The organism is Rhodococcus sp. KRD175 (genome assembly GCF_017168275.1).
Lineage (GTDB): Bacteria > Actinomycetota > Actinomycetes > Mycobacteriales > Mycobacteriaceae > Rhodococcoides > Rhodococcoides fascians.
In genome coordinates, this window is the sequence record NZ_JABFAQ010000015.1 from 32708 (window position 1) to 79398 (window position 46691).

Genomic DNA, 46691 nt, shown 5'->3' on the forward strand with positions numbered 1-46691 from the left:
GTGCCTTCCTCGAATCCCAGGGCATCCCGGTACCTCCCGGCATGTTCCCGCCGCAGTACTCCACGGTCCCCGAGCCGGCGCGACAGGTCGGCTAGAGCAACGAAAAGAACCCCGCACCTGGTTGCCAGGTGCGGGGTTCTTCTATGTGATCGGTTCGGTGACTCAGACTCCGACGGTGACGTCGGCCGAGTGCACGCCCGCGCCCTCGGGCGTGATGACGGTGTCGCCGTTGCCCGATGCGGACAACGCCCGCAGCGTCCACTGTCCGGGGGCAGCGAAGAAGCGGAAATCGCCGGTTCCCGACGCGACGACCTCGGCGGTGAATTCGCCGGTGCCGTCGAGGAGACGGACGAATGCGCCCGCTACCGGCTCACCGTCGCCGGCGAGGACACGGCCGGTGATGACCGTTTCCTTCTCGACGTCGACGCCTGCGGGGATGGTCTGACCCTGCACGGGTGCTCCACACATATCAGTGAACCTCCAATTCGATGGGTGCTCCGACGAGGGAGCCGTATTCGACCCAGCTGCCGTCGTAGTTCTTGACGTCTTCCTTGCCGAGGAGCTCCTTGAGCACGAACCAGGTGTGGCTCGAGCGCTCACCGATGCGGCAGTAGGCGATGGTGGCCTTGCTGTCGTCGTAGCCCTTGGTCTTGTACAGCTCTTCGAGTGCCTCGTCGGACTTGAACGTGCCGTCCTCGTTGGCGGTGGTGCTCCACGGGATGTTGATCGCGGACGGGACGTGGCCCCGCTGCTGAGCCTGCTCCTGCGGGAGGTGTGCCGGCGCGAGGATCTTGCCGGAGAACTCGTCGGGGGAGCGGACGTCGATCAGGTTCTTGTTGCCGATGGCGTCGATGACCTCGTCGCGGAATGCGCGGATCGACAGATCCGGTGCCTCGGCGCGGTACTGGGTGTTCTCCCGGCTGACGACGTCCTTCGACAGCGGGCGGCCGTCGAGCTCCCACTTCTTGCGGCCGCCGTCGATCAGCTTGACGTCCTTGTGGCCGTACAGCTTGAAGTACCAGTAGGCGTAGGCGGCGAACCAGTTGTTGTTTCCGCCGTAGAGCACGACGGTGTCGTCGTTGCTGATGCCCTTGGCCGAGAGCAAGCCGGAGAACTGCTCCTGATCGAGGAAGTCGCGGCGAACCGGGTCCTGTAGGTCCTTGCGCCAGTCGAGCTTGACCGCACCTTCGATGTGTCCGCCGTCGTAGGCGCTGGCGTCTTCGTCGACCTCGACGAAGACGATCTTCGGTGCGTTCAGGTTCTGCTCGGCCCAGTCGGCAGAGACCAGGACGTCGGAGCGAGCCATGGTGTTCCTTTCGGTCTTTCTTGTCGGATCAGGGGGTAGTTGTCACGCTGCGGTGCGCGAGTTGCCGCGCAATCGAGCTGCGAGGGGGTAGATCATGCAGCCCAGGCACACTGCGAACGCTGCGTTGAGAAACGCCGCGAAGAGCGCGAAGCCTGTCGCTACGGTGCCGACGACGGGAGCGCCGAGAGCGAATCCGAGGACTCCGACGGCGGCGAACACGAAGCCCACCAGTTGGGCGAACTTCAACGGGGCCACCGGCTCACGTTCTGTGGTCGGTGAGCGCCGCGGCGCGACGAATGTCGCGTAGATCGTGCCGTACGGACTGTGCTTTGGTCCGCGGACGGCTCCGATTCCGAACACGATCGCCTGGAGCCCCAGCAGGATTGCCGCTGCGGGAACCGAGACCGTGCTCGCGAGGAGGACGACGACCAGAACTGCGGTGGTGATCCACGCGGCGAAGCGCGGACCACGGACGTCGACCTGGTCGATCGTGGTGGTGTGGGTGTCGGATGTCGACATCGAGAGGTACTCCTGTGCGAGGCCGGGGCACGGCTTGTCGCCGGTGCACGGATGTGGATTTCGATCATCGGGCCGGCATCACGCATGGGCGTGGCGGCAGACGGAAATCAGCAGCAGCGACAGCAACAACCGCCCAGTCGGCACAGATCAACCGTGCGTCGACTGGTGAGCATGAGCTCGCGGCGGGAGAACACGAAGTGCATCCTACCCGTTACCAGGGGCGCGTCGTACCGCCCACCTGAGTAGCTCTTGCCTTACAGCGCGTCGAGAGCCTCGCGCAGGGCTGCGGCCGACGGCACGCCGGCAATTCTCGAACGCCGACGCAGTTCTCCGTCGAGGACGAAGGTCGTCGGCAGCGAGAGCACTCCGAGTTCACGGGCGAGAACAGGATGAGCATCGATGTCGAGTTCGACTTCGCGTGCGTCGGTGCGGTCGGCGAGAACCTGATGCACCACACGACGCACGGCAGCGCACGGACCACACCAGTCCGCCGAGAAGTGCAAAATCGTCGGAGTTCCCGAGGTGACGCCCGCATCGACGAGCAGCGGAAGAAGGTCGTTGGAATCGGTGGACGCGATGGTGCGGACGGCACCGGAACGACGACGCAGAATCAGTCCGACAGCAACGGCAAGGACCGCCACGACAACCAGAACTGTGATCCCTGTCACGGCCTTTCGATCTCGTTGAGGTCGATGTTCACGTTCTCTCCCGACCCTTCGACGACGATCTGTGAACCCTCCGCGTAGACGTCCGTCGGCAGCAGTCCGAACGGCAGGCTCTGGCGTTCGATGGTCTTGGTGAACAGGCCGAGAACTGTGGGCTTGGCGAAATCGGGAATCGTGAAGTCGGCCTGCCCCTCCGGTCCGAAGTAGAAGTCCGATGCCACGATGGCGACACTGTCACCTTCGAGCAGAAGGTCGGCCTGCACGCTGACGGTGGTCTGCAGCGGTCCCACCGGAACCGTTCCCGTCAGTACGACGCCACCGGCGGTGGTCTTGCCCGACCCGCCGGAGCCGCCCGTGCCGTCGGACTTGTCGGCCGGAGGTGCGGAAACCTGCAGGTCGACGATGCCGAGGAACCGTCCGAGATCGGTTGCCTCGATGCGGACGCGGCCGTCGAGCTCGTCCACCGGGATGTCGCGGACGTTGTTGTCGATCAGGTCGGACAGGGCGATGTGGACGCCGCGCAGATTGGCTTCGATGGTCGTCGAGCCGACGTATTCGGTCGGGACGTCCTGGGCCCGGATCTCGATGTTCTGATAGCGGCCGTCGGCGGCCTGGGTGAGGAACGGAAAACCGTGCACGATCACCTGGGGGTCCGAGGTGAGTTCGCCGCCGTCGCGGATGGCGCGCGAGACGCGATATTCGGAGTAGGCCGCGGCCCCGAAATCGACGACGAGCGCGAGGGCCAACAGGCTGACGAGTCCGATGAGAAGTGTGCGCACCGGTCCATTGTGACCGAAGCATCGCGTACTGCCCGCTTCGACCGGTTGTACGGACAAGCTAGTCTGTGTCCTTGACGATCACTCGATTCCAGCGTCGGCTGGACCGGCCAGCGGTAAGAACGGAGACGCAGTGGAGCTCCTGTTACTGACCTCCGATCCCAATCCGGAGGGCGTACTCCCGTCTCTTGCGTTGCTGGCTCACCACATCCGGCCGGTACCGACCGAGGTGTCTTCTCTCCTCGAAGCAGGTTCTGCCGACATCGCGCTGGTGGATGCACGTACCGATCTGGCTGCTGCTCGCGGTCTGTGTCGGCTGCTCGGTAGTACCGGCTCGGCCATCCCCGTGGTCGCGGTCCTGACCGAAGGCGGCCTGGTCGCAGTCAATTCCGACTGGGGGCTCGACGACATCCTGCTGCCCGGCACAGGTCCCGCGGAACTGGACGCTCGGCTACGTCTGTTGGTCGGCCGGAGCGGCGGGGTTGCGAGTCCCGAGACGTCGGGCAAGATCACGCTCGGTGAGTTGGTCATCGACGAGGGCACGTACACCGCGCGGTTGCGCGGTCGCCCACTCGATTTGACCTACAAGGAATTCGAGTTGCTGAAGTACCTGGCTCAACATGCGGGCCGCGTCTTCACCCGCGCCCAGTTGCTGCAGGAAGTATGGGGCTACGACTTCTTCGGTGGCACTCGCACCGTCGACGTCCATGTTCGACGCCTCCGCGCCAAGCTCGGTACCGAGTACGAGTCGCTGATCGGAACGGTGCGGAACGTGGGCTACAAGGCCGTGCGTCCGTCGCGTAACTCCAAGGGCGGTACGGCTCCGGACGCCATGGCCGGCGATTCCGACGATGCGGATTTCGAGTTCGAGCAAGAGAGTACGCTCTCGTAGATGAATTCGGATACTGCGTTCGACGTCCACCCCCTCGACGGCGACGCACCGTCCTCGCGCGTCAGCGACGAGATTCACCGGATTCTTTCGCGTGCAACCGAAATCGACGGTACGGCACCGCTGTCCGAGCAGGCCGTCAAGGCCGTCGACGCGGGTGAGAGCGTCGTTCGATTCGTTGCCACCGACGCAGATCGAGTCGTCGGGTACGTCGGCGTCGCCGACGGTATGGCCGAGGCAGTGGTCGATCCGGAGTATCGCGGTCGTGGCATAGGTCGGCGATTGGTCACCAGCGCACTCGATCTCGGCTCCGGCACGCGGATCTGGGCGCACGGAAATCTGCCCGCAGCACAGTCGGTGGCGCGTGCGCTCGGGCTGACGGTGGCCCGGGAACTGCTGCAGATGCGGCGGGCCGCGGCAGAGCCCGAACTGCCCGATGTGGTTGTACCGCAAGGTATTTCGCTGCGAACCTATCGTGGGCACCAGGACGATGCCGAATTGCTGAGGGTGAACAACGCGGCGTTCTCCTGGCATCCCGAGCAGGGCGGCTGGACCGACCGCGACATCGCGTCGCGGCGAGACGAGCCGTGGTTCGATCCGGCTGGTCTCTTCCTGGCCTTCGAGGAAGGCAGTGACCACCTGCTCGGATTCCACTGGACGAAAGTTCACGCCGCTGAGGATCGGGTCGTTCCGCAGGCTCCACTCCCTGGGGGCAACGACCCGGCCATCGGCGAGGTGTACGTGGTCGGTATCGATCCGCAGGCGCAGGGTCGCGGTCTCGGACGGGTACTGACCCTGGCCGGGCTGCACTATCTGCGCGGTCGTGAACTGGACCAGATCATGCTGTACGTCGAGGCCGACAACACCGCGGCGGTGCACACGTACACCAAGCTCGGGTTCGCGAATTACCACGTCGACGCCGCGTACGCGCGGACCGCGTAATCGGACATTTCCAGCACGGTGTTCATCTTCCGTTCACCCACGCGGGGGTAAACGTCTACCACCTGCCTTTACCTTTCTCTCTGGGCGGCAACCTACGCTGCCTGGTGCGAGGGTTCTTCTGAGCCGGCACCTTCACAGTCGCAGCGCGAACCTCGAGTTCGCGCCGCGATCACGGCCCAAGATTCCTCGGAGGAAACAGGTGAACCTCAAGCGCAACGGTGCTCTCATGAGTGCAGTGGCAGTCAGTGCCATGTTGCTGGCCGCATGCGGTAGCGACGCGAACGTCGCCACCACGGACGGTGCATCGCAGTCCTCGGCTTCGTGCGAAGGCAAGTCCCCGTTGACCGGTGAAGGCTCGTCCGCACAGCAGAACGCCATGTCCAACTTCACCTCGATCTACTCCGGCGTCTGCGCAGGCAAGGCCGTCGAGTACACCACCAGTGGTTCGGGTAACGGCCGCACGCAGTTCGTCGCGGGCCTCGTCGACTTCGCCGGCTCCGACTCGTCCATCAAGGACGACCAGGCCGCACAGGCCGCCGTGCGCTGCGCCAACAACCCGGCGTGGAACCTGCCGTTGGTCTTCGGCCCGGTCGCAGTGGCCTACAACGTCGACGGTGTCGACAACCTGGTGCTGAACCCCGACGTCATCGCGCAGATCTTCACCGGCAAGATCACCACCTGGAACGACCCGGCCATCGCTGCACTCAACGAGGGCGCAACGCTCCCGTCGACCGCGATCACCCCGGTCTACCGCTCCGACTCGTCGGGCACCAGCGACAACTTCCAGCGCTTCCTCGCGGCATCCGCTCCCGAGGCATGGACGCTGAACCACAGCTCCGATTGGGCCGGCGGCGTCGGCGAAGGTGCCAACGGATCCTCGGGCGTCGCCCAGGCCGTCGCCGCCACCCCCGGTGCCATCACCTACGTCGAGAAGGGCTTCGCCGACCAGGAGTCGCTGGGCAAGGCCGCCGTCGACTTCGGTAACGGACCGGTCGAGCTGAGCAGCGAGACCGCAGGCAAGGCAATCGACGCCGCGAAGTTCAAGGGCGAGGGCAACGACCTCGTCATCGACATCGACGGCCTCTACGCCAGCGACGCAGCGGACACCTACCCGCTGGTCCTCGCGACCTACGAGATCGTCTGCTCGAAGGGCTACGACGCCGACACCACGGCAGCAGTCAAGTCCTTCCTGCTCAGTGCAGCCAACGAGGGCCAGCAGGGCCTCGAAGAAGCCGGCTACGTGCCGCTGCCCGACGCATTCAAGGAACGCCTGGTCACCGCCATCGAAGCGATCGCCTGATCCTCGATAAACCCGGTTTCGCCTTCGGCTCGCGGTGACGCGGGCCGAAGGCGGACCACCCTGCATCGACACGAGACAGTGAGCGGTATGAGCGACACCCACTCGATCACCGGCATCCCCTCAGCGGCTACCGTGCCTACCACAGGTGCCGCCCACGAACCGGAAGAACCACAATTGTCAGACTCGAAAACATCGGGGACGGTCACCCGTCCCGGTGACAGGATCTTCTCCGGCCTGGCCAAGGGCTCGGGCATCTTCATCATCGCCCTGATCGCTGCGGTCGGCATCTTCCTGCTCTGGCGAGCGATTCCCTCACTGTCCAACAACACGGTCAACTTCCTGACCTACAACGGCGCGTGGGACACCTCGAACACCTCGGCAATGGTGTTCGGTGTACTCGACCTGTTTCTGGTCACCGTCACCGTGTCGTTGTTCGCTCTGATCCTGGCGATGCCCGTCGCGCTCGGTATCGCGATCTACCTGACGAACTACGCACCCAAGCGTGTTGCCGGACCGCTCGGCTACGTCATCGACCTCCTCGCCGCCGTCCCGTCGATCGTCTTCGGCCTCTGGGGCCTGTACGTCCTGGCCCCGGCGATCAGCCCGTTCGCCGAATGGCTGAACTCGTCGCTGAGCTGGTTCCCGCTGTTCAGCACTGGCTCGGTATCGATCGCAGGCGGCGGCACCATCTTCACCGGCGGCATCGTGCTCGCCGTGATGATCCTGCCGATCATTGCCGCCGTGACCCGAGAGGTGTTCGTTCAGACGCCCAAGGGCCAGGTCGAGGCGGCCCTTGCGCTCGGAGCCACTCGCTGGGAAGTTGTTCGCACCACGGTCATTCCGTTCGGCAAGTCCGGCTTCGTCAGCGGTTCGATGCTCGGTCTCGGACGCGCACTCGGTGAGACCATCGCGCTCTACATCATCATTCGCAGCACCCAGGCGACCTTCGGCGGAACGTTGTTCGACGGCGGTTCCACATTCGCGACCAAGATCGCGCTGGCAGCAGGCGAGTTCAACAACCCGCTGCAGGCCGGTGCCTACATCGCCGCCGGTCTGGTGCTGTTCGTCCTGACCTTCGTCGTCAACGCCGGTGCCCGCGCCGCCATCGCCGGAAAGAAGGACTGACCCATGACCGCAACCATGGACAAGCCCGTCAAGGAGCCCACGTTCCAGGGCGTCAGCGCCCGGCGCAAGGCGTCGAACCTCGCGGCGACGATTCTCGTCAGCCTGTCGGTGCTCGTCGCCCTCGTACCACTGATCTGGGTGCTCTACACGGTGATCTCACGTGGACTGTCCGCTGTGGTCGCACCGGCCTGGTGGCAGAACTCGCAGGCCGGAATCACCCAGTTCATCGCCGGCGGTGGTGCGTACCACGCGATCGTGGGAACCCTCCTGCAAGGACTGTTCTGCGCCGTCATCTCCATCCCGATCGGCATCTTCGTCGCCATCTACCTCGTCGAGTACGGCGCAGGGACCAAACTGGCCAAGGTCACGACGTTCATGGTCGACATCCTCACCGGTGTTCCGTCGATCGTCGCGGCCCTGTTCATCTACGCGCTGTGGATCGCCACCTTCGGGTTCCAGCGCTCCGGTGTCGCCGTTGCCTTCGCCCTCGTGCTGCTGATGATTCCGGTCATCGTGCGGTCGGCCGAGGAGATGCTGCGCATCGTTCCGCAGGATCTGCGCGAGGCGTCCTACGCACTGGGCGTGCCGAAGTGGAAGACCATCGCCAAGATCGTCATCCCCACCGCGCTTTCCGGCATCGTCACCGGCATCATGCTGGCGCTGGCCCGAGTCATGGGTGAGACGGCTCCGGTGCTGATCCTGGTCGGCTCGGCCACCGCTATCAACTTCAATATTTTCGAGGGGCCGCAGACGTCACTGCCGCTCATGATGGTCGACCTGCAGAAAGCAGGAACCGGCGTGCTCACCGCGGAGCGCATGTGGGGAGCAGCCCTGACGCTGATCCTGATCGTCGCAATACTCAACATCGGCGCGAAGTTGGTCTCGAAGTTCTTCTCGCCCAAGAACTTCTGACCCACCCGACTCCAGAGAATCCTAAGGAATCAGAACATGGCAAAGCGTCTCGATCTCAAGGACGTCAACATCTACTACGGCAAGTTCCATGCCGTCTCCGACGTCACTCTGGCAGTCCCGCCGCGCAGCGTCACCGCGTTCATCGGACCGTCCGGCTGCGGTAAGTCGACCGTCCTGCGTTCGCTCAACCGTATGCACGAGGTCACGCCCGGCGCTCGCGTCGAAGGTTCGGTGCTGCTCGACGGCGAGGACATCTACGGCAGTGGCGTCGACCCCGTCGGTGTGCGACGCACCATCGGCATGGTCTTCCAGCGACCCAACCCGTTCCCGACCATGTCCATCAAGGACAACGTCGTCGCCGGGCTGAAGCTGCAGGGTGGCCGCGGCAAGAAGGAACTCGACGAGATCGCCGAGCGCTCGCTCAAGGGTGCCAACCTGTGGACCGAGGTCAAGGATCGCCTCGACAAGCCAGGCGGCGGACTCTCCGGTGGTCAGCAGCAGCGTCTGTGCATCGCCCGCGCCATCGCCGTCTCTCCCGACGTGTTGCTGATGGACGAGCCGTGCTCGGCCCTGGACCCCATCTCGACACTGGCGATCGAGGACCTGATTCAGGAACTCAAGCAGGACTTCACGATCGTCATCGTCACGCACAACATGCAGCAGGCCGCGCGCGTGAGCGATCAGACCGGCTTCTTCAACCTCGAGGCAACGGGCAAGCCCGGCAAGCTGATCGAGATCGACGACACCGAGAAGATCTTCTCCAATCCGACGCAGAAGGCCACCGAGGACTACATCTCCGGTCGCTTCGGATAACCGCACACCGCACAGAGAACCCCCGCCGAGCGAAAGCTCGACGGGGGTTCTTCTTTGTGCGCCTGCCCTGGGTTCGAGATCGAGTAGCGTTGTCGCGCAGCGCTACTCGACCTCGAGCGAAGTGGGTGCTACGAGCTGGGAATGTTCTGCTGGTGGAGGTCGGCGGGAAGCTGGCCGGTGACGAGGAAGATGACTCGGCGGCCGACCTCGACGGCGTGATCGGCGAAGCGTTCGTAGAAGCGGCCCAGCAGGGTCACGTCCACTGCGGCGGCGACGCCGTGGCTCCACTCACGGTCCATCAGCACCGTGAAGAGGTGACGGTGCAGATCGTCCATCGCCTCGTCCTCTTCCTGCAGCTTCGCAGCGCGCTCGGGATCGCGGGTCTCGAGCACCTCACGGGCCGACGCACCGATCTGCACGGCGAGGCGTCCCATCTCGGCGAAGTAGCCGTTGACGACCTCGGGGAGGGCATGGTTCGGGTGCCTGCGACGGGTGATCTTGGCGACGTGGAGTGCGAGTGCGCCCATTCGGTCGATGTCGGCGACGATCTGGATGCCGGCCACCACCGAACGGAGATCGCCCGCGACCGGAGCCTGCAGCGCAAGAAGCGTGAATGCCTTCTCCTCGCAGATCGCGCTGAGCTCGGTGATCTTGTCGTGCTCGGAAATGACCTGCTCGGCGAGAACCAGGTCTGCTTGGAGGAGAGACTGCGTGGCCTTTTCCATGGCCGCACCAGCCAGGCTCGCCATTTCTCCGAGGAGATCGGCGAGCTCGTTCATCTGTTCGTTGTAGGCGACGCGCATGAGCGCAGTTTAGTAGGTCACACCGACCAGTTCTCTGTCCCGAGGGTTAACGGGGAATGAATGGAGTCAGGCGCACGTGTCGTCGGCCGCGTTGGTGAACGACAGATCCTCGGGCAACTGTGCACTTTCGGTCGTTCCCTCCACCTGGGTGGGGTCGATCTGCGCACCGACCTCGGCCGGGTACTGGGTGTAGCCCGGGTAGTTGGAACCGAGGACCACTTCCACGACGTTGTTCAGGCTCGGAGCCAGTTCGATGGCAGCACCGGGTATCGCCGACGCCACCGTCGCCGCAGCGGCTTCCTGATCCTGGGAGTACCGAACGACGGTCTGAGCGGCGGAGCCGGAGAAGTTGCCGACCGTGAGGATCTGGAACCCGTACGTCGCCAGCTGATCGGATGCGGTCTGTGCCATTCCCGCGATGTCCGACGCGTTGGACACCTGCAGCGACACGGTGCCCGGATCGACGGCCAGCAGCGGGGCGTCGGGAGCGGCGGGCGGCGGGGTCGGTTCCGGTGTCACCGGTTCGGCCCGTTCTTCGCCGGGCAGGGGTAGGTCGTCGATGATCGCCTGGAAGATGGCACCGATGGCGTCTTCGTTGGGGATCTCGTTGCCGTAGTCGTTGGTTCCGGTGGTGGGAATGGTCAGGAAGGTCACCGCGCCGGCGTCGACGTTCTGCAACGAACGGCCGAGCGTCACCAGGTCCTGAGTCTTGACGTTCTCGACGAAGGTGTCGGAGGTGAACGCGTTGACGAATCCGTTCAGCTTGCCCGGGTCGAGAAGAACCTTGTTCGACAACGCCGATCGCAACAGTGACGACAGGAAACGCTGCTGGCGCTTGATGCGGCCGTAGTCGCCGTTGCCCTCCGATTCGATGTTGCGTGCCCGGACGTAGTTCAGTGCGGTGCGGCCGTCGATGCGTTGGGTGCCGGCGTTGGGGAGCACGTCTCCGAGTTCGTAGTCGACGAGAGGCTGCGCGGTACACACCTCGACACCGCCGACCTCGTCGACCATGGACTCGAACCCGGCGAAGTCCATGCCGACGAAGTGTCCGATCCGCAGTCCTGAGATCTTCTGAATGGTCTTGACCAGGCATTTCGGGCCGCCGAGGGCGTAGGTGGCGTTCAGCTTGTCGCCGTACGCCTCCGGAAACATCTCACCGGTGTAGGTATTGGTGACGTTGTCGAACTGCTCGCACTCGGGGCGGGTCACGTCCAGGTCGCGCGGGAACGACACGGCGACGACGCGGCTGCGGTCGGCCGGAATGTTGACGAGCATGACGGTGTCCGATCGAGATCCCTCGGCATCGGTAACGGTTCCTGCGCCCACCTGCCCACTGGCACCGGCGCGCGTATCGGTGCCGACGATCAGGTAGGTCTCGTCTCCGTACTGGCCTGCGGCGTCGACGACGTCGGTCGAATCGGGGTCGAGCGCGGCGACTTGGAGGAATCCCTGATCGGTGTTGCGTAGATAGCCCCACACCACTCCGGTGAGTGCCACGGCGAGGATGGCGACGATCGAGACCAGACTTCGGCCGATCATGCGTATCCGTCGTCGTCGCCGTACTCGGCTCATCGCCAGACGCGTCAGTGCCGGCCGGTCGGCGGCGGGTGCTCCGACGGGTTCGGGGGCAGCGGTGATCGGTGAGATGACCTCGGTGGGCTCTTCGACGTCCGGCCGTTCGGGGGGATCACGTCGGGTGGCTCCCGAACGAGACATCTTGTCGACCAGCTCGGCGACCGACACCGTGTCCGCGTTGCGCGGGGAGCGTTTACCCAGTCGGCCGCTGTCACCCGGCTTCGGTGGAGAATCGGAGTCTGTCGAGTCGGGTTCCGAACCAGAGGGGTCGGGTGTGGCGGGGTCGTCGGACCGAGGAGGACGTTGTCCGGAACGTCCGCCTGCGCCGGTTCGTCCGATAGAGGACAGCGGGCGCTCCCATGGGGCGCGACCCTCGGGCACAGACGGGCCCGACTCTCGATCGTCTCCCACGAATTCGAACCTGGCCTTCCATCACACGCATGTGCCGTCTACTCGGCAATCCAAGCCATAGTACTGACTCGAGCGGCGCGGTCCACTTCGTGCGAGACGGGCCCTGGTGAGGGGTCGATCAGCCGCCGGAATGCATCAGATCTGCACCGGCGGGGACACACAGGTCCTCCGGATCGTCGAGCCATCCGTCGGGCAGCGACACTGCGCCGGGCGAGCCCTGCCGGCCGCGGGGACCTTCGGCGTCCTTGGGAAACGGAACGGTTGGATCCAGTTGCGCCAGAAGGTCGTCCAGTTCGGCGAGGGTCGACACCAGTGCCATCGACACCCGAAGATCCGAGCCGGCGGGAAAGCCGCGCAGGTACCAGGACACGTGCTTGCGCAACTCTCGGAGGCCTTTGCCCTCACCGTGGTGCTGCGCGAGCAACTCGGCATGGCGCGCGATGATAGTGGCCACCTCACCCAGGGTCGGCGGCGTCGGCTCTGGCCGCCCGTTCAGGCGGGCACTGAGCTCGGCGAACAGCCATGGACGACCGAGGCAGCCACGCCCGACGACGACGCCGTCGCATCCGGTTTCCGCCATCATGCGGACGGCGTCGGACGCCGAGAAGATATCGCCGTTGCCCAGGACGGGAATCCCGGTGACGTGCTCCTTGAGTCGAGCGATCTCGTTCCAGTCGGCGGTGCCGGAGTACCGCTGCGAGGCAGTGCGGGCGTGCAACGCCACGGCCGCTGCACCCTCGTCGGCGGCGATCCGGCCGGCATCGAGATGGGTGTGATGGTTCTCGTCGATTCCGACACGGAACTTGACCGTGACGGGGATGTCGGTGCCCTCGGTGGCCTTGACCGCCGCAGCCACGATGCGGCCGAACAGGTTTCGCTTGTACGGCAATGCGGCACCGCCGCCCTTGCGGGTGACTTTCGGGACCGGGCAGCCGAAGTTCATGTCGATGTGATCGGCCAAGTTGTCGTCGACGATCATTTTCGCCGCGGCGTACGTGGTGTCCGGATCGACCGTGTAGAGCTGCAAGGACCGGGGGGTTTCGGTGGGCCCGAACGTCGTCATGTGCATCGTGGCGGGTTGCCGTTCGACGATAGCGCGTGCGGTGACCATCTCGCAGACGTACAGACCGGACGTGCTGCCCGCGCGCTCGAGTTCCTGCTCACGGCACAACGTGCGGAACGCCACATTGGTGACGCCGGCCATCGGTGCGAGGACGACGGGGCTGCGCAACTCCAGGGAGCCGATCTGCAATGTCATGGAAAACAAGCCTTTGGAACGAAGGGAGAACTTTCAGGAGAAAAGGCAGTGCCCGGCACCGAAGTCGGTACCGGGCACACCAGTCGATCGAAACTCAGGACGCGCGTGCTTCGGCCTTGGCGCGTTCGCGGGCCAGCGAGCGATCTCGCATCTCCTCGAACTTGGTGGCCTGACGTTCGAGGTCTTCGAGGAACGCGGCGAGTTCTTCGCGCTTGTTCTCACCGCGGGCGGTGAAGTCGTTGCGCTCGAAGACGCTCCACTTGCGCAGCACGGGCCAGACGACGTCTTCGAGGTGCTGACGCAGGTCGTAGATGCCGTGCTTGGCCATCAACACACCGTTGCGGCGGAAGTTCGGCATGCCGGCACCGGGCATGACGAAGTTCGTCACGATGTCGGAGACCGCGTCGAGGGTCTGGTCGGGTGCGATGTCCATCGCTGCGCCGGTGATGTTGCGGTAGAAGATCATGTGCAGGTTCTCGTCGGCGGCGATGCGCTGGAGCATGCGGTCGGCGATCGGGTCGTCACAGACCTTGCCGGTGTTGCGGTGCGAGACGCGGGTCGCGAGTTCCTGGAACGTCACGTACGCCACCGAGTGGAGCAATCCGGTCTGCGAACCTGCGGGCGAGGCGAAGCCGTTGGTCATGTGGATCATGCGGGCTTCTTCGAGGGCGACGGGGTCGACGCCTCGGGTGACGACGAGGTAGTCGCGCATGACGATGCCGTGGCGGTTCTCTTCGGCGGTCCAGCGGCCGACCCAGGTTCCCCAGGCACCGTCCTGGGAGAAGTTCTCGGCGATCTCACGGTGGTAGGACGGCAGATTGTCCTCGGTGAGCAGGTTGGTGATCATCGCGGCCTGCGCGACGTCGGAGAGCTTGGACTGCTCCGGGTCGTAGTCCTTGCCGCCGAGGGCGGCGAAGTTGCGGCCTTCGTCCCACGGCACGTAGTCGTGGGGATGCCATTCGCGCGCCATCGAAATGTGACGGTTCACATTGTCCTCGGCAGTGGGCACCAGCTCTTGCAGAAGCTCGAGCTGTGTCAGATCCCTCGCCATTAGATCGCCTCCATAGATTGCGTACGACCGGTCCAGCTTACGGCACCGTAGGTTCGGTGTGAACCGTGTCGCGGCTGTTCACTTGCTGTTCGAGCAGTCGTGACGACCGACATCGGCCGATGTGGGGATCTTCGCGACTGCTGCAGTTCTCCCTGCACGTCGCTGCGGACGGGCCGATCGTTACCCCGAGTGTACGGACCGGGTGCCGCCGAATGCAGTTCGGCGGAAGGGTGTGTGGTGCCCCCAGTAGGACTCGAACCTACGACCTGCGGATTAAAAGTCCGTAGCTCTACCAACTGAGCTATAGGGGCGCGGATCGAAAGTGTAATGGGCAGTGCAGCCGTGTCGGTCATGCACCCCCGGCACCGCGTTTCGGGGGTCAGCGCCCGAAACTGCTGCAGCCTTGCGGCGCGGGGATACCGGCCAGGCGGTCGTCGATCCAGGAGTACGCACCGGGAATGCCACTGATCGCGACGACGAGGTGTTCACCGAAGTACTCCTCGAGGCGTACGTCGGCACCGTGTGCGCACCACTCGTCGTACAGCGTTTCCGCACCTTCCCGGGGGATCCAGAATTCCTGACGGCCCTGGTAGATCATCGTGGGCACGGTGGGGGCGAGATCACCGCCCATCCGGGTCGCGGCGATGATGCGTTCGGCGATCTCGGTCCGGTCGACGTTCGGCACGTCCGAGAGGGCCTGGGCCGGTATCGGTGCCACCAGTCCGCCGGGAGCGAGCAGTGTGATGCAGAGATCTTTGGCCACGGTCGCCAGACGCAGTCCGTTGGCGTTCATCAGGGAGAACATCTCGGAATACTCGCGGGCAACTCCGAGCGCTGCGGACAGGAACAGCGTCGACGCGACGTTGCCGTTCATCGACGTCAGCAGAATCCGGTAGTCGGTCGGTGGACCGCCGAAGGCCGCGCCCACCAGATTGACCTCCGGCGCGTACGACGGGGCGAGTTGAGCGGCCCATCCGGTGGCGATCGCCCCGCCCGAATAGCCTGTGACGGCAATCGGGGAGGACGCGGGCAACCCGAGTTCGGGGAGGCGCACCATCGCGCGCAACGCGTCGAGCACCGCATGGCCGGCCATGCGCCCGGCCGCGTACGCCTGCCGAGGACCCTCGTGATCGGTGACGACCACTGCATAATTCTTGGCGAGGAACGCCTGCACCGCTGGAATCTCCCGGGCGATACCTCGGGGCAGGGTCCACGACGGTGCACAGGTGTTGCCCAGTGAGTTGATGGCCATGTTGTACGCGACGACGGGACGCGTGCCGGGACCGGCCCAGGGTGCGTCGGGCACGATGACGGTCGTCGCCGCAGCGACGGGTCGGTCTTTGGAATCGCTTGTGCGGTAGAGGATCTGGGTCGATATGACCGGGGTGAACAGCGGCCCCACGCTCACGCGTCGGGTGCCGAGAACCGATCCGGGCGGGAGCTCCTCGAATCCTGCCGGCGGGTCGAAGAACGGCTCGCCGAGTGGGGTCGGCAGGTAGAGGGCGGGATCGGCGACGGGATCGAGGAAGTTCGTCAGTGGGTCGGCGGCGACGGTGTGCGCGGTCGGCAACGTCAAGGCCGACGACACGAGTAGTACTGTCATCGAACGACATACGCGGATCGATAGATTCATGGCGTGCACCCGTCCCCGATCGGCCGAAGCATCATGTGTGATGCGCATCACGCTATGCCCGAGGTGGTCTACGTCTTCGGCTATTCCGAGAATGTGTCGAAACCGTTACCGTTTCGCCGCTGATATCGATTATGAGACAGTGCTTTTGGTGACCTCACGGAGCGGGTTTGCCGTATTCGATTGATCAGCAACAGTTTTCATGCGCTAAGGAGCGGTGCAAACGAAGGTGCCTCGAGAGATGCTCGTGCAGAATGTAATTCGATATTCAACTGCTTTCCGGCTCTGGGAGACCGGCGGCCATTCGGCGGAATTCGTACGCATGCTCGGTATCGGCGTTGTGGCTCGAACGGCGGTGCCGACCTGGCCCGAGCGGACGTACGTGAGCGGCTCGAGCGCGCACCCCCTGCAGCGCACTCGAGCCGGGTGAACAATACCATTCGGCTTGTTTCAGTTACCCAACCGAATTTTCTGTCGGCTGCACGCGTCGTAGCGGACCGCAGGTGAGTCGAGTCGCGTGTCGTTCGGGTGAAGTACTCTCTACTTGTACTACCTGTGGATATGCAGGGCGCTTGGGCTCGGAGGCACGGAGTAAATGGCACAACAGGAGCGCGCACGGCGGACCCGGGCGGCAATCGTCGAGGCAGCGGCGGCGGAATTCGCCAAGCGCGGATATGCGGCTGCGTCCGTCAACACCATCTTGGACGGATCGAACGCCACCAAGGGGGCGATGTACTTCCATTTCCAGTCCAAGGAAGACCTGGCTCGAGCGGTGCTCGCGGCCGGACTCGACCGTTATGTCGCAATCTCCGAGAAATGGGCGGATTCGACCGCGCATCCCTTTTACGTCATCAAGGGAATCGTCGACGACATCGCGCAGAACTTTCAGAACGACGTGATCGTGCGTGCAGAATTCCGGCTGATCGTCGAGCCCGAGTTCTACGCGGAGGTGCACTCCGGTGGTGGCCGGGTGTGGGGCGCTCAGGGGTACGCGCAGGCCGAGAGAGCGCTGGCGATGGGAGACCTCAAGCCGCAGTTCGACGCGGCCAAGTTCGTGCGGGTACTCGCCGCGTCGATGGCGGGTCAGCGTTACATGTCGGATCTGGTGGCCGACAACGCAGATCTACGCGAGCGGTTCGAGGAGTCCGTCGAGATCGTGCTCCTTGCCATGGCGTCGGATAGTTGGTTGGCCGAGTTCGAGCTCCACGGGTGGGAGCAGTTCGGCGAAAACGAGGCAAAAGCTGCCTCTGACCTGCCGGTTTGAGATTTACCGCGAAAGTGTCCTAAGCTATCCCAGCTCCCAACGGAACGCCGTTGAGGGTAGCGTCGAAGCAATTCGGCGGGCCCCCTTCGTCTAGCGGCCTAGGACGCCGCCCTTTCAAGGCGGTAGCGCGGGTTCGAATCCCGTAGGGGGTACGCAGGAAAGCATCGGATTGACAATCCGATGTGCAGTACAGCATTCTTCATCTCGCTCCGGCGAGAAGCAGATTTGCAGTTCGGAGAGTTGGTGCGCTAGAAATAGCGCGGCAACAACAGCAAGGCCCTGTGGCGCAGTTGGTTAGCGCGCCGCCCTGTCACGGCGGAGGTCGCGGGTTCGAGTCCCGTCAGGGTCGCAGAATCGGTGTGAAAGCACCGGCATTGCGATGGCATTGTTTCACCGGTGCCGCCCGGCCAGGTAGCTCAGTTGGTACGAGCGTCCGCCTGAAAAGCGGAAGGTCGCCGGTTCGATCCCGGCCCTGGCCACCACGGTTGTGATCGACAAGCACTGCAAAGCCCCTTTCGACTTCGGTCGGGAGGGGCTTTGTCGTATGCGGAGTACCCACTGTCCCGTGACGGCGCTCGATTGCAACGTTAGGCTCGACAGGTGGATGTGATCGCTCGCGCGCAAGCCGATCTCGCACGTGGAGACACCAACGCCGCACGAGACGGGCTCCTCGACGCCTTGCCCCGCAACCCGTCGTCGCCTGCGGTTCTGGAATTGCTCGCGTACACGTATCTCCTTCTCGGTGATCGTGCGGCGGCCGGTGCCGTGTGGTTTCTGACCGACAAGGCCGACGACGATCCGACGGCGTCGGCTGCGTTCGCGGCACTGCAGAAGCAGTACCGGTCGCCGCTGATGCTCGCCCGAGCCCTCCCCATCCATGCGCCCTCGGATTGGTATCCGGTGCGGGCTCAGATGCGCCTGGAGCGACTGGGAGCCGCAATCGCAGCCAATGGGCAGAGCTGGATCCCACCGCGCGATGTCGTGTATTTCGACGAGGACGGAGTCGACTCCGACGACTTCTATGCCGCGCGTACCGCCGACGAGGACGATGCCGACGACGGGTTGAAGACGTCTGGTTACCGCACCGTCCGGCAACGTGCGATCGCAGCAACCATTGTCCTTGCCATCGTTGCCACCTCTGCGTCGGTGGTGTTGGCACTCGTCTTCGGCTGATGGCGATTCTCGGAGGGGCGGTTCTCGAACGGGTCGCTCGAATCCGAGCGTAGAGTTCGTCGGAGGATATCGAGGCCGACGACCGAGGGCGACTTCATTTCATGGGCACAGCGAACGGCGCACCGTCACCGCGCGACGACAATTACGACGTCAATCTTGCCCAGGCGAGAGTGTTCGCGCGAGGACTGGCCGAACACATTCGGACGTGTTCGGCGGCCATCGAAATTGCGCAATCCAAAGCATTTCGGGCTCGCGCCGATCGTGCCGAATCTCGCGCGAGGCAATTCGAGTCCGAGGCATCCACTCTTCGCACCGAGCTCTACGAGATGTATCGGCACATCGACGCGATGACGGCTCGATTCCCGGAACTGCGGACCGACCCGGCAGTCCGCGGATAGCGACCGCCCGAATCAGACTGCGGCGGAACCGGTGACCAAGCCGAACGTGGTCTCGGCTCCACGCCGGCCCAGCGCCGAACCCCACACCGAGTACACCGCGTCCGTTGTCGTGGACTGCTCCACGTCGCGCCCCTCGGCGACAGTGATCAGCGTGCGGGAGAGCTCGAACAGACTTACCCGGTGATTCTTCGCCGTGGTGAACAACTCGTCGATGGCGTCGGCCACCGAGCCGCCGTGGATCCCGATGAGCACTCCGGTCGCGATGTCGACGTCGGTACGAGAGGCGGGTGAATCGGGCAGTCTGTCGGTCATCTTTTTCCTCGAGATGGTGTTGTCGGTGCGGATGACCGAGTGGATTCTGGGTCGAGCGGGCTTCACTGTCTCACACCGACATGACTTTTCATACAGTCGGTTTCGCGCGGACGTGCATGCGCTCGCCCTGAGGTCCGAACAGGCTCAGCAGCTCGACCGGTCGGTTGCCGACAGCGCCGAACCAGTGCGGTACCCGGGTGTCGAATTCGGCGGCCTCACCGGCCTTCATCGTCAGATCGTGTTCGCCGAGAATAAGTCTCAGGGTGCCGTCGAGAACGTAGAACCACTCGTACCCCTCGTGCACCCGCGGGCGCGGCTCCTTGTCGTCGGGACGAACCACCAGCTTGTATGCCTGCAGACCACCCGGGCGGAGCGTCAGCGGGAGAATGGTCAGGTTCTCGCGCACGGTGGCTGTGGTGCGTACCCGGGGATCGGCGACGGGGGGAGCCGTCACCAGATCGTCGAGCGCCATCTGATGCGCGCGGGCGATCGGCCACAGCAGTTCGAGACTGGGTTTGCGGTCACCGGATTCGAGCCGTGAGAGCGTGCTGATCGAAATTCCGGTGGTGTCGGAGAGCGCGGCGAGGGTGGTGTTCTTCTCCATCCGGATGCGCTTGAGGCGGGGGCCGAGGCCGGCAATGAGCTCGTCGAGGGTGGTTTCTGCGTCCGTCATCGATCCATTGCAGTTTCGGCAAACGAATTTGTCAAGTCGTCCCCATGCGGCGCGCGGGAATGCAGAGGCGAAAACAGCCCGGAGGCGACGGCGGGAAGCTCATACTCGGTTCATGATCGCTCGTCCGGGGCACCCGCAACGTACCGGCGTGGTCCGCGATGCCTACGGCAGCTCCGCGTCCGAGGCCTTCATGGTGGTGGCCATTGCCACGATTCTGGTCACCAGGGCGTATTTGGAGCTCACTCACTACCCGCAGGTCGGTGGCAAGTCGCTGCACATCGCGCACGCCCTGTACGGCGGGGCGGCGATGATGCTGGCTCTGTTGATCGGGTGGATGTTCATCGGGTTCGGCGTTCGGGTCTTCACCGTGGTGCTCGGCGGAATCGGGTTCGGGTTGTTTCTCGACGAGGTCGGCAAGTTCGTCACCAAGGACAACGATTACTTCTACGGCCCGTCGTCGGAGATCATGTACGTCCTGGTGGTGCTGCTGTTGGTGTTCAGCCGGATCGTGCGGGAGTTCCGCAGGCCGTCGCGGGACGAGTCGCTGGCGAATGCGGCCGCGATCGCCGCGGATGGCGTCGCGCACGGTCTTCCCGAGCATCGGCGCGACTGGGCGCTACGGATGGTTGCGCGAGCGGAGTCGGACGGAGCCGACCCGGACACCGTAGCCGGAATCAGATTGTTGCTCGGCACCTGCCGCCGGTCGACATCGCGTACCCACTCGATGCGCCAGTTCGTTCCACGGCTGATTCCTGCGTTCTTCACCAGTCCCCGTTGGGTTCCCGTCGTCGGCTGGGGACTGGTCCTGATCTCCGGGGCGGGAGTCGTGTTCGGGATCGTCGAGCTCGTCCTGGGTGACCTGCTCATCGATCGCCGAGACCTGACGATCGACGTCGACAGGATGGGCATCGCCAGCGGCATCCTGTTCGTCAGTGCCTGCATCACTTTCGCCACGGCGCTGCCGGCGATGCTGCGGTTGCGAACGGACGGTCCCGTGTGGCCGTTGCGCACTCTCCGCGTGTCCGCACTGGTGTTCACGTTGCTCAACGCGCTCGTGGATTTCGCCCAGGAGGGGTTCGCTGCGCTGGGAAATGTAGCGGTCGGTCTGTTCGCGCTCGCGGTCATCTCGCACCGCATCACCGTCCGAGCCGACGAAATAGCCGGTACTACGGAATCGGTTGCGCTGCAGGAGGATCGAGACTCCGATTGCTCTCGAACCGTCGAACCACGCCGCTGAGCGGATCGACGAACTCGATGGAGCGAGCCAGTAGGCGGAGCGGATCGGAGTAGTCGTCGTCGGCGACCTCGCGGAACGACGGGTAGAAGTTGTCGCCCACGATCGGGATTCCCAACGAGCACAGATGAACCCGAAGTTGATGCGTCTTCCCCGTGCGCGGGTGCAGCCGATATCGACCGTACGATCCGAGAGTGTCGACCAGTTCGACGCGTGTCTCGGCATTGGGCTCGCCCGGTACCTCCCGTGCCTGAAGAACGCCGCGTTCCTTGACGATTCGACTGTGCACTGTCAGTGGGAAGTCGACATTCTGGGAGAGTGGGGCAATTGCCTCGTACTGCTTGGTGACCGTGCGCTGAGCGAACATCTCCTGATACGGCCGGCGCGCCTGCCGCTGCACGGTGAACACCAGGACACCCGCGGTGAGTCGATCCAGTCGGTGAGCAGGGCTCAACTCGGGGAGATCGAATTGTCGTCGCAGCAGAACCAACGCCGAGCGTGCGATGTACGCGCCTCGCGGCGTCGTGGCGAGGAAGTGCGGCTTGTCCACCACGAGCAGGTTCTCGTCGCGGTGCAGCACATCGAGGGAGAACGGCACGGCCGATTCCACCGGTGGGTCACGGTAGAGGTAGATGTCCGCACGCGGGCCGGCGATCGTCGACGGGTCGATCGGTACGCCCGCGGCATCGACGACCTCCCCGCCGGACACCTTCTCGGTCAGCCTGGCCGCATCCTGCGGGAAGCGGGCACACAGATATTCGAGCACCGTTGCGCCGGTCGCGACGTCGGGCATCCGCACCCTGGTGGGGTCGAGGCCGTCGCGCAACGGAAGTGGGGCGGCAGGCATGCAACGACTGTAATCGGTGCACGCATGGAAACACCCCGGTCGGAATTCCCGACCGGGGTGTGGACTGCGGTGACGCGCCGTGCCGGCCCGACCTAGATGGTGACGACCATCTTGCCGGTGTTCTCGCCCTTCATCAGTCCGATGAAGGCGGCCGGGGCATTGTCGAGGCCTTCGACGATCGTTTCGTCGAATTCGATTGCGCCGCTGGCGAGCCAATCCGTCATCTTCGCGCGGAATTCCTCGGTGAGGTGCGCGTACGAGCCGACGATGAATCCCTTCAACGTCAGCTCCTTGCCGATGGCGAGGGCGAGGTTGCGCGGGGCCGGGGTCGGTTCGGTCGAGTTGTACTGAGCGATGGCTCCGCACATGGCGATTCGGCCGTGCTTGTTCATCGACCCGATAGCAGCTTCGAGATGGTCACCGCCGACGTTGTCGAAGTACACGTCGATGCCGTCGGGAGCTGCCTGTCGGAGCTGTTCGGCGACAGGGCCGTCGTGGTAGTCGAATGCCGCGTCGAACCCGAGCTCGAGCAAGCGCGCAACCTTGGCGGGGGATCCGGCGCTACCGATGACGCGAGATGCGCCGAGCGCCTTGGCGATCTGTCCGACGAGCGAGCCGACGGCTCCGGCGGCGCCGGAGACGAACACGACGTCGCCCTTCTGGAACGACGCCACGGCCGTCAGGCCCGCATACGCTGTGGTGCCGGTCATTCCGAGTGCGCTCAGGTATGCCGATGCCTTGGCTGCGCCGAGGTCGACCTTGCTGGCTCCCTGTGCCGGGACGATGGCGAGATCGCGCCATCCCTTGCCGTGCACAACAGCGTCGCCGACTGCGAAACCGTCGGCCTTGGACTCGACGACCTCGCCCACGGCACCGCCGTCGAGCGGCGCATCGATCTGGAACGGCAGGACGTACGACTTCACGTCGTTCATCCGGCCACGCATGTACGGATCCACCGACATCACGATGTTGCGAACGAGGATCTGCCCGTCCTGCAGTTCGGGGAGGTCGACGACCTCCGCGCGAAAGTTGTCTTCGGTCGGCCAGCCTTCTGGGCGGGACGCGAGGTGAATTTCGTGTGCCTTCATGGTGTTTCCTCTTACTCGTCTTCGGTGACGGTGACGGTGACGTCGATGTTGCCGCGGGTGGCGTTGGAGTACGGGCAGACCTGATGTGCCTTGTCGGCCAGTGCCTGTGCGTTCTCGCGGCTGAGGTTCGGCAGAGTCACCTCGAGGGTGACTGCGAGCTGGAAGCCGCCTTGGTCGTTCGGGCCGATGTCGACGCGAGCGCCGACAGCCGAGTCGGTGACGTCGGCCTTGTCCTGACGCGCCACCATCTGCAGTGCGGAGTGGAAGCACGCGGCGTAGCCGGCTGCGAACAGCTGCTCGGGGTTGGTGCCGTTTCCGCTGCCGCCCATGGCCTCCGGGATGGCGAGATCGAGGTCGAGACGTCCGTCGGAGGTGCGGGCGTGGCCGTTACGGCCTTCGCCGGTGGCGAGTGCCTCTGCGGTGTAGATGGTTTTCATGATTCTCCTTCTGTCGTGCTCGAATCGGTGTGATGCAAAGCGCTCGTCAACGCGTCGAGCGATTCTTTGAGCTTGACGAGATCGCCGACGTCCATGCCGGTCTTCTCGGCCAACTTGCGCGGGATGTCGAGTGCCTCAGCGCGTAAGTCGCTTCCGGTCTCGGTGAGATGGATCTCGACGCGGCGCTCGTCGCTGCTCAGGCGTCGACGCTCGATGAAGCCGAGCCCTTCGAGTCGCTTGAGCATCGGCGAGAGCGTGCCGGTGTCGAGATCGAGTTCGGCACAGATGTCCTTGACGCCGCGCCCGTCCTTCTCCCACAGCACCAGCAGAACCAGGTACTGCGGGTACGTGACGCCCAACTTGTCGAGCATCGGGCGATACACCGCGGTGGTAGCCCGCGAAGCGGAGTACAGCGCGAAGCACACCTGACGATCGAGTGCGAGTTCGTTGGTCACGAGAAGAACAGTAGTGCACGTTTAAGTTGTGCGCAACCTATCCGCCCGATGTGAGTGGAACTTCGTAGCCTGCTACGAAGTGCCACTCACATGGGGGTCAGCTTTGCAGAGCGTTTCTCAGGCCGTCGAGCACGATGGTCGCCGCCGTGGGGCCGGCGTTGAGGTACCACGGGTCGTCGTCGACGCGCACGATGTGGTTCTGCGTTGCCGCGCTCATCCCGGTCCACAATGGATTGGTGGTGTACGACGCAGCGCTCGAATCGGCTTCCGCGTCCTGGCTGGAGACGAATACCCAGTCGGCGTTCGCCAACTGGATCTCTTCCTCGCTGAAGTCCTGCGAGGTCTTGTCGAATTGCTGGCTGGGCGGGCGCGCCAGCCCAGCGTCCGAGGCGATGAATCCAGCGAACGACGCGACGCCGAACACGCGTGCCCGGTCTGCGGTGAAGCGGACGAACGACACCGTCGGAGCGCCCCCGGATCCGCCGCCGTTGGAGACCGAATCACCCAGTGCGCGAGCGTCGGACGCGAATGTGTCCAGGAACCCTTGCGCCTGCTCGGTGCGTCCCAGTGCATCCGCGAGAAGAAGGAAGTCCTGCTTCCAGTTCACGCCGGTGCCCTCGGTCAATACGGTCGGCGCGATGGCCGACAGCGTCGGGTAGATGTCTTCCGAGCCGGTCTTGTTGGCCAGGATGAGGTCGGGTTCGGCGGCGGCGACGGCCTCGATGTCGACGCTCTGGCGGTTGCCCAGATCTGCCATCTGCGTCAGTTGGTCCGCGTACTGGGGGAACGAGAAGCTGATGTAGTCGGGCACCAGATCGGCTCCGTCGCCGTAGGCGGCACCGGTGGGGGTCACGCCCAGGGTCAATGCGGCGTCGAGCTGGCCGGTGGCGATCACCACGATCTTCTTCGGCTCGGCGGGGATGTCGGTGGATCCGCCGAAATGCCCGACGGTGCGCGGGAACTCGCCGTCGGCGGCACCCGAACCCATTCCGTCGGGAATGCCGGTGGGGCCCGGTGAGTCCGATGCGGCGTCGGTGTTGGAGGTGGGAGAGGTGGCGGTGCTCGGTGCCTGCTCGCCGCTGTCGCCGCACGCGACGGTGGTCAGAGCTGCGACTGCGACGAGGGCAGTGACGACGAGCAGACGTTTCACTTCGATCTCTTTCACCGAGCGGGCATGGATAGGTAACCCTAGCCTGGCGACCACGTGAGCGGAACTTCGTAGCAGGGGTCGAAGTTCCGCTCACATGGGGTCAGCGCAGCGCTGCCGCGGCCAGGACCATGTTTCTCAACGACTGCTCGACCTCGGCCGGGCCTCGTGTCTTCAGTCCGCAGTCCGGATTGACCCAGAGCCGTTCGAGGGGAACTGCCTCGGCCGCCGCGCGGAGCGACTCGGTGATCTCGGCAACCGTCGGAACTCGCGGCGAATGGATGTCGTAGACACCGGGTCCCACGTCGAGTGCGAAGCCGACCGCAGTGAGGTCGTCGAGCACCTCCATGCGCGAGCGTGCGGCCTCGATGGACGTCACGTCGGCGTCCAGGGCGACGATGGCGTCGATGACCTCACCGAACTCGGAGTAGCACAGGTGCGTGTGGATCTGTGTCGCGTCGTCGACGCCGGACGTCGCGATCCGGAACGAGCGGACGGCCCAATCCAGATACGCTGCAGTGTCTTTCGAGCGCAGCGGTAGCAGTTCGCGGAGCGCGGGCTCGTCCACCTGGACGATGCGGATCCCCGCCGACTCCAGGTCGATCGTCTCGTCTCGAATCGCCGAGGCGATCTGAGCTGCCGACTCGGCCGCCGGGATGTCGTCTCGGACGAACGACCACGCGAGAATGGTCACCGGACCGGTCAGCATGCCCTTGACCGGTTTGTCGGTCAGTGACTGCGCGTACGTCGCCCATTCCACCGTCATCGGTGCCGGGCGGGAGACGTCGCCGTACAGGATCGGTGGTCGCACGCACCGTGACCCGTACGACTGCACCCAGCCGTTGGCGGTCACGACGAAACCGTCGAGTTGCTCGGCGAAGTACTGCACCATGTCGTTTCGTTCGGGCTCGCCGTGGACGAGCACGTCCAACCCCAGACGCTCCTGCAGTGCAACGACATCGGCGATCTCCGCGCGCATCTGCCGCACGTACTCCGGCTCGTCGACGGTGCCGCTGCGCAGCGCCGCCCGCGCGCGGCGGATCGTGCTCGTCTGTGGGAAGGAGCCGATGGTCGTCGTCGGCAGAACAGGGAGCGAGAGATGCTCGGCCTGCACGACGCGGCGGACGTCTCCTGGGCTGCGGTCACGGCCGGCAGCGCTGTTCACACGCGCACGGATTGTCGGATCGTGCAGTCGTGCATCGTGTCTCCGCGAATCCAGAGCCGCGCGGGCCGACTCGAATCGGCCCGACACGAATCGATCGGTTTCCCCGGCTGTTCCGCCCTGGAGTGCGCGCGCGAGCACCGAGACCTCGGTGATCTTCTCGTTCCCGAACGCCAGCCACGACCGCAGTGTCGGTTCGAGCTGAGGTTCGGCGTCCAACGAATAGGGAACGTGGAGCAGCGAGCACGACGACGACACCGCCACTGCGCGCGCATGTCTGCCGACCTCGTACAGTGTCTCGAGCGCGGCGTCGAGATCGGTGCGCCAGACATTGCGTCCGTCGACGACGCCGGCCACGACGAGCATCGTCGAGGTAGCGCGAGTAGCTGCAAGTTGCTCGGCCACACCAGGAACGGTCAGATCGACGGCCAGGCCATCGATCCCGGTGGACGCCACTGCGGGCAGTGCGTCGCCCAGGTCGCCGAAGTAGGACGCCAGCAGAATGGCCGGGCGGGTCTGCGAGGCTGCGAGTTGGTGGAAGCATCGGGTCGCCGCTGCGACGGTCTCGTCGTCGAGATCGCGCACCAGCGCCGGTTCGTCGATCTGGACCCACTCGGCTCCGGCTGCGGCGAGGAGTTCGAGCAGACGGGCGTAGAGCGGTATCAGTTCGTCCACTCGTCCCAGCAGCGAATCGGAGGAGCCGACGGACTTGGACAGCAGCAGGAAGGTGATCGGTCCGATGATCACCGGACGTGCCGGGATACCCAGTGCGCGAGCCTCGTTCACCTCGCCGAGCACCTTGTTCGGGTGCAGGGAGAACGTGGTCTCCGGCGAGATCTCGGGCACGAGGTAGTGGTAATTGGTGTCGAACCATTTGGTCATTTCGAGCGGGACGATGGTCTCGGTGCCGCGGGCCGCGGCGAAGTACCGATCGAGTTCGCCTTCGACCGCCTCGACTCGCGGTGGCAACGCTCCGAGGAGGGCCGCAGTGTCGAGCATCTGGTCGTAGTACGAAAAGGTGTTCACGGGAACGGAATCGAGCCCGGCTGCGAGTGTGCGCCAGTCGTTCTCGCGAAGATTCTTCGCGACCGATTCGAGGGCCTCGGCATCGAGCTTTCCGGCCCAATAGGATTCGACGGCTTTCTTCAGTTCTCGGTTGGGTCCGATGCGAGCCGAACCGAGCACGGTGGCGGTGAAATCGTTGTTCACAGTTGATCTCCAGGGTGACTACACGTGGGTGGTGCACCGTCTTCACGGGCGCGCAGATCCCGGTGAGCCCTGACCACAGCCGTACCAGGCTTACGCGCCCATTCCACGAGGCGGTGAACCGCTGCACACGGCGTGCACAGCACAGAGGGCAGGTATTCGGACTTGCAGGCGCGCGGACGAAGAGCCCACTCCTACTGGCCGTCGCTTCCCGAAGAGGCTTCTTCAGTGCGTGATGACGGCGGTCGTTCCTGCATACCGCTGCGGGACAGTCCCGGATTCTCACCGGGTTCCCTCTCGCGATGCGCCGTGACTGCACGCACCGCTCGACGCCGAGGTGAACTTCGGGGCTCCTCATGACCACCTGGCGAACCGACTGCAGGGACGAGCATAGATGCAGCACGGGAGAGTCTGTTACGGTGCTCTTCATGCAGCGCACGTATTTCTGGTTTAGCAGGCCGGCCCCGGGTGGGTCAGCCAGCGACGCCATGCGCTGACCCTCCACCCCACGAGCCGGATACAGACCGGCTCGAAGTGCGCGTGGAGCATGCAGAGCCGGCCTGGGAACAGGAAACCCTCTCATGACGCTCTCCCTCGACACCCCGTCACTCGACGATCAGCGCACGATCAGCATCAGTCCGCTGGTCGCGCCGTCGGTCGTACGCCGCGAGCATGCGGTGGACGACGCGATCTCGGCGAGTGTTCGTACCGGACGCTCCGGTGTCGTCGACATTCTCGACGGCCGTGACGACCGTCTGATCGTCGTGGTCGGCCCGTGTTCGGTGCACGACACCGACGCTGCCCTCGACTACGCCCGACGCCTCGCCGCCACGGCAGCCGAGCTGGGCGATCGACTGCACATCGTCATGCGGGTCTACTTCGAGAAGCCGCGGACGACGCTCGGCTGGAAGGGTCTGATCAACGATCCGCACCTCGACGGCAGCTTCGACATCAACGAAGGTCTTCGAGTGGGACGCCAGTTGCTGCTGGACATCTCGGCGCTCGGCCTTCCCGTCGGCTGCGAATTCCTCGACCCGATCACCCCGCAGTACATTGCGGACCTGGTCAGCTACGGTGCCATCGGAGCACGGACCGCAGCCAGCCAGGTGCACCGGCAGCTGTGCAGCGCCTTGTCGATGCCGGTCGGCATCAAGAACTCGACCGAAGGTGACATTCAGGTCGCCGTGGACGGAACCCGCGCCGCCGCGGCGAGCCACGTCTTCCCCGGAACCGATCTCGACGGCAAGGCGGCCTTGATCAGGACCGTCGGAAACCCCGATTGCCACGTCATCCTGCGCGGCGGCGTCGACGGACCGAACTACGACGCCGAGTCCGTGGCCGATACCGTTGCCCGCCTGCGTAAGTCGGGGTTGCCGGAGCGAGTTGTCATCGATGCCAGCCACGGCAACAGCCGTAAGGACCACAACAAGCAGGTGGACGTCGTCACCGACGTGGCCACCAGGGTCGCGGCCGGCGAGCACGGAATTGTCGGGCTGATGCTCGAGAGTTTCCTCGTCGCAGGGCGTCAGGACCTCGAAATCGGCCACCGCGACGAGCTCGTGTACGGCCAGTCCATCACCGATGCATGCCTCGACTGGGACACGACGGCAACGCAATTGGCCACTCTCGCGGCGGCCGTCGAGACGCGTCGGGCCTCGAACGCCGCGCGCTGACGCGTCGTGCGTTACCGAACCCCGCGCGGTCGAAATTGCACGCTGATGCGTGGGCCGACCGCGCGGGTCGATTTGGGAATTGCATGCTCCCAGGTCCGTTGACAGGACCCGCCCATCACCACCAGGTCGCCGTGACCGAGGGTGAATTTCAGAGAGGTCCCGCCGCCGCGGGGACGGAGCATGAGTTGTCTTGTAGCACCGAGCGATACGATCGCCACCATCGTGTCCTCGGTGGCGCTGCGGCCGATGTTGTCGCCGTGCCAGGCGACGCTGTCGGACCCGTCGCGGTAGTAACACAGTCCCGCGGTGGCGAACGACTCCTCGAGCTCGCTTCGGTAGTGGTCGTCCAGTGCATCGCGGGCCTCGTACAGTGCCGCATGCGGCCAGTGCTCCCGCTCGGCGTAGTACCGAACCAGGCGCGGCACATCGACCACGCGGTCGTACATCTGCCTGCGTTCGGCGCGCCAGTCGACGTCGGTGACCAGCGAATCGAAGAGGTCGCTGTCGGACAACCAGCCCGGCCGCACATCGACCCAGGCACCGAGCGTCAGCTCGCGGCGGGTGACGGACTGCAGCGACCCGACGCCACCGTCGTCGTCACCGAACAGCGAACCTTGCATCGCGAGCGACATGACTCGACTGTATCGAACAGGTGTTCCCATTGCCAGCTCCCGGCGGTATCGTTCTCGCATGGGTTACCGATTTCAGGTCGTCGTGGACAGCGTCGACCCGCATGCGCTCGCGGCATGGTGGGCACAGACTCTCGGCTGGCAGGTCGAACCCAGCAACGAGGAGTTCATTCGCGAGATGGTTGCGGCAGGCCACGCCCGAGAGGAGGACACAACCGTGTTCGACGGCGTTCTGGTGTGGCGAGCAGGCCAGGGCATCACCGATCCGGAATCTCCGGGCACCCCGCGGGTGCTTTTTCAGGCGGTACCCGAATCGAAGTCCGTGAAGAACCGACTCCATCTCGACGTTCGTGTCGGTGACGGACGCGAGGCGGTGGTGACCGCACTCGAAGGTCGAGGCGCGTCGGTACTGCATCGCGGGCAGCAAGGGCCCAGCACCTGGATCACCATGACCGATCTCGAGGGCAACGAGTTCTGCGTCAGCTGATCGCGCTGAGCTCTATCGATACGCGCCGGGAGTTTGGCCGGTCCAGCGCTTGAAGGCTCGGCGGAATGCGCTCGGTTCGGAGAAGCCCAGGCGGGCCGAGATGTCGTCCACGCTGTCGCCGCGGCTCAACCCCGAGATGGCCGCGTCGCGCAGAACCTCCTCGCGGAGCTGATTGATGGAAGTGCCTTCCTGGCGAAGAACGCGGCGCAGATGCGGCGGGCTGATGTTGAGCATGGCCGCAATCTCTTCGGTAGCCGGCGTACCGCCTCTGAATCCGGTCTCCAGGGCTCTTCGGACCTGACTCGACGCAGTGCTGTCGTAGTCCCTCGACGAGAACAGCAGGTTGGGTGACTCCGCGAGGTACTCGGCCAGTGTCGCCTCGGTCTGCACTATCGGGGCGCGCATGAGCGCGGTGTCGAATTCCAGTGCGGCGCGGTCGGATCCGAACTGCACATGAGTTCCGAATATGGTGTCGTACATCTTCCCGGCCTCGGGTCCGGGCAGTGCATAGGGCAACTGAACCGACAGGAGTTTGACCCGGTTACCGATCAGCCACGCCGCGAACCGATGCAGCAGAATCAACAGGAAGTCGGTCAGCAATCGCTCGGCGAGCTCGTTCGCTTCGGGGCTGAGGTCGGTCGTGGCTTCGACGTGCACCGTCAGAACCGTCGACTGCTCGGTTCGATCCAGCGTCATCGGTTTCACCGGAATGAGCACGCGCATGGTCTCGGACATTCGAATCAGCGCTGCCCACAGATTCTCCGTGTGTATCAACGTCTGACACACCACCCGAAAACTGCCGCGCCGCACGGGAACTGCGGCGAGTCCGAAGAGTTCGTCGCCGGTCATCGCCCAGACGGCCTGGGTGAACGCGGTGACCTGTCGGGTGGTGAGCCGCTCCGCCGGGTCGTCGAGAATGGTGGTTCCGATCCCGGCCATCGACAACGGGTACGTCAGGTCCACTCCGCCGTTGGCCGCGAGGTCGACGGCTTGCCTGACGAAGTACGCCGGAATCGTCGGTTGCGCAGTCACAATCGCCGTAACCTCTCGGCGGCATCGGCGAGCACGTGGTCCTGCTTGCAGAAAGCGAAGCGCACCAACGAATTCCACGGCGCAGGCTCGTCGACGAAGGCAGTCACCGGTACCGCGGCGACGCCCACGAGATCGGGCAGGGTGCGACAGAACTCGTACGCATCACCGCGGCCGATCGGTGCGATATCGGCGCACACGAAATACGTTCCGGCACTGTGCTTGACGTCCGCACCCGCCTCGGTCAATGCTGCGGACAGCGTGTCTCGCTTGCGCTGCAGACCGTCGCGCATGGCGGCGATCCACGCCTGCTCGTGACCGAGTGCGTACGCGACGGCGGGCTGGAACGGGGTACCGCCGACGAAGCTCATGAACTGCTTGGCGGCGCGCACCGCATCGATCAGCTCTGTCGGTCCGAGCGCCCACCCGGTTTTCCAGCCGGTGGCGTTGAACGTCTTCGCGGCACTGGACACGGTGACGGTTCGCTCGAACATACCCGGCAGCGTCGCGATCGGGGTGAGCACACCGTCGTCGAAGATCAGATGCTCGTACACCTCGTCGGTGAGCACGAGCAGGTCGTGGGCGATCGCGATCTCGGAGATACGGATCATCGTCTCGCGATCGAACACGGTGCCGGTGGGATTGTGCGGCGAGTTGACGATCAGCATGCGCGTTCGCGGCCCTACGGCGCGTTCGAGGGCGTCGGTGTCGACGGTCCATCCGTTGCCGTCGGTGACCAGGGGTACGGCCGTGCGAGTGGCTCCGGCCAACGCCACAGCGGCCGCATAGGAGTCGTAGAACGGCTCGATCAACAGCACGTCGTCGCCCGCCTCGATCAAGCCGAGCAGCGTCGCCGAGATGGCCTCGGTGGCACCCACGGTCACGAGAATCTGCGAATCGGGGTCGTACCGAAGTCCGAACCGGGCGAGCCGGTCTTCGGAGATGGCTGCGCGCAGCACCGGCATCCCCGGGCCGGGGGAGTACTGGTTGAGACCGTTCGCAATGGCGTCACGCGCGGCCTCGAGCATGGCCGACGGTCCGTCCGTGTCCGGGAATCCCTGCCCCAGATTGACGGCGTTCTTCGCCACCGCGAGTGCGGTCATCTCGGCGAAAATGGTCGATGCGAACGGGCGCAACCGGGTCACTGTGCGCGACGGCAACATCTCGGACATTCCTGCAGCGTAGTTCACACAGCCGGCGCGAGCGTCGGACCTGCGTCTGTACTGTGCCTGTCATGCGATTCGGAATGTTCGTGCCTCAGGGTTGGCGGCTGGATCTGGTCGGGATCGATCCGGCCCAGCAGTGGAGTGTGCTGCGCGAGCATGCCGTTGCCGCCGAAGCCGGACCGTGGGAATCACTGTGGGTCTACGACCACTTCCACACCGTTCCCGTCGCGACGGACGAGGCGACGCACGAGGCCTGGTCGCTGATGTCCGCACTCGCCGCGTCGACCTCGCGTATCCGACTGGGTCAGATGTGCACGGCGATGTCCTACCGCAACCCCGCCTACCTGGCCAAAGTTGCTGCGACAGTGGACATCATCTCCGGCGGTCGGGTCGAGATGGGTATCGGCGGCGGTTGGCACGAGCACGAGTTCCGCGCCTACGGCTACGGATTTCCCTCTGCCGGTGAACGATTGGGCCGCCTCGACGAGGGCGTACAGATCTTCAAACAAGCGTGGACCACCGGCGAGGTGTATCTCGACGGCAAGCACTACGAGATCGACGGTGCAGTGGTGCGCCCACTGCCCCTGCAGGAGGGCGGCATCCCACTGTGGATCGCCGGTGGCGGTGAAAAAGTGACACTGAAGATCGCAGCGAAATACGCGAACTACACCAACTTCGATGGAACCCCTACCGGTTTCGCCGCCAAATCGGCTCTGCTGCGCGATCATTGCGCAACCGTCGGCACGGACTTCGACGCCATCGTCCGCTCGGCCAACTACAACGTGGCCATCGGCTCCACGGAGGCCGAGGTGCAGGAGCGGCTACGCGCTCTCGAGGCTCGACTGACCGAACACGTCGGAGCCGAGAAGGCACACGAGGCATTGGGCGCATACCGCGGAATGCCCGCCGTCGGAACACCCGAGCAGATCGTCGAGAACCTCACCGAACTGCAGCAGCAGGGCATGACGTACGGAATCTTCTACTTCCCGGAAGCCGCCTACGACCGCTCCGGCATCGAACTCTTCGAGCGCGAGGTCATCCCGGCTCTTCGGTAGGTCGTTCCGCAGGCTCCACTCCCGGCTCTTCGGTAGGCCGCGTCAGGTCCTCGGGTAGATCGGCGGGGTCCACGAGCAGCTGCTGGTTCTTGGCCTTGCGTACCTTCTCCGACAGACCGATGTTGGCGTGCAGCAGTGCCCATTCGCCCTCGGTGATCTCGGCGGCGGCGCGCGCCAGGACAGCCGCGTCGGTGGTGCCCCAGGCGATCGGCATCGCCGACACCAGCTGCCAGGTGCGTCCACCGGTGTTACGGCCGCGATCGGCGAGCACCGACACCGCAGGCACCTCGGCACCGCGTTCGACGGCGTGGCCGGGCAGCGCACGGACGACGCGCGTGATCAGGACGTAGTGCGGCTCGTTGACTCCTGGTTTCGCGACATCGACCAGCGACAGCAACGTCGCGCCGCTCGGCATCGTCTCGGCCACCACCGCCGGAACCAGATCGCCCCGGGTGTAGAGCGATTCGATGGACCCCATCTTCTTCGGTGCCCACACCATGACCCACAGGGACGTCGCCGCCCCGATGCAGAACACGCCGCCGAGGATGTACGACCACGGCGTCGCGATCCAGAAGAACCAGATCCCCAGTGCCAGCAGGACCGCTGCCGTGAGCGCCGCGGACATCCGCAGCCGGCGAAGTTCGGTGAACGTCTCGTTGACCGACTTCGCGTGGGCTACGTCTACGGGGAACTCGAATCGGCGCACACTGCTATTCCTAGCATGCCGCCGATCCCGACACGAAGCGTCAGATTGCCGGGCCGAGCAGGTCGTCGGCGTCGGTGATGCGGTACGCGTACCCCTGTTCGGCGAGGAACCGCTGCCGGTGCGCGGCGTATTCGGCGTCGAGGGTATCGCGCGAGACCACCGAGTAGAAGTGCGCCTGACCACCGTCGTGTTTCGGCCGAAGCAATCGGCCCAGTCGCTGGGCTTCTTCCTGCCGGGAGCCGAACGTTCCCGAAACCTGGACTGCCACCGACGCTTCGGGAAGGTCGATCGAGAAGTTCGCCACCTTGCTCACCACCAGAGTCTGGATCTCACCCTTGCGGAAGGCGTCGAACAGCACCTCGCGTTCCTTGTTCTTGGTCGAGCCCTGGATCACCGGCGCGTTCAGGGCTTCACCGAGTTCGTTCAGCTGATCGAGGTACGCGCCGATCACCAACGTCGGAGCGTCTTGGTGTTTCGCCAGAATGGACTTCACGACGGCGATCTTGGTGTGCGCGGTCGAGCAGAGCTTGTAGCGCTCCTCGGGTTCGGCGACCGCGTACGACATGCGCTCGGCGTCGGTGAGGGTGACGCGCACCTCGATGCACTCGGCCGGTGCGATCCACCCCTGCGCCTCGATGTCCTTCCAGGGCGCGTCGTAGCGCTTCGGGCCGATCAGCGAGAAGACGTCGCCCTCGCGTCCGTCCTCGCGGACGAGCGTGGCCGTCAAGCCGAGTCGACGCCGTGACTGCAGGTCGGCTGTCATGCGGAACACCGGTGCGGGAAGCAGGTGTACCTCGTCGTAGATCACCAATCCCCAGTCGCGGGAATCGAACAGCTCCAGGTGCTTGTACTCACCCTTGGTTCGACGGGTGATGACCTGGTACGTGGCGATTGTCACAGGGCGGATCTCTTTGCGCTCGCCCGAATACTCGCCGATTTCCTCCTCGGTGAGCGACGTGCGAGCGATGAGCTCGCGCTTCCACTGCCTGCCGGCGACGGTGTTGGTGACCAGGATCAGCGTGGTGGCCTTGGCTCTGGCCATCGCCGCCGCACCGACCATGGTCTTACCCGCACCACACGGCAGCACGACGACGCCGGAGCCGCCGGCCCAGAACGAATCCGCGGCCATCTCCTGGTAGTCGCGCAGCGTCCACTTGCCACCCTCGGTATCGAGCTCGATCGGGTGCGCTTCGCCGTCGACGTAGCCGGCGAGGTCCTCGGCGGGCCAGCCGATCTTGAGCAACATCTGCTTCACGTGGCCGCGTTCGCTCGGATGCACGATGACCGTGTCCTCGTCCACCATCGCGCCGAGCATGGGCGCAATCTTCTTGTGCCGCATCACTTCGGTGAGCACGGCGCGGTCCAGGCTGATCAGCACTAGACCGTGGACCGGGCTCTTGACCAACTGCAACCGGCCGTATCGGGCCATCGTGTCGACGATGTCGACCAGCAACGGCTGCGGTACCGCATAGCGCGAGAAGTTGACCAACGCGTCGACCACCTGCTCGGCATCGTGACCGGCAGCGCGCGCGTTCCACAGCGCCAGCGGGGTGATGCGGTAGGTGTGCACGTGCTCGGGCGCACGTTCGAGCTCGGCGAACGGTGCGATCGCCGCCCGCGCTGCGCCCGCGAGTTCGTGATCGACCTCGAGCAACAGCGTTTTGTCGGACTGGACGATCAGCGGGCCGTCGGTCACGGTTCCTCCTAGAGACTTCTGCTGCGCCCGAAAGAGCGCAACTTCTCCATTGTCCACAGGTAGGGGCCCGCGTGCACGTGAGCAGTGACTCAGTCCACCAAGGCGACGGAGGTGATGCGGTGCAGAGTGAACCGCCGCACGCCCCCGGTGGCGGGGTCGAATGCGTCGAGTTGACCGCCACCGATGCTGATCGGATCGACGATGCGGTGGGTCGCGACGCCCTGTGCGTCGACGTACCCGATGCTGACGCTGCGCTTGACCTTCGCTGCTGTCTGCAGCAGCGTCATCGTCGCGGTGCTGCTCGCGCGAGATCCGTCGGCGCGCACCACCGCACCGCCGTTGCCCGCAGCGCGGTCGGCGGCTCGCATTCCGCGTACCAACGACCCGAGCTGCTCGTCGGTGGGAACGGCCGGGGTACGGAAGGTCTGGCGCGGCCGCCGCGCCGACACCCGGGAGCCGCGGGCTCGAAGATCGACGATGGTGCCGGACGAGTCTTCACCCGCGGGCGCGAATCCGGCCCCGGCGAGTACCGACAGCACCTCGGCCAGCGGTGCCTGGGAGATCGCGACGGTCGGGGCAAGGGCGCGCAGGGCCAGCGACTCGGCGGCCGGAGAGGCCATCACCTCGGCGAGCAACGCCGGGTCCTCGCACCGGACGAACGACGCGGCCACGCCGGCGCGTAGCCGGCCGTGACGCCTGGCCACGTCGTCGATCAGATACGTCAGGGCCTGCGGAACCGGAGTGCGGGAATGGGTCGCGAACAACGAATGCAACTCCGAGGCCGTCAGGCCCACGTCGAGGGCCCGGCGCAGGCTCGTGTCGCTGATGCGATACATCGTCGCGGCACCCGCCGACTCGACGTCGGCGACGAGCGCGATCCGATCCTGCAGATCCGGTTCGAGCGGTCCCGGTGCCACCAGCGTCAGGTCGGCCTGCACCAACACGTAGTCGATCGGCTCGGGGAGTGCCGCGCGCATGTCGGCCTCGGCATTACCGTCGTGCAGCAGCGAGCGTCCCGGCGTCGACATCGCGCCGCGCGCGACCACTCCCAACGCGGTCGCCTCGGCGATCACGTGCCCGACGGGTGTCACGCCGAACCGTCCGGACCACCGGGGTCGACGCCACGTCAGTGTGCGGGTGAGGTCGGTGGGCGTCGCGGCGTGTCCACTGCCGAGCTCGGCGAGCAGCTCCAGGATCATGCGACGGTCGCGGGGCGCGGCAGGCGAGCGGACTTCGTCGGACAACGCGGCGATGGGCTTGTCGTTGGGGTCACGCATGCCGATCACCCACGGGGCTCGCGGCGTCTCGAGCCAGGCGGAGGCGAGGGTGTGCCACCGGGCGGCCGGGGCCGCGGCGAGCCACGCGTCGACGGCGGGCGTCGGTGCCCAGTAGTCGTCGCCGGTGTCGGCAGAGGGGACAGGGTCCGGGGTTCCGCTGGAGATCAGATGGGCGGCGGCGAGCAGTTCGACGAGGATGCTCACGCGGTCGTCGTCGAGTCCGGTGGCCTTGGTGATCTTGCGCAGCTCGCGCACTCCGAGCCCGCCGGCCTTGAGGGCGGGAGCCGGCGACGCGGACAGCGCCTCGATGATGGCCACACAGTGCCGCCCGAGCTCCAGTGCCTCGCCCGCCGCAGCAGCGTCGACGTCGGCGAGCGCATGTGCAGTGGTCGTCAGCTTCGGCTCGGCGAGTGAGCGGGGATCCGTCATGGGCTCGCCGCGCAATATCTGACCGACCTGGACGGGGAGTTCGACGGTTTGCTCGTCCAACCAGATCAGCAGGCCTGCGGCGAGCAGTTTCTGCACGGGCCGATCGGGTGGGGTGCCCGGCGCGGCGTCTCGGGTACGGCCGGTGGGCGAAGACCTGGCCAGGGTGTCGAGAAGATTGCGTTCGCCGTCTTCGAGTGCGGCCAGCGCTGTGGTGATGTGGGTTTCGGTGAGGGTGTCCACCGGGTCGAGAGCGCGGCCGATGCGCCACGGCACGGCGTCCGCAGCGGTTGCGCTGATCCGGAACCCAGCGGCGTCGCCCCAGACGAGAAAGCGTTCGCGCAGTTGGGACAGCGCTCTGTCCACGGCTTTGGCCGGGGCGCGCTTGGCGATGACGGACAGCAGCGTGGCCCTGGTGACCGGACGCTCGTAGGCCTCTTCGATGGCCAGGATCTCGAGCACGGTCAGGGCCAGGGTGTCGAGGGTGTCCGCAGTGTGCAGGATCGACCGGCGTTGCTCTGCCCGGCCGGCCAGCACTGCCAGCGAGGCGGGCGGCGGCGCAGTCAGATCCGGACGCAACGACATGGCCTTGATCAGCTCCGCGTCTGTGCGAGCTGCGATCCACTGAGGCAGATCGGGAGGCATGTCGGTGTGTCGGGGCGCAGTCGTGTCGGTCATCGTCTATCAGATTAGAGACCTGGGCTGGTGCTCGCCGCAGGGCAGGTGTCAAAATGGGCCCATGGTGAACAAGTCGAAGAAGCCCTATGTCGATCCAGGCTGGCCGGAAACCGCTCGCGGTGACCACGCGGTGACCGAACTCTCGTCCGCTCGATCGGGTGGCTTGTCGCCCTTCGGTGAGGACACCGAGTTCCCGCTGCCCGTCGAAGACCTGCCCTACGCCCATCCGGTGACCGTCGTCAATCGCTGACAACGGCGCCCGAACACGAGAAAGCCCCCGACATCTTCGCGATGTCGGGGGCTTTTCTCGTATAGCGGCGGTTCTTGCTACTGGGGCAGGAACGCCTTGTTCGCCTGGTAGAAGCTGACGACCTGCGGATCGAGCTGGATGCCCTGAGCGGCGTTCTGGACGAACGACGCGATCTGGGGATCGTTGGTGATGTTCTGGACGGCGGTGACGATGCCGTTGACGACCTCGGCCGACGCATCGATCGACGGGATCGACGTCAGATCGGGGAGGGCGGGAACTTCCGGTGCCTTGGGAGTGGCCGGAACGCTGCGCTCGGTGGGTGCGCTGCTCAGACCGAGGCTCGAGGAGCAGGAGGGCCATGCGCCCCAGCCCTGCGAGTCGAGGACCTTCTCGGCGACTGCGATCTGCTCTTCACGGCTGGCCTGGTTGGCCGTTGCCGCGTACTGCTGTCCACCGTGTGCGTTCCAGGTGCTGGGGGAGAACTGCAATCCGCCCTGGAAGCCGTTGCCGGTGTTGATGCCCCAGTTGCCGCCTGCTTCACACTGCGCAAGGCGATCCCAGTCGGAATCCGGTGCCGCGTTGGCGGTACCGGTGAAGGCGATGCCCGCGGTGCCCATGATGGCACCGGTGACGGCGACCTTTGCGACGGTCTTGCCAGTGGTGCTCGGCTTGCGATGACGTCCGCTCATACGAGTTGAAATCCTCTCCACACGCGCCTGCGAGGTCAGCTGTCGGGTTCGGGCTGAGAGGTAGCCCGGCCTTCTTGCTTTTCCATATCGGATGAGCAATTGGGCTTCACCCCAAGGGAACTCGGTGCGGCTTCGTGAGTCGCTACAAGTTCCCGGTTGTCCGTGGAGGACGTGGGTCCCCCGTCCTCGTCCCCTGGGTGATCGTCGAGGGTTGTTCCGGTTCCCGCGGGACGAGGTTTGGCGCTGCGGGCCGGAATTCGGCCGAACTTTCCGGCCGCTGCTGACCGTACTGAAATTCCCGGGTTACGTCACTATTTGGTAACTGTCGATTTTTTCGTGTGTCCGCGACCGTCCCGACGGTCTGATTCCGGTCGCTCGAATAGGCCCAGCTAGTGGCTGTTCTCGGTGATCGACCCCGTGCTGTTGCCGGTCTGTTACCGAAGCGTGATGTGACGGAAGTCACATCACGCGAGGGGGCCTCGAAAGGTCACCGAACCGCAACGATGTCTTTCCCCAGCGGCATGAGCGAGACCGGAATCAACTTGAGGTTCGCGATCGCGAGCGGAATACCGATGATCGTGATGGCCATCGCGATCGCCGTGACGACGTGTGTCAGCGCCAGCCACCACCCGGCGAGGACGAGCCAGAGCACGTTGCCCACGAGGGCACCCGAACCCGCGCCGGGCTTGTCGACGATCGTCGACCCGAACGGCCACAGGGCGTAGACGCCGATGCGGAACGACGCGATCCCGAACGGAATGGTCACGATCAGGATGCACAGCAGGAGTCCCGCGAAGAAGTAGCCGAGTGCGAGCCACAGTCCACCGAACACGAGCCAGATGACGTTCAGGAGCAGTCGCATGATCTATCGCGCCCGTCGGCCGGAGAGCAGCGCGTACACCAGAGCGAGCACGAATCCGGCGGGTGCCGAGAACATCGCCGTCAGGTACAGGCCCAGCGGCGGCTTGGCGTCGGAGAAGACCGGGAAGAACAGGATCGCGACGATGGCAACGAGGCCGATCGCGAACAGCACCAGCGCGATGCGCAGCAGTGCAGTACTTCGCTTGCGAGTAGATGAGTCCACACCACCACGGTAGTGCGCGGCGGTGCGTCGTGCGAAAAACCGGAATGCCCTATTCGGGGCCTGCGCGCTAGACTGGCGTATTCGCGTCCTGCGTTTTCGTGGGGCGCGAAACTTGTGCACACCGCAGGGTCCCGACATCGGGCGTGCGGATACGAAACCAACGACAGCAACAGATGAACGGGTGAGCTCAGTGCCGACCGGCAAGGTGAAGTGGTACGACGTCGACAAGGGATTCGGATTCCTCTCGCAGGAGGAAGGCGAGGACGTGTATGTGCGTTCGTCAGCGCTGCCCGAAGGCGTCGACGGCCTCAAAGCCGGCCAGCGCGTCGAATTCGGCATGGCCGCGGGCCGTCGTGGCCCGCAGGCACTGAGCCTGAAGGTTCTTGAGCCTGCCCCGTCGATTCGCCAGAACAGCGGCAGCACCCGCCGCGAGCCCGTCGAGCGCAAGCACACACCCGACGAACTGCACGGCATGGTCGAGGACATGATCACGCTGCTCGAAGCGACGGTGCAGCCGGAACTCCGCAAGGGCAAGTACCCGGACCGCAAGATCGCTCAGCGCATCTCCGAGGTGGTCCGCGCCGTCGCTCGCGAGCTCGACAGCTGATCGTTACGGACGCGTGCCGATGGACCAGATCGCGTGGCTGACGAAGCTCTCGGTATTGGTGTCGGTGTCGATGATTCCCGTGGGTAGCCGAACCTCGATTCCGAGCAGGGTTCGGCCGCCGTCGTCCGTCGTCGGGACGGTGACGCTCAGCCGGGTTCCCGGCTGATTGAACTGGCTGCTCTCGACGACCGCCCCGGTGTCGTCGCCGTAGACCAATGCCAGTTCCCACGGCGCGGAGTAGACGGCCTCGGGCATCGACAACTGCACCGTCGGGGCAGATCCCACCTGGATCTCGGCGGTCTCGCCGACGTTGGTGCACAGCGGGTCGCTCACGGCGCAGTACAGGTAGGGCTCGACTTGTACGGCTCGACCGTTGGAGTACGCCGTGACGACCGGTTCCTTGTCGGGGGCATTGCCGATCAGGACGGCGAGTACCCCGACGAACGCGACCGCGATCACGAACAGGCCGGCGGCGATCAGCGACGCGATCTTCTTGGTGCGGGGAGCCAGGTTCACTTGGTCACGTTTTCGCCGTAGGAGCTGTCGGATACTTCTTGTTCGACATGGTCGGGCCGGTTGCCACCGAACCCGGGTAGCAATGATCGACCGCGGTAGGTCAGGAAGGTCTGCACGAGGCCGATCGTAAGCAACACCGACACGACCGTGAAACCGAGCCAGTACTCGGTGGGAAGCAACACCCCGAGCGTTCCGCCGAGAACCCAGCACAGCTGCATGACGGTTTCCGAGCGGCCGAACCCGGATGCAATGGACTCCGGAGGCAGGTCGGACTGCAGAGACGCGTCGAGCGAGACCTTGGCCAGTGCGCTCGCGCTCGACGCGACCAGGGCGGCCACGGCGGCGGTGAGCAAACTGTCCGTGACAGCTGCGACGACGGCGACGACCGTCACCGCGACCGTGCACCGCAGGACGACCACCGATGGTCGGCCGAGCTTGATCCTGGCACCGAGTGCGTTGCCGGCGAAGTTGCCGAGACCGGCGGCGGCTCCGACCAGTCCGAGCATTGCGGCCTGCTGCAGCGGCTCGTGTTCGGTGCGGGATTTTGCGACGAACGCGATGTACAGCGTGAGGAAGCCGGTAAGAATTCTGATCGTGCCGTTGCCCCAGAGTCCGACGATCACCGCACGGCCCAGTGGCTGCCTGCGGTTCTTGGCGGCGGTGGCAGGCGGTGGGGTGCGCTTCAGCTTCTCGGTCGGGGCACCGCTGCCGGGGTAATCGCTGCTGTGATGCTGGTCGGCGTGGTAGCCGAGGGTGGCCGGAACTTCGCCCTCGGTCACTTCCACCCAGGACGGGATGCGCATGCTCAGGTATGCGCCGAGCACGGTGATCGCGGCGACGAACCACAGTGCGCCGGGCGAATCGGCGACGAAGGCGATACCGCCGGCGACAGCGCCTGCGGCGATGGTGCCCCCGAGCAGTCCGAAGACGGTGAGCCTCGAGTTGACGCGGACGAGGTCGATCTCCGGTGGCAGTACCCGCGGCGTCACCGCACTCTTGAGTACCGCAAACGATTTGCTCAGGACGAGCATGCCCAGCGCCGCTGGATAGAGCACCCAACTGTCGAAGTTGAACACCAACACCACCGCCAGCACGGTACGCAGGCCGAACGAGGTGGCCAGCGCGATGCGTCGGCCGTGCTGCAACCGGTCGAGCAACGGGCCGATCAGCGGCGCGATCAGCGCGAACGGAGCGATGGTGATCACCAGGTACAGCGCAACCTTCGTCTTGTCCTCACCGGTCGCCGCGGAGAAGAACAGCGTGTTGGCCAGTGCAATCGCCAGGGCAGCGTCCGATGCGAAGTTCGCCATCGTCGCGTAGGTCAGCGCGGTCAGCCCGGACTTGTCCGCCCCATCGGCTTTCGCAGCCCGCTGGAACGACGCGATTCCTTTGCCGGTCAGCTCGCGCCCACGCATCGCCGCGACGCGGGTGACGGTGAGCTTCTTGGGCATCGGTGGTGGCTTACGGCCGCCGGTTCGGCCGCGCGCGGCAGTGATCTGCTGCGTGCGCGCCGGGTGCAGCGGCGGCAACGGTTGGCGGCGGCTCGGAACGTGGCCGCCGGCACCGGATTGGACAGCACGGGGGTCGGCCGGTGGATAGTTGACGAAACCGGGATGCTCCGAGCTCTGTTCGTCAGCAGTGGAGTGACCGGTTTCGTTGCCAGGAGCGGAGCCTGCGGAGTGACCTATTTCGGTGCCAGCGCCCGAGCTTTCCGCACCTGGCGTGGGGTGGGGGAGTCGCGGATCGGTCACGTGATCAATTCTGTCCTACGGCCGCGGGATCGGTGAATCGCACCTCGAAGATCTTGGGCCAGAATTTGCCGGTCACGAGGAATCTGTCGGTCCCGGGGATCTGGGCGATGCCGTTGAAGACGTCGGCTCCGTTTCGCTCGGTGGCCGACATCGAATCCCACATCGGCTTGCCGTCGACGACGGCGGTGACGCGGCCGGTGGTGGGGTCGATGCGCATGATGTCGAAGGTCTGCCAGACGTTGGCGTAGATCGAGCCGTCCTCGGCGCATTCGAGTTCGTTGAGCCGTTCCACCGGATTGCCGTCGAGTGTGACGTCGACGGTGTTCACGGCGTCGAAGGATGTGGGGTCACGGAAGGTCAGGGTGGACGTGCCGTCGCTCATGACCAGTCGGTCGTCCGGGGTTCCTTCACCCTGCGTGCACAGCCCCCATCCTTCGCCGTCGTAGTCCACTCGGCGCTGTTCGGCCAGGGTGTCTCGGTCGCGGGCAATGGCGACTCCGTCTTGCCAGGTGATCTGCCACAGGGTGTCGCCGTCGACGGTGATGCCCTCGCCGAACAGGTCGGACGGCAGATCGACCCGCCCCAGCTCGGTCATGTTCTCGAGCGACGTGCGGCGGACGAAGGAGGAGCCCTCCAGCCCGGTGCCCTCGTAGAGCACATCACCGTCGATCTCGAACCCCTGAGTGAAGGCGTCGTCGGCGCGATCGTAGGAACGCAGAACCTCGGCGCCCAGCGTGGGTACCGAGTCCGACGTGATGGGGGCCGAGTCGCCTGGACCCGACGTCGACGAGCAGGCGGTGACGGTCAACAGGGACGTCACGAGTGCAGCGAAGGTGCGAGCGCGGACGGTCATTGCATCCATGATGGCAGCCCGAACTGGGCGTCACCGAGTTGATGCGGCAAACTGAATGTGTGAGTGTCGTATCTTCTCCAGAGCTCGGATCCATCCGCCCCGTCTTGGCCGATGCCGTGGATCTCGCGCGGCAGGCTCTGCTCGAGCTGGGAGAGGGCGGTGTCGGCGAGTACCTCGGCGTGACCGTGGAGGACGACAGTGCTGCCACCCACCGCTTCGCCAGCGATCTGGACGGCTATCGCGGATGGCAGTGGGCCGTTGTCGTCGCTGCTCCCGACGACGCCGATCACGCCACCGTCAGCGAACTCGTGCTGCTACCCGGTCCCGATGCTCTCGTGGCACCGTCCTGGGTGCCCTGGGACGAGCGCATCCGACCCGGTGATCTCGGGCCGGGCGATCTGCTCTCTCCACGTCGAGACGACCCGCGGCTGGTGCCGGGATACGTCGCGTCCGGTGACCCCGCCATCGACGAGGTGGCCGGCGAGATCGGGCTCGGCCGCACTCAGGTCACCAGCCTCGAGGGACGGCTCGATGCCGCCGAACGATGGCACGACGGCGACTTCGGCCCGGACAGCGAGATGGCCAAGGCCGCGCCGTCCACGTGTGGACTCTGCGGTTTCTACCTACCCCTCGCGGGATCGCTCTCCGCAGCGTTCGGAGTGTGTGGCAACGAGTTCGCCGCCGACGGTCATGTGGTGCACGTCGAATACGGTTGCGGCGCGCACTCCGATACCGAGCTGCCCACCGGAGCGGGCTCGCCGCAGTTCGAGCCGTACGACGACGCAGCACTCGACGTCACTCCGTCGCCGACCGGTGCCGCACAGTCGAACGAGCCTACCGCGAACGACGCTGTTGCAGAAGATGATTCGGAAGCGATCGTCTCGTCGGCCGAGACGGTAGCGGTGGCGGAGTCCAAGGCACCCCAGCCCGACGCGGCAGCACCTGAATCGGCAGACTCCGCACCGGCAGAGCCCGAGGTGGTCGAGACCGGGAACGATGAAGCTGACGCAGCGCCTTCCATTGATGCAGCCCCTTCCACTGGCGACGCCTCTTCTACTGACGACGCGTCTCCCGCAGTCGATGCCGATGCCGGTGTCGATCTCGTCGCCGATTCCAGTGTCGACGATGTTGTGCAGCAGGAGGATTCGGCATCGCCGAGCTGATCGATCCTTTCGGTACCGGGTCGCTTCGCGAGTCGATTCTCGCGTCCTGGGGTTCCTCGCCCACGCGGCTGCGGGAAGATTCGGCATCCGAGGCAGATCTGGTGCGCGGGGGATACCGCGATCGTTTGTTGACCGAGTTGGCACAGAACGCGGCTGATGCTGCGCAGCGAGCCGGCGTCCCGGGTCGGCTCTCGGTGTGGACCGACGAGGCGGGTGCACTGCATGTCGCCAACACCGGTGCCGCACTGGACGTGTCGGGTGTGCACGCTCTCACCGCGCTGCGGGCGTCGGCGAAAGCTGCGGCCGATCCGGGTGTCGGACAGTTCGGGGTCGGCTTCACCGCGGTGCGATCGGCGTCCGACGAGATCGAGGTCCGCTCGCGCGGTGGCGGGGTGATCTTCAGTGCCGAGCGCACTCTGAGCGCGTTGCGCGAGCGGGACATGACAGTGCCGGAGTCGGGTGTGCCGGTGCTTCGGTTGGCGTGGCCTACTTCCACACCTCCCGCTGCCGGGTTCGATACCGAGATCGTGTTGACGCCGCGACCCGATGTGCAAGCGGAATCCTTTGCCGGGGGGTTCCTCGACGAGGCCGTCGAATTGTTGCTCGAGCTCGACGCGTTGGATTCCATCGAGATCGATGGCGTCGTCGTCGACTGTGTGAGAACGGAACTCGACGATGCACGCGTCGAGATCGCCATCGGTTCGCGAACGTGGCTGCAGTACACCACCTCGGCTGCGCGGTGGATCGTTCCGATGGTCGACGGTCTACCCGTTCCCGCAGCGCCGGATGTGTTGCGGGCCCCGACGCGGTCGGACGAGCTGTTGTCGTTGCCCGCGTTGGTCGTTGCCGATGTACCCATGCAGCCGGATCGTCGACGGGTGTTGCCCGGCGTCTCTGTCGCCGAGGTGGCCCACGGTTATCCCGATTTCGTGGCGTCGTTGCCTGCGTCCGCGCGAGTGTCGTTCGTACCCGAGGTCGGGTTCGCGCGCAGTGCGATCGACGGTGCGCTACGTGAGCTGATCTTCCGCCGATTGTCCACCGCACCATGGCTTCCCGCTGCCGACGGACCCGATCTCGTACCAGAACGTGCGCATGTTCTTGCCGATGCCACCGAGGAACTCGCCGCGGTGTTGCTCGATGTGGTCCCGAATCTGGTGGACGCCGCTCTGTCGGGCGCGCGGCACGCGTCGGCGTTGTCGGCGGTGGGAGTGCACCGCATCGGGTTGGCGCGGTTGGCCGAGATGCTCGGCGGGCAGGCCCGTGAGCCGGCCTGGTGGCGGCGGCTGTACGACGCGTTGACTCCGCTCGTCGTCGACGGGTTGGCAGCGGAAGAACTTGCTGCGCTGCCGGTTCCGCTTGCGGACGGTCGTACGGTCACCGGTCCACGGACTACCGTCGTCGGGTCGGACGCGTCGGCCGAGGTCACGTGGGTACGCCTGGTGCATCCGGATGCGGTGAGTCCGTTGTTGATTCGGCTGGGTGCGCGGGAGGCCACTGCGGCCGAGCTGTTGTCGGATCCCGCCCTCGAAGCGGCCCTCGACGATCTCGATTGGGACGGCGACGAGGTGGATAGCCTGGTGTCGGC

47 protein-coding genes, 4 tRNA genes and 2 riboswitches are annotated in these 46691 nt (G+C 65.2%); of the genes, 20 read left to right on the forward strand and 31 right to left on the reverse strand.

Annotated features, from left to right (window positions below; genetic code table 11):
• Positions 1-162: 162 nt before the first annotated feature.
• The 5 genes from J1M81_RS20415 to J1M81_RS20435 all read right to left on the reverse strand — a co-directional run bounded on the left by J1M81_RS20415 (position 163) and on the right by J1M81_RS20435 (position 3269).
• The gene (locus J1M81_RS20415) at positions 163-468 is read right to left on the reverse strand and encodes a DUF1416 domain-containing protein (protein WP_008719402.1); all 306 of its coding nucleotides are present in this window, start codon (positions 466-468) and stop codon (positions 163-165) included.
• Position 469: 1 nt separating this feature from the next.
• On the reverse strand, positions 470-1306 hold the full coding sequence (locus J1M81_RS20420; protein WP_027495862.1) for a sulfurtransferase: 837 nt from the start codon (positions 1304-1306) through the stop codon (positions 470-472).
• Between the two features lie 42 nt (positions 1307-1348).
• Entirely contained in the window at positions 1349-1825 is a 477-nt protein-coding gene (locus J1M81_RS20425; RefSeq protein WP_027495863.1) for a DUF4395 domain-containing protein, read from the reverse strand.
• 254 nt (positions 1826-2079) lie between these two features.
• Entirely contained in the window at positions 2080-2493 is a 414-nt protein-coding gene (locus tag J1M81_RS20430) for a thioredoxin family protein (protein ID WP_032400963.1), read from the reverse strand.
• Positions 2490-3269: an LmeA family phospholipid-binding protein gene (locus J1M81_RS20435; protein WP_206498727.1), complete on the reverse strand. Its 780-nt coding sequence runs from the start codon at positions 3267-3269 to the stop codon at positions 2490-2492. Before J1M81_RS20435 ends, J1M81_RS20430 begins: the two co-directional genes overlap by 4 nt.
• Before the next feature lie 130 nt (positions 3270-3399).
• Between J1M81_RS20435 and J1M81_RS20440 the strand changes: the two genes are divergently transcribed.
• The 6 genes from J1M81_RS20440 (at position 3400) to pstB (ending at position 9247) form a co-directional block, all read left to right on the forward strand.
• A complete protein-coding gene (locus tag J1M81_RS20440) occupies positions 3400-4158 on the forward strand; it encodes a response regulator transcription factor (RefSeq protein WP_027495866.1) in 759 nt (252 codons plus the stop codon).
• Entirely contained in the window at positions 4159-5097 is a 939-nt protein-coding gene (gene mshD, locus J1M81_RS20445; protein WP_206498728.1) for a mycothiol synthase, read from the forward strand. It abuts the gene before it with no gap.
• Between the two features lie 199 nt (positions 5098-5296).
• The gene (gene pstS / locus J1M81_RS20450; RefSeq protein ID WP_032367500.1) at positions 5297-6397 is read left to right on the forward strand and encodes a phosphate ABC transporter substrate-binding protein PstS; all 1101 of its coding nucleotides are present in this window, start codon (positions 5297-5299) and stop codon (positions 6395-6397) included.
• A gap of 87 nt (positions 6398-6484) precedes the next feature.
• Entirely contained in the window at positions 6485-7522 is a 1038-nt protein-coding gene (gene pstC / locus J1M81_RS20455; protein ID WP_027495869.1) for a phosphate ABC transporter permease subunit PstC, read from the forward strand.
• Positions 7523-7525: 3 nt separating this feature from the next.
• Positions 7526-8434: a phosphate ABC transporter permease PstA gene (gene pstA / locus J1M81_RS20460; RefSeq protein ID WP_027495870.1), complete on the forward strand. Its 909-nt coding sequence runs from the start codon at positions 7526-7528 to the stop codon at positions 8432-8434.
• A 36-nt stretch (positions 8435-8470) separates the two neighbouring features.
• Positions 8471-9247, forward strand: a complete 777-nt coding sequence (pstB, locus tag J1M81_RS20465) for a phosphate ABC transporter ATP-binding protein PstB (protein WP_027495871.1) — start codon at positions 8471-8473, stop codon at positions 9245-9247.
• A 128-nt stretch (positions 9248-9375) separates the two neighbouring features.
• Here pstB and phoU read toward each other — a convergent pair whose 3' ends face one another.
• From phoU to J1M81_RS20495, 6 genes are all read right to left on the reverse strand, one after another.
• On the reverse strand, positions 9376-10050 hold the full coding sequence (gene phoU / locus J1M81_RS20470) for a phosphate signaling complex protein PhoU (RefSeq protein ID WP_027495872.1): 675 nt from the start codon (positions 10048-10050) through the stop codon (positions 9376-9378).
• A gap of 66 nt (positions 10051-10116) precedes the next feature.
• Positions 10117-12036, reverse strand: coding sequence for an LCP family protein (locus J1M81_RS20475; protein WP_206498729.1), 1920 nt, complete (start codon positions 12034-12036; stop codon positions 10117-10119).
• Positions 12037-12154: 118 nt separating this feature from the next.
• The gene (dusB, locus tag J1M81_RS20480) at positions 12155-13294 is read right to left on the reverse strand and encodes a tRNA dihydrouridine synthase DusB (protein ID WP_206498730.1); all 1140 of its coding nucleotides are present in this window, start codon (positions 13292-13294) and stop codon (positions 12155-12157) included.
• A gap of 94 nt (positions 13295-13388) precedes the next feature.
• A complete protein-coding gene (locus J1M81_RS20485) occupies positions 13389-14345 on the reverse strand; it encodes an acyl-ACP desaturase (RefSeq protein WP_032381649.1) in 957 nt (318 codons plus the stop codon).
• A gap of 235 nt (positions 14346-14580) precedes the next feature.
• A tRNA-Lys gene (locus J1M81_RS20490) sits at positions 14581-14656 on the reverse strand.
• A 68-nt stretch (positions 14657-14724) separates the two neighbouring features.
• The gene (locus tag J1M81_RS20495; protein WP_241258318.1) at positions 14725-15948 is read right to left on the reverse strand and encodes a lipase family protein; all 1224 of its coding nucleotides are present in this window, start codon (positions 15946-15948) and stop codon (positions 14725-14727) included.
• Between the two features lie 622 nt (positions 15949-16570).
• Between J1M81_RS20495 and J1M81_RS20500 the strand changes: the two genes are divergently transcribed.
• From J1M81_RS20500 to J1M81_RS20525, 6 genes are all read left to right on the forward strand, one after another.
• A complete protein-coding gene (locus tag J1M81_RS20500; protein ID WP_206498732.1) occupies positions 16571-17239 on the forward strand; it encodes a TetR/AcrR family transcriptional regulator in 669 nt (222 codons plus the stop codon).
• Between the two features lie 79 nt (positions 17240-17318).
• Positions 17319-17391 (forward strand) — tRNA-Glu (locus J1M81_RS20505).
• A 123-nt stretch (positions 17392-17514) separates the two neighbouring features.
• Positions 17515-17588 (forward strand) — tRNA-Asp (locus tag J1M81_RS20510).
• 56 nt (positions 17589-17644) lie between these two features.
• Positions 17645-17721, forward strand: a tRNA-Phe gene (locus tag J1M81_RS20515).
• A 118-nt stretch (positions 17722-17839) separates the two neighbouring features.
• On the forward strand, positions 17840-18412 hold the full coding sequence (locus J1M81_RS20520; protein ID WP_032371325.1) for a DUF6584 family protein: 573 nt from the start codon (positions 17840-17842) through the stop codon (positions 18410-18412).
• Positions 18413-18513: 101 nt separating this feature from the next.
• The gene (locus J1M81_RS20525) at positions 18514-18810 is read left to right on the forward strand and encodes a hypothetical protein (protein WP_032365867.1); all 297 of its coding nucleotides are present in this window, start codon (positions 18514-18516) and stop codon (positions 18808-18810) included.
• A gap of 12 nt (positions 18811-18822) precedes the next feature.
• Here J1M81_RS20525 and J1M81_RS20530 read toward each other — a convergent pair whose 3' ends face one another.
• Together J1M81_RS20530 and J1M81_RS20535 are read right to left on the reverse strand one after the other, a co-directional pair.
• Complete coding sequence (locus J1M81_RS20530) at positions 18823-19122, reverse strand: ANTAR domain-containing protein (RefSeq protein ID WP_045842143.1); 300 nt, start codon at positions 19120-19122, stop codon at positions 18823-18825.
• A gap of 88 nt (positions 19123-19210) precedes the next feature.
• A complete protein-coding gene (locus J1M81_RS20535; RefSeq protein WP_032373745.1) occupies positions 19211-19795 on the reverse strand; it encodes a helix-turn-helix domain-containing protein in 585 nt (194 codons plus the stop codon).
• A 112-nt stretch (positions 19796-19907) separates the two neighbouring features.
• Here J1M81_RS20535 and J1M81_RS20540 point away from each other — a divergent pair, with 112 nt between their 5' ends.
• Positions 19908-21032: a hypothetical protein gene (locus J1M81_RS20540; RefSeq protein WP_230593516.1), complete on the forward strand. Its 1125-nt coding sequence runs from the start codon at positions 19908-19910 to the stop codon at positions 21030-21032.
• Here the strand turns inward: J1M81_RS20540 and J1M81_RS20545 are convergent.
• The 6 genes from J1M81_RS20545 to metE all read right to left on the reverse strand — a co-directional run bounded on the left by J1M81_RS20545 (position 20962) and on the right by metE (position 27374).
• The gene (locus J1M81_RS20545) at positions 20962-21876 is read right to left on the reverse strand and encodes a pseudouridine synthase (RefSeq protein WP_032373744.1); all 915 of its coding nucleotides are present in this window, start codon (positions 21874-21876) and stop codon (positions 20962-20964) included. The genes J1M81_RS20540 and J1M81_RS20545 overlap by 71 nt on opposite strands.
• Positions 21877-21968: 92 nt before the next feature.
• Positions 21969-22964, reverse strand: coding sequence for an NADP-dependent oxidoreductase (locus tag J1M81_RS20550; RefSeq protein ID WP_206498733.1), 996 nt, complete (start codon positions 22962-22964; stop codon positions 21969-21971).
• 11 nt (positions 22965-22975) lie between these two features.
• Complete coding sequence (locus J1M81_RS20555; RefSeq protein WP_032365872.1) at positions 22976-23401, reverse strand: organic hydroperoxide resistance protein; 426 nt, start codon at positions 23399-23401, stop codon at positions 22976-22978.
• Entirely contained in the window at positions 23398-23856 is a 459-nt protein-coding gene (locus tag J1M81_RS20560; RefSeq protein WP_032373743.1) for a MarR family winged helix-turn-helix transcriptional regulator, read from the reverse strand. Before J1M81_RS20560 ends, J1M81_RS20555 begins: the two co-directional genes overlap by 4 nt.
• Before the next feature lie 97 nt (positions 23857-23953).
• Complete coding sequence (locus J1M81_RS20565; protein ID WP_032373769.1) at positions 23954-25006, reverse strand: iron-siderophore ABC transporter substrate-binding protein; 1053 nt, start codon at positions 25004-25006, stop codon at positions 23954-23956.
• A gap of 100 nt (positions 25007-25106) precedes the next feature.
• Positions 25107-27374, reverse strand: a complete 2268-nt coding sequence (metE, locus tag J1M81_RS20570; protein ID WP_206498734.1) for a 5-methyltetrahydropteroyltriglutamate--homocysteine S-methyltransferase — start codon at positions 27372-27374, stop codon at positions 25107-25109.
• 129 nt (positions 27375-27503) lie between these two features.
• A riboswitch (cobalamin riboswitch) is annotated at positions 27504-27713 on the reverse strand.
• Between the two features lie 239 nt (positions 27714-27952).
• On the opposite strand from metE, the gene J1M81_RS20575 reads away from it, so the two are divergent.
• Positions 27953-29044 (forward strand): 3-deoxy-7-phosphoheptulonate synthase, encoded by a 1092-nt coding sequence (locus J1M81_RS20575; RefSeq protein ID WP_032372964.1) that lies wholly within the window; start codon positions 27953-27955, stop codon positions 29042-29044.
• Positions 29045-29055: 11 nt separating this feature from the next.
• Here J1M81_RS20575 and J1M81_RS20580 read toward each other — a convergent pair whose 3' ends face one another.
• Positions 29056-29676, reverse strand: a complete 621-nt coding sequence (locus J1M81_RS20580; protein WP_206498735.1) for an alpha-ketoglutarate-dependent dioxygenase AlkB — start codon at positions 29674-29676, stop codon at positions 29056-29058.
• A gap of 58 nt (positions 29677-29734) precedes the next feature.
• Here J1M81_RS20580 and J1M81_RS20585 point away from each other — a divergent pair, with 58 nt between their 5' ends.
• Positions 29735-30160, forward strand: a complete 426-nt coding sequence (locus J1M81_RS20585; RefSeq protein WP_032372963.1) for a VOC family protein — start codon at positions 29735-29737, stop codon at positions 30158-30160.
• Positions 30161-30172: 12 nt separating this feature from the next.
• Here J1M81_RS20585 and J1M81_RS20590 read toward each other — a convergent pair whose 3' ends face one another.
• Together J1M81_RS20590 and J1M81_RS20595 are read right to left on the reverse strand one after the other, a co-directional pair.
• Positions 30173-31192, reverse strand: coding sequence for an AraC family transcriptional regulator (locus J1M81_RS20590; protein WP_027495889.1), 1020 nt, complete (start codon positions 31190-31192; stop codon positions 30173-30175).
• Positions 31189-32361, reverse strand: coding sequence for a pyridoxal phosphate-dependent aminotransferase (locus tag J1M81_RS20595; RefSeq protein WP_032399915.1), 1173 nt, complete (start codon positions 32359-32361; stop codon positions 31189-31191). The genes J1M81_RS20590 and J1M81_RS20595 overlap by 4 nt, the downstream gene beginning before the upstream one ends.
• A gap of 62 nt (positions 32362-32423) precedes the next feature.
• Between J1M81_RS20595 and J1M81_RS20600 the strand changes: the two genes are divergently transcribed.
• A complete protein-coding gene (locus J1M81_RS20600) occupies positions 32424-33410 on the forward strand; it encodes an LLM class F420-dependent oxidoreductase (RefSeq protein WP_027495891.1) in 987 nt (328 codons plus the stop codon).
• Here the strand turns inward: J1M81_RS20600 and J1M81_RS20605 are convergent.
• The 3 genes from J1M81_RS20605 to J1M81_RS20615 form a co-directional block, all read right to left on the reverse strand.
• Complete coding sequence (locus J1M81_RS20605) at positions 33391-34116, reverse strand: DUF3239 domain-containing protein (protein WP_206498736.1); 726 nt, start codon at positions 34114-34116, stop codon at positions 33391-33393. The two genes, J1M81_RS20600 and J1M81_RS20605, sit on opposite strands and share 20 nt — an antisense overlap.
• Positions 34117-34156: 40 nt before the next feature.
• A complete protein-coding gene (locus tag J1M81_RS20610; RefSeq protein ID WP_027495892.1) occupies positions 34157-35812 on the reverse strand; it encodes a DNA repair helicase XPB in 1656 nt (551 codons plus the stop codon).
• Between the two features lie 89 nt (positions 35813-35901).
• The gene (locus tag J1M81_RS20615) at positions 35902-38193 is read right to left on the reverse strand and encodes a helicase-associated domain-containing protein (protein ID WP_032372962.1); all 2292 of its coding nucleotides are present in this window, start codon (positions 38191-38193) and stop codon (positions 35902-35904) included.
• A 61-nt stretch (positions 38194-38254) separates the two neighbouring features.
• On the opposite strand from J1M81_RS20615, the gene J1M81_RS20620 reads away from it, so the two are divergent.
• Complete coding sequence (locus J1M81_RS20620) at positions 38255-38443, forward strand: hypothetical protein (RefSeq protein ID WP_008719333.1); 189 nt, start codon at positions 38255-38257, stop codon at positions 38441-38443.
• A 77-nt stretch (positions 38444-38520) separates the two neighbouring features.
• On the opposite strand, the gene J1M81_RS20625 is transcribed toward J1M81_RS20620, so the two are convergent.
• The 3 genes from J1M81_RS20625 to J1M81_RS20635 all read right to left on the reverse strand — a co-directional run bounded on the left by J1M81_RS20625 (position 38521) and on the right by J1M81_RS20635 (position 40216).
• The gene (locus J1M81_RS20625) at positions 38521-39132 is read right to left on the reverse strand and encodes a transglycosylase family protein (protein WP_027495894.1); all 612 of its coding nucleotides are present in this window, start codon (positions 39130-39132) and stop codon (positions 38521-38523) included.
• Positions 39133-39140: 8 nt separating this feature from the next.
• A riboswitch (cyclic di-AMP (ydaO/yuaA leader) is annotated at positions 39141-39349 on the reverse strand.
• Between the two features lie 270 nt (positions 39350-39619).
• Complete coding sequence (locus tag J1M81_RS20630; RefSeq protein ID WP_027495895.1) at positions 39620-39994, reverse strand: YccF domain-containing protein; 375 nt, start codon at positions 39992-39994, stop codon at positions 39620-39622.
• A gap of 3 nt (positions 39995-39997) precedes the next feature.
• Positions 39998-40216, reverse strand: a complete 219-nt coding sequence (locus tag J1M81_RS20635) for a hypothetical protein (protein WP_027495896.1) — start codon at positions 40214-40216, stop codon at positions 39998-40000.
• A gap of 190 nt (positions 40217-40406) precedes the next feature.
• On the opposite strand from J1M81_RS20635, the gene J1M81_RS20640 reads away from it, so the two are divergent.
• Positions 40407-40823: a cold-shock protein gene (locus J1M81_RS20640; protein ID WP_167327283.1), complete on the forward strand. Its 417-nt coding sequence runs from the start codon at positions 40407-40409 to the stop codon at positions 40821-40823.
• Between the two features lie 3 nt (positions 40824-40826).
• Here J1M81_RS20640 and J1M81_RS20645 read toward each other — a convergent pair whose 3' ends face one another.
• The 3 genes from J1M81_RS20645 to J1M81_RS20655 form a co-directional block, all read right to left on the reverse strand.
• On the reverse strand, positions 40827-41339 hold the full coding sequence (locus J1M81_RS20645) for a DUF2771 domain-containing protein (RefSeq protein ID WP_032372961.1): 513 nt from the start codon (positions 41337-41339) through the stop codon (positions 40827-40829).
• Positions 41336-43027 (reverse strand): MFS transporter, encoded by a 1692-nt coding sequence (locus J1M81_RS20650; protein ID WP_371832592.1) that lies wholly within the window; start codon positions 43025-43027, stop codon positions 41336-41338. Before J1M81_RS20650 ends, J1M81_RS20645 begins: the two co-directional genes overlap by 4 nt.
• A 67-nt stretch (positions 43028-43094) precedes the next feature.
• Positions 43095-43943, reverse strand: coding sequence for a glutaminyl-peptide cyclotransferase (locus J1M81_RS20655; RefSeq protein WP_032371571.1), 849 nt, complete (start codon positions 43941-43943; stop codon positions 43095-43097).
• Positions 43944-43984: 41 nt separating this feature from the next.
• On the opposite strand from J1M81_RS20655, the gene J1M81_RS20660 reads away from it, so the two are divergent.
• On the forward strand, positions 43985-45106 hold the full coding sequence (locus J1M81_RS20660; RefSeq protein ID WP_080729351.1) for a DUF3027 domain-containing protein: 1122 nt from the start codon (positions 43985-43987) through the stop codon (positions 45104-45106).
• A partial coding sequence (locus J1M81_RS26485; protein WP_374223906.1) for a sacsin N-terminal ATP-binding-like domain-containing protein occupies positions 45103-46691 on the forward strand: 1589 nt, incomplete at its 3' end. The genes J1M81_RS20660 and J1M81_RS26485, both read left to right, overlap by 4 nt.

What these genes read in the sequence shown, in the direction of transcription:
- mshD (WP_206498728.1), top strand. Translation starts at nt 4,159, where the DNA reads ATGAATTCGGATACTGCGTTCGACGTCCACCCCCTCGACGGCGACGCA.
- J1M81_RS20660 (WP_080729351.1), top strand. Translation starts at nt 43,985, where the DNA reads ATGCGGCAAACTGAATGTGTGAGTGTCGTATCTTCTCCAGAGCTCGGA.
- J1M81_RS20580 (WP_206498735.1), bottom strand. Translation starts at nt 29,676, where the DNA reads ATGTCGCTCGCGATGCAAGGTTCGCTGTTCGGTGACGACGACGGTGGC.
- J1M81_RS20555 (WP_032365872.1), bottom strand. Translation starts at nt 23,401, where the DNA reads ATGAAAACCATCTACACCGCAGAGGCACTCGCCACCGGCGAAGGCCGT.
- J1M81_RS20655 (WP_032371571.1), bottom strand. Translation starts at nt 43,943, where the DNA reads ATGACCGTCCGCGCTCGCACCTTCGCTGCACTCGTGACGTCCCTGTTG.
- J1M81_RS20550 (WP_206498733.1), bottom strand. Translation starts at nt 22,964, where the DNA reads ATGAAGGCACACGAAATTCACCTCGCGTCCCGCCCAGAAGGCTGGCCG.
- J1M81_RS20575 (WP_032372964.1), top strand. Translation starts at nt 27,953, where the DNA reads ATGACGCTCTCCCTCGACACCCCGTCACTCGACGATCAGCGCACGATC.
- J1M81_RS20545 (WP_032373744.1), bottom strand. Translation starts at nt 21,876, where the DNA reads ATGCCTGCCGCCCCACTTCCGTTGCGCGACGGCCTCGACCCCACCAGG.
- J1M81_RS20535 (WP_032373745.1), bottom strand. Translation starts at nt 19,795, where the DNA reads ATGACGGACGCAGAAACCACCCTCGACGAGCTCATTGCCGGCCTCGGC.
- J1M81_RS20540 (WP_230593516.1), top strand. Translation starts at nt 19,908, where the DNA reads ATGATCGCTCGTCCGGGGCACCCGCAACGTACCGGCGTGGTCCGCGAT.
- J1M81_RS20500 (WP_206498732.1), top strand. Translation starts at nt 16,571, where the DNA reads ATGGCACAACAGGAGCGCGCACGGCGGACCCGGGCGGCAATCGTCGAG.
- J1M81_RS20415 (WP_008719402.1), bottom strand. Translation starts at nt 468, where the DNA reads ATGTGTGGAGCACCCGTGCAGGGTCAGACCATCCCCGCAGGCGTCGAC.
- J1M81_RS20530 (WP_045842143.1), bottom strand. Translation starts at nt 19,122, where the DNA reads ATGACCGACAGACTGCCCGATTCACCCGCCTCTCGTACCGACGTCGAC.
- J1M81_RS20630 (WP_027495895.1), bottom strand. Translation starts at nt 39,994, where the DNA reads ATGCGACTGCTCCTGAACGTCATCTGGCTCGTGTTCGGTGGACTGTGG.
- J1M81_RS20525 (WP_032365867.1), top strand. Translation starts at nt 18,514, where the DNA reads ATGGGCACAGCGAACGGCGCACCGTCACCGCGCGACGACAATTACGAC.
- phoU (WP_027495872.1), bottom strand. Translation starts at nt 10,050, where the DNA reads ATGCGCGTCGCCTACAACGAACAGATGAACGAGCTCGCCGATCTCCTC.
- J1M81_RS20420 (WP_027495862.1), bottom strand. Translation starts at nt 1,306, where the DNA reads ATGGCTCGCTCCGACGTCCTGGTCTCTGCCGACTGGGCCGAGCAGAAC.
- J1M81_RS20615 (WP_032372962.1), bottom strand. Translation starts at nt 38,193, where the DNA reads ATGACCGACACGACTGCGCCCCGACACACCGACATGCCTCCCGATCTG.
- J1M81_RS20600 (WP_027495891.1), top strand. Translation starts at nt 32,424, where the DNA reads ATGCGATTCGGAATGTTCGTGCCTCAGGGTTGGCGGCTGGATCTGGTC.
- J1M81_RS20625 (WP_027495894.1), bottom strand. Translation starts at nt 39,132, where the DNA reads ATGAGCGGACGTCATCGCAAGCCGAGCACCACTGGCAAGACCGTCGCA.
- J1M81_RS20425 (WP_027495863.1), bottom strand. Translation starts at nt 1,825, where the DNA reads ATGTCGACATCCGACACCCACACCACCACGATCGACCAGGTCGACGTC.
- pstC (WP_027495869.1), top strand. Translation starts at nt 6,485, where the DNA reads ATGAGCGACACCCACTCGATCACCGGCATCCCCTCAGCGGCTACCGTG.
- pstA (WP_027495870.1), top strand. Translation starts at nt 7,526, where the DNA reads ATGACCGCAACCATGGACAAGCCCGTCAAGGAGCCCACGTTCCAGGGC.
- J1M81_RS20495 (WP_241258318.1), bottom strand. Translation starts at nt 15,948, where the DNA reads ATGACAGTACTACTCGTGTCGTCGGCCTTGACGTTGCCGACCGCGCAC.
- J1M81_RS20620 (WP_008719333.1), top strand. Translation starts at nt 38,255, where the DNA reads ATGGTGAACAAGTCGAAGAAGCCCTATGTCGATCCAGGCTGGCCGGAA.
- J1M81_RS20595 (WP_032399915.1), bottom strand. Translation starts at nt 32,361, where the DNA reads ATGTCCGAGATGTTGCCGTCGCGCACAGTGACCCGGTTGCGCCCGTTC.
- pstB (WP_027495871.1), top strand. Translation starts at nt 8,471, where the DNA reads ATGGCAAAGCGTCTCGATCTCAAGGACGTCAACATCTACTACGGCAAG.
- J1M81_RS20485 (WP_032381649.1), bottom strand. Translation starts at nt 14,345, where the DNA reads ATGGCGAGGGATCTGACACAGCTCGAGCTTCTGCAAGAGCTGGTGCCC.
- J1M81_RS20585 (WP_032372963.1), top strand. Translation starts at nt 29,735, where the DNA reads ATGGGTTACCGATTTCAGGTCGTCGTGGACAGCGTCGACCCGCATGCG.
- dusB (WP_206498730.1), bottom strand. Translation starts at nt 13,294, where the DNA reads ATGACATTGCAGATCGGCTCCCTGGAGTTGCGCAGCCCCGTCGTCCTC.